Raw genomic sequence first — 44,798 nt, forward strand, 5'->3', positions numbered from 1 at the left:
GAGAGATGCAAGACCTTTTTCGGCTCCGGTACCGAACAGGGGAGGTGCCGTCGAGGCCGGATCAGTCTTGCGCCACGAGGTCAGCCTCTCGGAAACGGTAACCGACGCCCCGGACCGTCTCGATCAATTCGGAGCCGGCACCGAGCTTCTTCCGAAGGCTCTTGATATGGACATCGATGGTCCGCTCCAGGACCATGGCATCCTCGCCGATCGCGGCGTCCATCAATTCGTGGCGGGTGAAGGCCCGGCCGGCCTGGCGCAGCAAGACCTCGAGGAGCCGGAACTCGGTGGGGGTCAGGGGAAGCTCCGCGCCTTGGAACAAGGCGCGGTGACGATGCTTGTCGATCGTCACCCCCTGGACCTCGAAGACGACGGCCGAGGCGGTTTCCGCGTGGCTGGCCCGGCGGCGGAGGACGTTCTTGATGCGCTGGATGAGGACCTTGAGGCTGTAGGGCTTGGTGACGTAGTCGTCGGCGCCGACGGCCAGGCCGATCAGCTCGTCGCTCTCCTCGGCCTTGGCCGTGAGCATGAGGATGGGGATCTCGCGGGTCCGGGACCCGGCCCGGAGCTCCCGGCAGACCTCGAGGCCGGGTTTGACCGGGAGCATCAGGTCGAGCACGATCAGGTCGGGCAATCGGAGCTGGGCCTGGCGGAGCCCGTCCTGGCCATCATAGGCGATCAAGACGTCGAAGCCTTCGCGGCGGAGGTTCATCGCCAGCGTGTCGGCCAGGTGATGTTCGTCTTCAACGATCAGGATCTGCGTGTTGGCCATGAGGGGGAGTCCGTCGCCCGGAGATTCGCGAACCGGAAGGAAAGGATCGAGAGGTTACGGATCGATCGGACGGCGATCGCCCGACCCAGGACGTTAATCGAGGATCGAGGGGGTTCCGTCCCGACAACGAGGGGCACGCGCGCCCCTCCTGGCTCCGGTCAATCCGCGATCAATCGTAACCGGTGTCGCCCAGGCATCTCATGAAAAACATGAGAAGAAGTCATGAAGTCGGCCGAGGCTCGAAGGGGCGGCGATCGAGCATCTGGCGGACGACCTCATGGAGGTCGCCGGTCTGCTCGAAGATGGCCACCTGGCGTTCGGAGCCGGTCGGCTGCTCGGCCATGTCGAGGACCATCTCGATCTCCCGGAGGCAGCCGAGTTCCTCGGGGACGCCCCGCCTGATGAGCGTATCGACCAGGTCGGCGACGATCCGGCGGGCGGGCCGGGCCTCGGCGGTGAAGGGGTCGACCAGCTCGGCGGCCATGCCGTAGCGGCAGGCGCGCCACTTGTTCTGGCGGTTCATGAAGGGGTGGCCGTCGGGCAGGTAGGTCCCCTCGTCGATCTGCCGGGAGAGGTCGCGGACGATGCACTGGATGAGGGCCGCCAGGCCGACGACGGTCGGCAGGTCGGGCGGCATGTCGCAGACGCGGACCTCGACCGTGCCGAAGTTGTGGTGGGGGCGGATGTCCCACCAGACTTCCCGGAGGCTGCGGATGAAGCCGGTGTCGATCAGGTGGTTGAGCAGCCAGACGTATTCGCTCCAGTTGCGCATCACGGGGGGGAGCCCGGCGGTGGGCAGGTCGTCCATGACCTTGCTCCGCTGCGAGTGCAGGCCGGTGTTGCGCCCCGACCAGAAGGGGCTGTTGGCCGAGAGGGCGAGCAGGGTCGGCAGGTGGCGGAGCATCCGGTCGCAGATCATGATCGCCTTGTCGCCCGAATCGACCCCGACGTGGACGTGGAGGCCGAAGGTCACGAGCCGTCGGGCCGTCTCCTGGAGCAGGTCGACGAGGCCGTGATAACGGTCATCGGGCGAGATCTGCTGCTCGTGCCAGTGCGAGAACGGGTGCGTGGCGGCCCAGAAGAGGCGGAGGCCGTGACGCTCGACGATCTGCTCGACGACGCTGAGCTTCTCGGAGAGGTCGCGGCTGACGTCGGCCGCGGTCTGGCAGATCTCGGTGTTGATCTCCAGGTAGCACTGCATGATCTCGGGCTTGACCCGCTCGGCCAGGGCCGAGGGGACCTCGGGCAGGATGTCGCCGATCGCGTTGCGCAGGCCGAGCGTCTGCGCGTCGACGAGCTGCAGCTCGATCTCGACGCCGAGGCTCGGCCAGTTGTTGCGCACGAATTCGAGACGATCGGCCATGACCTCACCCCTTTTCCGAGAGCAGGACAACGGATCGGGCCAGGATCTTGGCCCCCAGAACCAGGGCCCGCTCGTCGATGTCGAAGCGGGGAGAGTGCAAGGAGTGCCATCCCGAGGCCCCCGCCACCCCCAGGCGAAGCATCGCGCCGGGGGCGAGGGCGAGGTACGCAGCAAAATCCTCGCCACCGAGGCTCGGGTGCGGGATCGACCCGACCCGATCGGCCCCGAGGATCTCGGCCGAGGCGTGGGCCATGGCGGCGATGACCGAGGGGTCGTTGATGACGGGCTCGATCCCGTGAAGGAACTCGACCTGCACCTCGGCCCCGGTGGCGACGCCCACGGCCCGGGCGACGCCCTGGACGGCGGCGCAGGCGCGTTCGCGGGCCGACTGGCTGAGGGACCGGATCGTGCCCTCGATCTCGACGTGATCGGGGATCACGTTGTTGGCCTCGCCGCCGTGGATCGAGCCGAAGCTGACGACGACCGGCTCGCGGACGTCGACGGCCCGGGGCACGCATTGATAGACGCCCGAGACGAACTGGGCCGACGCGGCGATCGGGTCGATCGCCAGGTGGGGCCGGGCGGCGTGCCCGCCGCGCCCCCGGATGACGATGCGGAGGTCCCGGCAGTCGGCCGTCAGGACCCCGGCCCGCTGGGCCACCCGGCCGACCTCCAGCTCGGGATCGACGTGCAGGGCGATGATCGATGCGACGCCTTCCATCGCCCCGGCCCGGATCATCTCGACGGCCCCCTCGGCCGTCTCCTCGGCGGGCTGGAAGATGGCCCGCCAGGCGATCGGCCGGGGGAGGTACTCTCGGCAGCGATGCAGGGCCAACGCGGCGCCGAGGGCCATGGTCGCGTGGGCATCGTGGCCGCAGGCGTGCATGACGCCGTCTCGGGTCGAGCGGTAGGGGACGGCGAGCTTGCCTTCCTGCATCGGCAGGGCGTCCATGTCGGCGCGGAAGGCGACCCGGGGCTGGCCGTCGAGGCCCGCCCTCGGGCCGGCGATGATGCCGCGGCCCGTCGGGGCGATCTCGTGGGGGATCCCGGCGTCGTTGAGGTGGCGGGCGAGTTCCCGGGTGGTCTGGAACTCTTCCCGGCTCGGTTCGGGGTGCGCATGGAAATGCCGCCGGACCGACCGGAGGAACTCACCCATTTCGTCGATCGAGGCGTCGAGGGCCTCGGGGAGCGTCGTGACCATGACTCCATGTTAACCGCGAATCGGGCGAGGGGAAGCGGACCGAGCCGCGAGATCCCCCCGAAGGTTGCCTTCGGACCTCGATCGGGCGATCATCGGGGAGAGCAATGGACCGGGACCGTCGCCCCGGCCGAACCGAAAGAGAGAGAGAAAGGGACACGAGTCCCTCCTCCTTGAGAATCCGATCGGCCCTCGACCTGCACGAGACGCGACGATGACCGAGATCACCTACTTCGAGGAAGTCCGTTGCGAGCTTTCTCCCGGCCTTCGGGATGACCACCTGACGGCCTGCGTGACCGACGAGGAGGGCCGGACCCAGTATCTCGACGTGACCCCGACGCTGATCAATCGGCATGAAGGGGTCCCGTTCCTCCCGGTCGGCTTCGTCCAGATCGACCGGGAGCGGCGCCGGGTGCTGGTCGAATTCCCTTGCGAGGCGTACTCCGGGGCCAACCGGGCCTGGATCGCCTTCGAACACCTGAGGCACGTGGACAGGCCCATCTCATGATCCTCTCGGACCGGGAGATCGAGGCGGCGATCCGGCACGGGTTCCTGACCATCGACCCGGTCCCGGCCGAGCACCTCTGGACCTCGACCGCGGTCGACCTGACCCTCGACGCAACCCTCGTCCGCTGGAAGCCGGGGGGCCCGGCCGTGCGGCCGGGATTGCCCGGGTTCAACATCCGTCGCCTGCTCGAGGATCCGGATCGGGCCGAGCGGGTGCCGATCTTCACCGAGGGCTACGAATTGCAGCCGGGGCAGTTCGTGCTCGGCTACACCGAGCAGACGATCCACCTGCCCAAGGGCTCGCGGCTGGCGGCCCGGGTCGAGGGGAAGAGCAGCCTGGCGAGGCTCGGCGTCGGGGTGCACGTGACCGCGCCGACGATCCACGCCGGGTTCGGCGACAACCCGGACGACCCGAACGACCGCGGCCTGCCGATCCAACTGGAGATCTTCAACCTCGGCAACCTGACCGTCGCGCTGGACGTGGGGATGCCGATCTGCCAGCTCATCCTGGAGGAAGTCCGAGAGGCCCCGGTCAAGGGGTACGCGGGGCAATTCTCGGGGCAGAAGAGCTTCACCGAACTGAGGCCGTGAGGAGCGGGGGGCGGAGCGAGGCGGGGCGCCTCGCCCTCAGCCGATCCGGCCGGTGATGTAGGCCTCTGTGCGTCGATCCTTGGGGGTCGTGAACAGCAGATCGGTCGGGCTGAACTCGGCCAGGACGCCGGGGCGGTGGGAGTCGCCGCGGTCCTGGTCGAGCATGAGGCAGGCGGTCATGTCGCTCGTCCGGCGGGCCTGCTGCATGTTGTGGGTGACGATGACGATGGTGTAGTCGTCCTTGAGGTCTTCCATGAGGTCCTCGACGCGGGCCGTCGAGATGGGGTCGAGCGCCGAGCAGGGTTCGTCCATGAGGATCACCTCGGGCTCGACCGCCAGGGTGCGGGCGATGCAGAGGCGCTGCTGCTGGCCGCCGGAGAGGTCGAGGCCGGAGCGGTGCAGCTTGTCCTTCACCTCGTCCCAGAGGGCGGCCCGGCGGAGGGATCGCTCGACGAGTTCGTCCATGTTGCCGGTGTAGCCGTTGATCCGGGCCCCCCAGGCGACGTTCTGATAGACGGTCTTCGGGAACGGGTTGGGCTTCTGGAAGACCATGCCGACCCGCCGTCGCAGGGCGACCGGGTCGACCTGGTCGCCGACGATCTGGTCGCCGTCGAATTCCAGGTGGCCTTCCATGCGGAAGCTGGGGATCAGGTCGTTCATCCGGTTGAAGCAGCGGAGCAGGGTGCTCTTGCCGCAGCCGGACGGGCCGATCAGGGCGGTGATCCGGTTGCGGGGGATGGCGATGTTGATCTGGCGGAGGGCCTCGGTCGACCCGTACCAGACCGAGAGGTCGCGCGCCTCGAGGACGACGGCCGAGGTCTCGGGCGAGGGGAGGTCGACCGGGGGGGTCTGCGACTGCTGGTCAATGCTCATTTCGGATGCGGATCCCCGGGGTTGGTGATCGAGGGGTTCGGGGCGGGTCCGGGGACGCCGGCCTCGGAGTCGCCGTTCGCAAACGCCCGATGCGAGGGGAAGACGGCCTGGCTGACGGCCCAGCCCATCCGGCTGACCTGCGAGATGGCTCGCCCCGCGAACCGACGGCCCGTCGGCGTGCGCAGGAAGATGGCCACGGCGTTCATCGAGAGCAAGAGGGCGAGCAGGATCAGGATGCCCCCGGCGGCGACGGTCCGGAACTCCTCTCGGGGGAGCGTGGCGAAATTGTAGATCTCGACCGGCAAGGCCGTGTAATAGTCTGCCGGGCTCGACGGGGTATACAGGATCGAATTGGCCGCGCCGACCATCAGGAGCGGGGCCGTCTCGCCGATCGCCCGGGAGAGCGACAGGATGGTGCCGGTCAGGATGCCCGGCAAGGCCGAGGGCAGGACGTGGTCTCGGATCACCTGCCATCGCGTCGCCCCGAGCGCCAGGGCCGCCTGGCGGAGCGACGGCGGCACGGCCCGGAGCGATTCCTGCGTGGCGATGACCACGATCGGCAGGACCAGGAGGCTGAGCGTCAGGGCCCCGGCCCAGAGCATCTTGCCCAGGGCGAGCGGGTCGAAGCCGAAGGCCCGGCTGAAGACCACCAGGCCGAGGATGCCGTAGACGATCGAAGGCACCCCGGCCAGGTTGGCGATGTTGGTCTGGATCGTGCGGCGGACCCGGCCCGGGGGGGCGTATTCTTCCAGGTAGAGCCCGGCGCCGACCCCGGTCGGGATGGCGATGACGGCCACCAGGACGAGCAGCCAGAGGCTGCCGGCGATCCCGGCCTTGAATCCGGCCTCGCCCGGCTCGGGAGAGTTGGTCGAGGTGGCGATCCGGGTCATGAACCGCCAGAACTCGCCGGCGTGCTGGCCCAGCGCGTACCAGGGGGGGTTCGGCGGGTACGACATCGCCTTGGCGAGGACCGAGCCGAGCAGGACGGCCAGGACCACCACCCCGCTGAGCGTGGCCAGCAGGCAAAGCCCGGCGAAGAGGACGCCGAAGACGCGGCGGCGCACCTGGCGGGGCCGGTACAATCGATCGCTCGGCCGGCTCACTGGTACTCCTCCCGGAAGTGCCGCAGGATGATCCCGGAGATGATGTTCATCACCAGCGTGACCCCGAACAGCGCCAGCCCCACGGCATAGAGTGAAAGGTGTTCGGGGGTCCCGACCGCCGCCTCCCCCTTCATCGTGTTGACGATGTAGGCGGTCATCGTCTCGACCGATCGGAGCGGGTTGAGCACGATCTGCGGCTTGACCCCCGCGGCGAGCAGGACGGCCATCGTCTCGCCGACGGCCCGGCTGATCGCCAGGATGAACGAGGCGAGGACCCCCGACAAGCCGGCCGGCAGGACCACCCGCGTCGAGACCTCGAACTTGGTGGCCCCGAGGCCGTAGGCGGCCTCGCGCAACCCCCGGGGGACGGCCGAGAGCACATCCTCGGAGAGGGAGGAGACCATCGGGATGATCATCACCCCGACGACGATGCTCGCGCTCAGGGCGTTGTAGAATTCGACCCGGACCAGCGGCTCCAGCACCGCCTTGAGCACGGGGGTGACCAGCAGCAAGGCGAGGTAGCCGTAGACGATCGACGGCACCCCGGCCAGCAGTTCGAGCGTCGGCTTGAGCACGGCGCGGAGCCGGGAGGGGGCGTATTCGCTGAGGAAGATGGCGCTGAGCAGGCCGATCGGCAAGGCGACCAGGGACGAGCCGAGGGCGATGACGAAGGTCCCCCAGATCAAGGGGAGGATGCCGAACCTCGGCGGGTCTCCCTTGGGATTGAGCGTGGTCCCGGTCAGGAACTCGAGGACGCCGACGCCGGAAGCCCGGAAGAACCGAAACGACTCGACCCCGAGCACCGCGACGATGCCGATGGTCGTCAGCACCGTGATGAGGGCGCAGAGGAAGATCAAGGGCGGGATGACGAACTCCTGGCCCTTCTGGAACCAGGATTGCCCCATCCAGTGACGCCTGGGGGGCAGCTTGGGAGAGACCGGGGCGGTCTGAGGGAATTGGGTCACGGCCAGCCTACAGGGGGGGGAAAGTGGCGATCATCGCGAAGGAACGCGAGCGGTCCGGTCCGGTCCGGTCGCGGGTCCGGTTCAATCGGCGGTGGGGGGGGCCGACCCGGCCACGGAGATCGTGGCCTTCACCCGGCCGAGCGTGGCCAGGTTCTCGGATCGTTCCCGGGTATTGGGGGGGACGTAGCCGGCCTGTCCGGCGAGGTCCTCGACATGGTCGAGGTAGAAGCTGACGAATTCGGCGGTGGCGGGGCGCCTCATCGCCTCGTCCTTGACGTAGATGAACAGGGGGCGGGACAGGGGGACGTACGAGCCGTCGTAGATCGTCTCGATCATGGGGGCGACCGGTTCCGCGTCGTCGTCCTTGCGGATGGGGACGGCCCGGAGCCGATCGCGATTGGCCATGTAGTAGGCGAATCCGAAGTATCCCAGCGAGTTCACGTCGCCGGCGATGCCGTTGACCAGGACATTATCGTCGGCGCTCGGCTGGATGTCGTCACGCTGCTCCGCGAGGTCGAGCGCCTCGTGGACGAAGGTGTCGTAAGTGCCCGAATCGGGGTCGGGCGTGTAGAAGGAGATCGCCTGATCGGGCCACTCGGGGTCCAGGTCGCGCCAGGTCTTGATGGCGCTTCCCCGCTCGAACAGGGCGCGAAGCTGATCGATCGAGAGGGCGTCGACGAACGTATTCGAGGGGTTGACCGCGACCGTGATGCCGTCGTGGCCGACCAGGTAGCGGGACCAGACGTAACCCCTGGCCCAGGCACGTTCTTCCTCGATCGGCTTGGCGGGGCGAGACGCGTTAACGATGTCGACCTCGCCCTCGATGTATCGGCCGAAGCCGCCGCCGGTCCCGTGGTAGTCGACCGTGATCTTGGGGACACCCTCGACGGCCCTGGTGAACGCCACCTGGGCGGCGACGCTGATGGGGAAGACCGTGCTCGACCCGTCCACGACGACCGGGCGTTCCGCCCCGCACCCGGCCCCGGCGACGATCCCGAGGCAGCCGGCCAGGACCACCAGGCCCGGCCGAGCGGGGATCCTCCCCCGCGGGCGGGCGCGACGGGCCGAGAGGCTGACCGACGCTTGCGGGCGCGAGGGCGAGGGGAGCGAGGCGAGGGCGGTCGTCGCCATGGAGGACTCACTCGAACAAGAACCAGGAAGAGATCTCGACCGTCGATCGTGGGGCGTGTGACGCGGTCGGAGCGGCATCGGGGACCCGCGCCGATGCGATGGTGCCAGGCTACCAGAAGATCTTAACGAAGGACGGTGAATATCTTATGAAGTTCCGGGCCGGTTGAGAAACTTCGCCGGGCGAACCTGGCCAATCCAGGCAATCCGACCTCGGCTCGGCTTGCCAAGCGGCATTGGGTCGCGATAATCGGTCGGATGAATGCTGGAGGGGTCCCGGGACGCGCGTCTGGTCATGCCGGCATGACGCGGGGAGAGGACGGATCGGCGAGGCGGCTCTGCCGGCATCGTCGACGATCAGGGAGGTGATCTGGTGCGTCTTGAACTCCGATCGTCCCGCCGCCGACGATCGTCGGCGGTGGGGACCGCCCTCGTGGTCGTCCTGCTGGCCGGATCGGGCCTGATGGGGCCGGCGGTCGAGGCCCGAGGCCAGACCGATCGCGCCCGGCCCGGGGGCGAGCCGGTCCCCGAGGCGCTCAACTTCGCCAATGGACTGTTCCGGGCCCGCCGGTTCGACCTGGCGGTGCAGGAATATCAAGGATTCCTCGGCACCAATCCCACCGCGTCCTTCCGGGCCGAGGCGCTCTACGGCCTGGCCAATGCCCACCACTTCCTCCAGGAATACGCCGAGGCTCGCGCGGCCTTCGAGGAGTTCCTGGAGGTCGCGCCCGAGGACCACCCGAGCGTGCCGACGGCCCTGTTCCGGGTCGGAGAGCTGGCCTACGTCCTCGGCGACTTGCCGGCGGCGCTGGACGCCCTGGAATCGTACACGGGGGGGGCGAAGAATCACCGGTATCAGGAGCTTGCCTGGCCTTACCTCGGCGATGTCCGGTTCCAGCGGGGCGACCTTGAAGGGGCGCGGGAAGCCTACGAAGAGACCCTGAACACGTACCCGGATGGTCGGCTCTCGGATCGGGCCCGGCTGTACCTGGGGAGGGTCCTCGTCCGCCAGGGAGAGTCGCGGCTCGCCCTGTTGCGGTTCCAGGAGTTGCTCGAACGCCCCGAGGCCCCCCAGCGCGACGAGGCCTTTTATCAGGCCGGACGCCTGCAACTGGAAGCCGGGGCCTTTGAGGAGGCGATCGCCTCCTTCTCGGCCCTGGAAGCGGCCATCCCGCAGAGCCCTTACGTCGCCCGGGGCCGCCTGGGGACGGCCGAGGCCCTGCTGGCCCTCGGACGCTACGAGGAGATGAGCGAGGTGCTCGGACCGCTCCGGGACGATCCGACTCCCGAGCTGGCCGCGAGGGCGTCGTACACGATCGGCCTCGGGGAGCTGAAGCAAGGCCGCTCGGCGGAGGCGATCGTCGTCTTCGACGAGGCGTTGGGGCGATTCCCGGAGACCTCGACCGCCCCCGCCCTGCTCTTCCGATCGGCCGAGGCCGCGGAACGGGGCGGCGACCCGGCCGATGCCCTGGCCCGGTTCGAGCGGCTGGTCGAGGCGTATCCGGAGGATCGCTGGGTGGATGACGCCCTGCTCCAGGCCGCCTCCCTGGCCTTGAAGCTCTCCCAGGAGGAACGGGCCATCGAGCTGGCCCGCCGGGCCCGATCGAGGTCGGACGACGACGGCCCGATCGGCGCCCCTGCCCTGCTCATCGAGGCCCGGGCCACCCTCGAGGCCGAGAGGCCCGAGGAGGCGATCCAGGCCCTTGACGCCCTGCTCGCCCGTCCGGGGCTGGATCGGGAGACCGACCAGGCCGCTCGATACTACCTGGGGCTGGCCACCAGGGCGGCCGGGCGGGAGGAGGAGGCGATCCGGCTCCTGGACGAGCTGTCGAAATCGCCCGACTCTCCTTATGCCCTCGACTCGCTCTATCTCGTGGGGCAGGCGCACTTCGACGCCGGTCGGTTCGACGAGGCGATCGCGGCCCTGGCCCGGTTCGTCGAGACTCGCCCCGACGGCGACGCGGCCGACCACGCACTGGCCCGGATTGCCCTGGGGCACGCCGAACTCGGCCAGCATGAGCAGGCGGACACGACCCTCACCCAGCTCTCGGGGCGATTCCCCGGGAGCCCGGTCGTGGGACCGACGCTGCTCCGGGTCGCGGAGACCGCCCTGGCCGCGGAACAATGGGGCCGGGCCGAACGCCACTTCCGCGCCGTGACCGATCGGGAGCAGGGCGACCCCAGCCAACGCGCCCGGGCCTGGTCGGGGCTGGGATGGTCCCTGATGGGTTCGGACCGCCCGGCGGACGCCATCGAGGCGTTTGCGAAGGTCATCGAGGAGGCGGGCGAGGGCCCTCTGGCGGCCGAGGCGTCGTATGTCCGGGGGCGGGCGCTGCAGGACCTGGACCGGCCCGACGAGGCGATCGAGGCGTTCGCCCGGGTGGGCTCGCATCACCCGGATTCGATCGAGGCCCCGAAGGCCGATCTGGCCCGGGCCCGCTTGCTGGTGGAGACGGGCCGGGCGGACCAGGCGGTCCCCGTCTTCGAAGCGTTGATCGAGTCCGGGCAATCAGAGCCGGCCGAGGCGGTCGACCTCCTGCTCGCGGAGCTGGCCTGGGCCCTGATCGACGGCGATCGCATCGAGGAGGCCGATCAGGTCTTCAAGCGCCTGCTCGAGGAGCACCCGGCCTCTCCCCAGGCCGACGATGCCCGCCTGAACCTGGCGGAATCGGCCTTCCAGGCGGGGCGGTTCGACGAGGCCCTCACCTGGCTTGGGCCCTTGACCGACGAGGCCGCGGAGACGGAGCCCCGCATCCTCCAGGCCGCGCTCTACCGGGAGGGCCGGGCCCGGGTCGAGCGGGAGGAGTGGGCCGAGGCGGGCCGGGCATTCGGGCGCCTCATCGGCGCCTTCCCGGACGGGCGATTCGCCCGGGAGGCCGGGTTCTGGGCGGCCGAGGTGGCCTTCCGGAAGGGTGACCCCGAGGCGGCCGAGGCCGGGTTCCGGGCCCTGATCGACGCCGACCTGGAGGGCCAGGGGCCGGAATCGTGGCTGCCGACCGCCCGCTTGCGGCTCATCCAGGCCCTGGTGCAGCAGGAGCGCTGGTCGGACGTGCTGGCCCTGGCCGATGCCCTGAAGGCCGACGTCCCGGACCTGCCCCAGATGGCCGACCTCGACTACGCCCGGGGCCGCGCCCTGCAGAGTCAGGCCCCGCCCCGGTTCGAGGACGCCCGGGCGGCCTACCAGGCCGTCGTCGACGCCCGCAAGGGGGGAGAACTGGCGGCGATGGCCCAGTTCATGAGGGGAGAAACCTTCTTCCACCAGAAGCGTTACGACGAGGCGCTCCGCGAATTCCTGAAGGTCGACATCTTGCCCTCGTACGACGATGCGCCCAAGTGGCAGGCCCTGGCCTTGCTGGAAGCGGGGAAAGTTTACGAACAACTCGACCGCTGGGCCGACGCCGCCGACATTTATGAGAGGCTCCGCTCGCGATTTCCGGACGAACCGGCCTCGGACGAGGCCGCTCGCCGGCTGTCCGTGGCGCGACGGCGGGTTTCAGGAGAGGCGGTTGGCGGGGGTTCGGGATCGGGTCGGCGGGGTTGAGGATCGGATCGCCGGCACCCGAGGGACCCCTCGAACCACATTCAATAAGGACGTTCGCCATGCGTTGGAATGCGTTCGAAAGCCGCCTGATGCCACGTTGTCGGAATGTCGGCCCGGCGCTGCTGGCGATGGGGCTGGTGGTGGTGATCGGGGGCGCCGATCATCCGTCGAACCTCGAGCGGGCCTCGGCGGTCGCGACCGAGCAGCTCCAACAGCTCGCCCGACTCGCCCGATCGTGGTATTCCTCCACCCCGCCCGCCGACCGCATGACCTGGGGCGGCCTGGCGGCCTGCGGCGTACTCGGCCTGAGCGTCCTGGCGGAGCGGTCGCTGCGCCTGCGGAAGGCCCGGGTCCTGCCGACGCGCTTCGTCGATCGCTTCCGGGACCGCCTGGAGGATGGTCAACTTGATCAGAGTAAAGGCACCGACCTCTGCGAGATGAACCCGAGCCCGGCCTCCCGGATCGCCCTGGCGGCCATCCGACGCTGGGGGAGGCCCGCTCCGGACCTGGAACGGGCGGTGAGCCTGGCCAGGCAGGTCGAGGCGGATCGGCTCCGGCGCAACGTCGGCACCCTGCGTCGGATCGCGGCATTGGCCCCGCTCGTGGGCCTGCTGGGCACGCTCATGGCGGCGGGACGGGCCCTGTCTCACCTGGAAGGGGCGGCCGCCTCGGCCTCGTGGGGCCCGGCGCTGGGGGGTGCGCTGGCCCCGTTGACGGCGGGGGTCGCACTGGCGATCCTGGCACTGGTGGCCTACGACGGGTTGATGGGGCGGGTCGAGGCGCTCGAAAACGCGCTCGATCGCCTCGGGGCGGAGACGGTGGACGCCATCGCCGTGCTGGCGACGGCCCAGCAGGCAAGCCGGGCCGACAAGGGTTCGATGGCGGCGGCGACGCCCCACCGGAACGCCTCGGCCGGTCCCCACTTCGGGGTCGGGGGCCAGCCTCGGGGCTCGCAGCCGATCCGGGTCGAAATCCCCGACTCGTTACGCAACTTCTGACGCCCCCTTCCGGTGGAGAGTGCCCCCTTGAGCGTTCGGGCGTCGGGGCGCTCATCGCCGGAAGGGTCCCAGGCCCGGAGGGTCGGGGCCTTCCTGAGACGACGACCGGAGGAGCGATGACCGGCCTGGATCTGGAACCATTCCTCCGATTACTTCAGGCCGACGTCGGCGCCTGGACGACCCTTGGCGTGATGGTCCTGCTCCTGGGCCTGATCGTCTGGACCGGCTGGGGCTCTCGCAGGGTGCTGCGCAAGTGCCTCGTGCTCTCGGTCCTCGCCCATGTGGGCCTGGTCTTCTCGAGCAGCGAGGAGCTCTCGAAGCTCATCGGGCCCGGCGTGCCGGATGGCCAACTGGGCGATGAGCCGGGCATCCGAGCCATCCGGGTCACCAGCACCCCCCTCTCCGCCGGAGGGAGGGCGAAAGACCTTGAACCCCCCGGGTCCGAGGGGAACGGTCGGGGGGGAGGCCTCGCGGTCGATCAGGATCTGGTGGCGATGGCCTTACGCGGGGCGATCGAGCCGGAAGGGCGAGGGGCCGCCCGCCCCGACGTCTCCCCGGGACAATTGCCCCAACCCCAGGCCCTGGACCGGATCGAGGGCCCGGGGCTGGCCGACGCGGCGCCTGCCCCCGAGCCGGCGCTGCCGAGCGATCCGATGGACGGGGACCGGGCGTTCGAACCGGAGCCGGAGGCCCTCTCCCTCGTTGAGCCGGCGGCGATCGACCCGGCCGACGTGGCGGCCGTGATCCGCGACGATCGTCCCGAGGGCCGACCCGCAGGGCTTCCGCTGCCCGATCCCAAACGGCTGGCGAGCCGACCGGGCCGCCGCGACGAGCCGACCGGGCTTCGGCCTTCGCCCCGGGCGGAACTGCCCCCCCCGTCGTTGCCCGACCTTGATCTGCCCGATCCGGTCCTCGGGTCACTCCCCGATCGCCGTGTCGATCCCTTCGATTCGAGCCCGATCGCGCCCCGGCCGTCCGCCGAATCGGCCCCCGAGGGATCGGACGTGGCCGAGGCTCGCCCCCGAGCCGGGTCGGACGCCCGACCATTGCCCCCGGATCCCGAGTTCCCTGAGGCACCCGATCGAGGGGCATTCCGCCCGGCCCCGGGGCCGCGAGCAACCGTCGACCTGCCGCCTCCCCGGGCGTCTCGCCTCGCGCCGGAGGAGGTCCCGCTTCCCGACCGGGGTCTCCCGGGATCGGGCCCGCCGCCGCTCCCTGTTGTCGAGGCGAGGCCCGGCGACGGCGAGCGCATGGCGCCCGAGATCGAGACCCCTTCGGAGGCGGACCCCGAGGCGGTGGCAGGCCCGGATCGCCGCCCGGTGGCCCGACGGGCCGAGGATGCCCCCCTCGACGTGCCCGAGGCGGACCTCCGGGTCGCGGCCCGGCCCGCCCCCGATCGCGAGGCGGCCCGGGTGGCCGAGCGATCGGCCCCGGTGGCGGCCCTCGATCTCGATCGCCTGGTCCCCCGGACGCTGCCCGATTTGCCCGGCATCCCAGGGGCGGTCGAGCGTCGGACCCTGGAAGACGTGCCCGAGGTCTACCGGCCTCGGCTCGATCCCAATCGCTCGGAGCTGGCTCGGCGAGCCGGGGCCAGCGCCGCCAGCGAAGAAGCCGTGGAGCTGGCGCTCGACTGGCTCGCCCGGCACCAGGACGCCGACGGCCGCTGGAACGCCGGGACGGCCCGATACCGGGACGGCTCGCCCGCCTCCGGGGACGCCGGCTTCACGACCCACTGCCCGCCGGGGGACATCTGCCACGGCGAATGCTTCTACTGGGAGGCGGATACGGCCGTCACCGGCCTGGCCTTGCTCGCGTTCCTGGGCTCCGGCTACACGCACCTGGACGGGAAATACGCCCCGGCCGTCGGCCGGGGGATCGACTTCCTGCTGACGATTCAGAAGGCGGACGGGGACCTGAGGGGCCCGAGCCGGGCCGTCGGCATGTACTGCCACACGATGGCGAGCCTGGCCCTCTCGGAGGCCTATGCCCTGAGCGGCGACCCGAAGCTCAAGGCGCCGGTCGATCGGGCCGTCGCCTTCCTGGTCGACAGCCAGTATCCGGGCTTGATGGGCTGGCGTTACCTCCCCAGGGGAGAGATTCGCCGGACCCCGGCCGAAGGGGGCCGGGGCTGGGATTACGAGCCCCATCCTCCGGTCGGCGATACGAGCGTCCTGGGCTGGGTGGTGATGGTGCTCAAGTCGGCGTCGGAAGTCGGCATCGAGGTCCCTTCCACCGCGGCGCAATCGGCGCGGAACTGGCTGCAGCGGGTCGCCGACGGCGATGCGGAGGGCCTGGCCCGGTATCAGCCGTCGCGGCCGGCCGATCCAGTCATGTCGGCCGAGGCCTGGGTCTGCCGGCAGTTCCTCGGGTTCGGGGGGCCAGGGGCGGCCAGCACGGAGGCGGCCTCGTACCTGCTGCAACATCCGCCCTCGGCAGACACATTCAACAGCTACTACTGGTATTACGCCACGCTGGCGATGTACCAGGCCGGCGGACCGGCCTGGGATCGCTGGAACCCGCTCGTTCGGGACACGCTGGTCGACCTTCAGCATCGCGAGGGGCACAAGGCCGGGAGCTGGGACCCCGACCCGACGCGCTACGGGACCCACGGGGGCCGCGTCTATACCACGGCCCTGGCCGCGATGACGCTGGAGGTCTACTATCGCTACCTCCGGTTGTATGTCTCTGACGCGGGAGTGGCGGGAGGCTCTCCCCTCGCCCCTCGAGCGTCAGGCTCGGGAGACGATGCCCTGAGGCGGGCCGGGGGCCGGTAATCACCGCTGAAGGTCGTCGAGTCGGGGCGACGCGCAGCGAATGACGGATCGGGCCGAGGCAGCCCCATGCCCGAGACGCCCGGGGCCGTTACAATTGTCGTCGACTCGACGAGACGCCTCGGATCCGAGACGGATCGCCCACCGCCCGACCACCGTTCCGCTCGGGAGACGACCCCTTTGAACCCCCTGCTGCTCCGATTTCCGATCCTCTGGGCACAGACCGTCCCCGACGAGTTCGAGATGCCCTTGATGGCGCTCCGGCGTTGGTTCTGGGGCCAGACCCTGTCGTCGGCCAGTGTCGTGCCGGGTTCCGAGGGATTCTGGGCCTGGATGCTCGGCCTGCTGGTTTTGCTGCTGGTCGCGATGGTCGCCCAGGGCCCGGTCCGGGCGCTCGGCCAGTTGTTCGATCTGCCGGGCCACATCCGGCTCTTCGGCGCGGCGGTGGAGCGGCTGCGGGCCTCGGCCCGGCTCGTGATGATCTTGCTGGGGGCGTCGGTCATTTCCTGGACGTCGTCGCTGCTGGTGCGCTACAGGAGCCCGCTCGGCCTGGCGGACCTGTCGTTGCTCTCTCGGACCCGGTCGGTCCCCGAGGCCGCGCTGGAACACGGGATTCTGGCAGCGCTGACTCCGCTCCGCGACCTGTTCAGCCTGGCGGATCTGCTCGTCCTGCTCGGGATCGCCGTCGTCGTGGCCTTCCGGTTCTCGGCCGATCGGTGGGGGACCGATGCGATGGACCAACGAGACCGGGTCAGGCCGGGGTGGGTGACGGTCTCGTGGATCGCCGCCTCGGCGTACGGCGCGTATCGGCTCGTCGCGATCGTGGCATCCGCCGACGACCTGCCGATCGGCGGCGGGTTGTACGTCGAGCCGCTGGTGGTCCCGGCTTTGATGCTGATCTCCGACGGCTTGCTGGCCGCGTGGGTCCTGGTCGAGCTGCGACGGGCCGAGCGTTCGAGCGACGTCGAGCCGATCGAGGTCGCCGCCATCTTCGCCCTGGTCCCGGCGGCGATGCTGGGATGCCTGGCGGTGATGCCGGCACGCTACCTGGCCGCGATGAGTTACCTGGCGCTGCCGTATGTCCCCGATGGCTTCGCGCGGTCGGTGCTGGCCCCGATGCTGGGGGGCTGGGGCCTGGTCTCGATCCAGGGGGCGGCCCTGGTGATGGTGGGCCTCGTCGGGGCGGCTCCCTGGTGTCGGGGAGGGTGGCGAGGCGCCTTGAAGGGGTACGGCCGGCTGCTCCGGGCCGAGGGAGGACACCTGGTCGCGACGCTCCTCCTGGGGGGGGTGGCGGCGGCGGTTCCGGTGGTTCTGGCGTATGGGCTGGTCCTCTCGTTGCCGCCGCAGCCGTGGGTCTTACCGGCGGCCGACAGCTACGCCCACTATGTGACGCTCGTCGTCGGGCTGGGATTGCTCGCGGCCCTGGTGGAGCTCGGAAATCGCTCGGTGATCGCCGAGAAATCCGACGCCGGCCAGGAGGTCGCCGAAGCCCTCCCGGCGGCCTCATGACGGGGCTCCCGAGTCGGGCGCGATCATCGAGCCTGGCGTGTTGCGCTTGACATGAACGCCACCGGGTGTGAGGATTAGAGGAGTCGATCAGGCCCGGGCCCGACAACCGAGCAGCCTCTCCTTGATCCTGCTGCTCCGGCTGTTTTGCCCGCCAACGTGACCAGCGATTGCGTTTCATCATTCGTCGATCGTCGCCCGGGCCGGGCCCATCCCCCACGACACATTTGACAATTCGGAATCGCCTCAGTTCGAGGTTTATCGCCCCCTGCGCAGGCGCCGGTTGGCTCGCGGGAGAAGGCTTGCGCTGACTCCCCGCCGCATTCGTGCGCCCTTGAAATGCGTCGTCCAACGCGTCGCCCGTCGCGTCCGGAGGCACCGAGCAGTCAGGAGGGACACCGCATGACGGCCGGATCGGACTTGATTGCCAAGATCGCTCGCCGCCAGAACCTGGCGGAATATCAGAAGAAGCACTGGACAGGGACGTTTTCGGAGTATCTTGAGATCGTTGCCCGGGACCCGAAGGTCACGCGTAATGCGTACCAGCGGGTCTATGATATGATCCTGAGCTTCGGCACCGAAGAGATCGTCATCCACAAGGAGAAGTTCGTCCGTTACAGGTTCTTCGACGACCCGATCGAAGACGGACACGACGCGATTTTCGGCCTCGAGAAGCCGTTGATGAATCTGGTCAACGTGCTCAAGAGCGCCGCCCTTGGCTACGGGACCGAGCGTCGCGTCCTTCTGCTCCACGGCCCAGTGGGCAGCTCCAAGAGCACCATTGCCCGGCTGCTCAAGAAAGGGCTGGAGTATTACTCGCAGACCGATGAGGGCGCGCTGTACACCTTCGACTGGAAGGAAGAGGGGCCCGACGGCGAGGATTACTGGGTCCCGTGCCCGATGCACGAGGAGCCGTTGCACCTGATCCCCCCCGAGTACCGGGCCGACCTGCTGGCGGAATTGAACGCCGGCCGCGACCCGGACGATTTCCAGGTGCGGATCATCGGTGAGCTCGACCCGTATTGCCGGCAGATGTTCAAGGAGCGTCTGGAGCGTTATGGAGGCGATTGGACCCGGGTGCTGGAGGATATCCGCGTGCGTCGCGTCTTGCTCTCGGAGCAGGATCGCGTCGGCATCGGCACCTTCCAGCCGAAGGACGAGAAGAATCAGGATGCCACCGAGCTGACCGGCGATATCAATTACCGGAAGATCGCCGAGTATGGTTCCGATTCGGACCCGAGGGCCTTCAACTTCGACGGCGAGTTCAACATCGCCAACCGGGGGATCATCGAGTTCATCGAGGTCCTGAAGCTCGACGTGGCGTTCCTCTACGACCTGCTCGGCGCGAGCCAGGAACACAAGATCAAGCCGAAGAAGTTCGCGCAGACGGACATCGACGAGGTGATCGTCGGGCACACGAACGAGCCCGAATATCGCAAGCTCCAGTCGAACGAGTTCATGGAAGCCCTGCGCGACCGGACCGTCAAGATCGACGTGCCGTACGTCACGAAGCTCTCCGACGAGATCAAGATCTACGAGAAGGATTACAACAGCCGTCGCGTCACCGGCAAGCGCATCGCGCCCCACACGCTGGAAGTGGCGGCCATGTGGGCCATCCTCACTCGCCTGGAGGAGCCCAAGAACGCCGGCCTGACCCTGATGCAAAAGTTGAAGCTCTACAACGGCAAGACCCTGCCGGGCTTCACCGAGGACAACATCAAGGAGTTGAAGGAGGAGGCCGAGCGCGAGGGGATGCTCGGGATCAGCCCCCGATACGTCCAGGACAAGATCTCCAACGCCCTGGTCGCCCACGCCGAGGAGCGATCGGTCAACCCGTTCATGGTGCTCAACGAGCTGGAATCGGGCCTGAGGCACCACTCGTTGATCAACAACGAGGAGGTCCGCAAGCACTACAAGCACCTGCTGGCGGTCGTGAAGGAAGAGTATGAGGATGTCGTCAAGAACGAAGTCCAGCGTGCCATCGCCGCCGACGAAGAGGCCCTGACGAGGCTCTGCGGCAACTACATCGACAACGTGAAGGCCTACACCCAGCGGGAGAAGGTCAAGAACAAGTACACCGGCCAGCCGGAGGAGCCCGACGAGCGCCTGATGCGGTCGATCGAGGAGAAGATCGACATCCCCGAGAGCCGCAAGGACGACTTCCGCCGGGAGATCATGAATTACATCGGTGCCCTGGCGCTCGATGGCAAGACGTTCGACTACAAGACCAACGAACGGCTCCAGAAGGCCCTGGAACTGAAGCTGTTCCAGGACCAGAAGGATACGATCAAGCTGACGAGCCTCGTCTCCAGCGTGGTCGACAAGGACACGCAGGAGAAGATCGACATCGTCAAGGGACGCCTGATCCGAGACTACGGCTACGACGAAGATTCGGCCACCGACGTCCTGAACTACGTGGCCAGCATCTTCGCCCGAGGTGACGTGAAGCGCGGCGGCGGCTAAACCGGACCGATCCCCGAGGCGGCTCGCGGTCCAGACCAAGTCTGCGAGCCGCCTTCGACCGATGGGCGGTGGATGTCAGCTCCCCGGTTCTTTCGCATCGTGCAGGCAGGGCGGGTTGCCCCGGCATGGGGCGGCTCCGGCCGCGTCGACGGGCGTTCTCGCGCCTGTCGGCCACCCGCCCGATCTCAACAGTGGCGAGGGGCGTGGGCCTTGGTACGGAAAATCGAGCGGGACCAGAACCGCTTCCGACAGATCGTCCGCGGCAAGATCAAGGCGGACCTGAAGAAGTACATCACGCACGGCGAGATGATCGGCAAGACCGGCGGCGAGCTGGTCTCGATCCCGATGCCGTCGATCGACCTGCCCGAATTCCGATACGGCCCGAAGGGGTCGGGCGGGGTCGGCCAGGGTCCCGGCGACATCGGCCAGCCGATCGGCCGATCCGGAGACGGCGAGGAAGGTGCCGGCCAGGCGGGCGACAGCCCGGGTCAGCACATCCTCGAGGTCGAGCTGACCATGGACGAGCTGGCCGAGATCCTCGGCGAGGAGCTGGAGCTTCCCCGCATCCAGCCGAAGGGGCAGGCCAACATCATCGAGGAGAAGGATCGTTACACCGGCATCCGACAGGCCGGCCCCGAGAGCCTTCGCCACTTCAAGCGGACCTACAAGAAGGCCCTGAAGCGGCAGATCGCCTCGAACACCTACAACCCGGACGATCCGATCGTCATCCCGGTCCGAGAGGACAAGCTCTACCGGTCCTGGAACCCGATCTATCTGCCGCAGACCAACGCCGTCGTCTTCTACCTGATGGACGTCTCCGGCAGCATGACCGACGACCAGAAGGAGATCGTCCGGATCGAGGCCTTCTGGATCGACACCTGGCTCCGGAGCCAGTACGACGGCGTGACCACCCGTTACATCATCCACGACGCGGGGGCCAAGGAGGTCGACGAGCACACCTTCTACCACACGAGGGAGTCGGGCGGCACGCGGATCAGCTCGGCCTACCGCCTGGCCCACAAGATCATCGAGGCCGACCACCCGCCGGCCGACTGGAACATCTACGTACTGCACTTCTCCGACGGCGACAACTGGGGAGAAGACAACCGCCACTGCGTGGAACTCTTGCGCAAGGGTTTGCTCCCCAAATGCAACCTCTTCGGCTACGGCCAGGTCGAGAGCCCCTACGGTTCGGGCGAGTTCATCCGGGAGCTGGAAGACGCCTTCGAGAACGAGCCGAACCTGGCCCTTTCGGAGATCCGCGACAAGGACGGGATCTACGACTCGATCAAGGAATTCCTCGGCCGGGGTCGCTGATCGCCGGCCCCGGACGGCGCTCAGCACCCGGAACACGATCGGACGACCGCTCGTCCCCGGCCCCCGACACATCGGCCCCGCCGCCCCGAATGCAATCGAACTTACTGATACGCTGATCGCCCGGGCCACCGATCGTCGCTGCAGTCCGGAACGTCTCGCGGAGCACGACCCACCATGTCATTCGTCAGCACCCAGCACGACCTGCCGGCAGACCTCCGGGCGTTGCAGGTGGAGATCGAGGAGCACGCCCGCTCGTTCGGCCTGGATTTCTACGACACGATTTTCGAGGTCCTCGACTACGACGAGCTGTCCGAGATCGCCGCCCTGGGAGGGTTCCCGACCCGCTACCCGCACTGGCGATTCGGCATGGAATATGAACAACTTTCCAAGGGCTACCGCTACGGGCTGCAGAAGATCTACGAGATGGTCATCAACAATGACCCCTGCTACGCCTACTTGCTGCGGTGCAACATGCCCGTGGACCAGAAGCTCGTGATGGCACACGTGTATGGCCATAACGACTTCTTCAAGAACAACATCTGCTTCGCGCCGACCAATCGGAAGATGATGGACGAGATGGCCAATCACGGCAATCGCATCCGGTCGTTCATGGAGCGATTCGGCGAGGAGACGGTCGAGAATTTCATCGACAGTTGCCTCTGCCTGGACAGCCTGATCGACATCCACTCGCCGTTCATCAAGCGTCGCGACGCGCCGAACCGCTACGACTTCTCGGACGAGGCCGACCGGACGCCCCCGTCGGACAAGTTTCGCAGCAAGGATTACATGGACCGGTTCGTGAATCCGCCGGAGGCCCTCAAGGAGGTCGCCCGCCAGAGGGAGGAGGAGAACGCCAAGGCCCGGCGATTCCCGGAGCAGCCGGAGCGAGACATCCTGCTCTTCCTGCTCGAGCACGCCCCCTTGAATGGCTGGCAGCAGGACGTGCTGGCGATCATCCGGGAAGAGGCGTACTACTTCGCCCCGCAGGGGCAGACGAAGATCATGAACGAGGGCTGGGCCTCCTACTGGCACTCGACCATGATGACCACCCGACTGCTCGACGGCTCGGAGCTCGTCGACTACGCCGATCACCACTCGGGCACGATGGCCACCCAGCCCGGCCGGCTCAACCCGTACAAGCTCGGGATCGAGCTCTTCCGAGACATCGAGGAACGCTGGGACAAGGGCCAGTTCGGCCCCGAGTACGAGTCGTGCGACGACTACGAAACGCGACGCACCTGGGACACGGGTGCCGGGATCGGCCGCCGGAAGATCTTCGAGGTGCGCCGGATTCACAGCGACGTCACCTTCATCGACACCTTCCTCACCCCCGACTTCTGCCGCAGGCACCGGCTGTTCAGCTTCCGGCACAACGACCAGGCCGAGCTTTACGAGATCGAGAGCCGCGAATTCAAGAAGATCAAGGAGCGTTTACTCTTTGGTTTGACCAATTTCGGCCGGCCGATCATCCGGATCAAGGACGGCAACTATCGGAACCGAGGCGAACTGTACCTGGAGCAGGAGTACTTCGGCGTCGACCTGAAGCTCGACCACGCCCAGGACACGCTCCGGCATTTGCATCGCCTCTGGACGCGCCCGGTTCAACTGGAGACCTGCGTCGAGGGGCGTCCCACCCTTCTCTCATTCGACGGCACGGATCACACGATCCGTCCCCTGGGAGGCCAGTCCCATGAGCCTGAGCACCGCGATCGCCGCCGAGCTTGACGCCCGGCCCGACCAGCCCGGCACGGTCTCGGCCCAGGACGGGCCGGACTCGCTGGCGCTGGACATCGTTTCCAATACCCCGGTCGGTGTGAACCTGGAACACCTCGACTTCGCGGTGATCGACCCCGGACGGCCGGGGTGGACCATCGACGAGCTGCGCGACTGGGGAGACCGGCTCGCCAAGCGAGTGACGTATCTGATGGAGCCCCTGGTCGTGATCGAGGTGGACGCCCAGGGTGGGGAGGTCGAACTGCGCAGCCAGTCCCCGACGCCGAGGGGCCAGTTACGCTCGTATTACGAGGTCCGCCTGGACAAGGCCGGGACTCTCCGGCTCGATCGCCTCTCGTTCGACGCGCAATCCCGGAGACGCCAGCCGAGCCCGTTCCAGCTGACGCGAGAGGTCCTGGAACGCCTGGCGGACGACCTGGCGGACACCGCCCACAACCGTTGACCCGACCAAACCGACCACCCTCAAGTTCGGGGATTCGCGGGGTGATTGCGAGACATCGGCCTTCGGACGGCTCGCTTGGGCGGCGCTTCCTGGTATGATGGGCGTGATCCGGTCCGGGCCCCGAGGAGCCCGGCCATTTCGGCTCGACCTCCGGAGGCCCTTCTCGCCGATGCTCCACCCCTGGCACGACGTGACCCCAGGCGAAGATCTGCCCATGGTCTTTAACGCCATCGTCGAGATTCCGACGGGGGCGAACATCAAATACGAACTGGACAAGCGCACGGGCTTGCTCCGCATGGACCGAGTGCTTTACTCGGCCGTCTACTATCCCGCGAACTATGGCTTCATTCCCCAGACGTACGCCGAAGATGACGACCCGCTCGACGTCCTGGTGCTGTGTCAGGAATCGCTGGCCCCGATGACCCTGGTCACGGCCCGGGCCATCGGCCTGATGACGATGATCGACTCGGGCAAGAAGGATCACAAGATCCTCGCCGTCGCGGTCGGCGACCCCGAGTTCAACAGCTTCCGGGAGGCCGACGAGCTGCCTCCCCACCGCTTGCAGATGCTCCGCCGCTTCTTCCAGGACTACAAGTACCTGGAGGGCAAGGCGGTCGAGGTCGATGAGTTCCAGCCGGCGGCGACGACCTCTCCCATCATCGAGGACTCGCTCCAGCGTTACAGCTACCTGCGCCGCAAGGGGTTCCGCTCGTAATGAAGGCGATCGTCATCGGAGGCTCGGGCCAGATCGGCGGTTGGCTGCTCCGGCACCTGGCCGACCGTGGCCACGAGGCGGTGGGCACCTATGCCACGGTCCCGTTCCCGGGCCTCCACCCGCTCAGGGCATCCGACCGGGAAGACGCCGCGGCCTGGCTTCGCCGGCAGCACCCGCAGGTCGTCTTCTATCCGGCCGGGTTCACCTGGGTGGATGGTTGCGAACGCGACCCGGCCACGGCCCGGGCGTCGAACCTGGAAGAACCGCTCAACCTGGCCCGGGTGACGGCCGACCTGGGCGGTCGCTTCGTCTACTTCTCGACCGACTACGTCTTTCGAGGGGACGACGGGCCGGATTCGGAGGAGTCTCCCCCGGATCCTCCCAACGTCTACGGGCTTGCCAAGCTCGACGCCGAACGCGCCATCGCCGGGGAACTGGGCGACCGCGCCCTGATCGCCCGGACCAGTTGGGTCTATGGGCCGGAACGCCAGGGGAAGAACTTCGCCTATCAGGTCATCCGCCGCCTGGTGTCGGGGGAGCCGGTCATGGTTCCCTCCGACCAACGCTCCAGCCCGAGCTACGGGCCCGACGTCGCCCTGGCGGCCATCCGACTGGTCGAGGAAGGCCACGCGGGCCTCGTCCACCTGGCAGGCCCCGAGGTCCTGAGCCGTCCCGAGTTCGCCGGGGCGATTGCCGAGGGCTTCGGGCTCGACCCGGGCCCGATCGCCTCGAAACCGACCGCGGAGCTGGGCCAGGGCGCGCCTCGTCCCCTGCAGGGCGGGCTGTTGACCCCCCGGCTCGATCGCATCCTCCCCGGCCTGATGCGCCCGGTTTCGCTCTCGATCGACGATTTCCTCCGGCGGCTCAACCTGGGCGAGGCCTGGAACGACCCGAGGGTCGGCCCCACGGCGTGACCGGGACGGCTCGACGCGCGGCGATCGCAAGCCTGCCTTCCGCCCCGGGCGCCTCCCGGATAGGATGAAGCCCGAGGGCGCAGGACAATCGATCGGGGACCGGAGCATGGAGGGTCCGGATGACACCTTATGACATGGCCATGGTGGGAGTGATCATCGCCGGGATGATCTGGGGAGCCTGGCGGGGCATTACCTGGCAACTGGCGAGCATCCTGTCACTCGGGCTCGGTTACGCAGTCGCCGTTCCCGTGTCGTCGCAACTCGCCCCCCAGTTCCCGGGGCAACCGATTGTTGCCCGGGCGCTGGCGATGCTTGTCCTCTACGTGGCGGTTTCGGCCGGCGTGTTCGGCATTGCCTGGTCGATCCGGGCCACCCTGAGACGCTGGAAGTTCGAGGCATACGACCGCCATCTCGGGATGCTGCTCGGGGGGCTCGAAGGGGCTGTCCTGGGAATCGTGGTGACGGTGTTTGTCGTCAGCCTCGCCCCGCAAAGCCGGACCCCGATCCTGACCAGTCGAGCCGGGCAGGCGGTCGACCACACCTTGAAGCTCGCCCAACCCGCCCTGCCCAACGAACTTCGGACGATGCTTCAACCGTACTGGGACGCCCTCGACCGCGGAACCCCCCAGGACGTGATGCCGGAGTGGGAGGTTGCGATCGGAGCCTCGCAGGACCAGCCTGCGCGGGATCGGCTGCCCGTCGACGCCAAGAGCGATCCGGATCTGCTGCGGAGCATGTTCGATCGGGCGGGGGCGGAAGCCGGGAAAGCCTTTGCAGAGCAGTTCCAGGGCGGCTGGAATGGAGGAGCGGGCCTCGGCCATGAACGAAATCCCCGTCGGTGACCGGCCGATCAATCTGACCCAGGTCCTCAAGCGGGTCGGCTGGGTCGACAACGGCGGTCAGGCCAAGGCCCTGATCGCCGACGGCCTCGTCCTCGTCAACGGCGAGGTCGAATTCCGCAAACGTCGGCAGATGGCGGTGGGAGACTCGGTCCGACTCGCCATCGATGAACCTCCCCCTCCCGTCGTCCTGGTCTGAAGGCGAGGCGTCGTCGACCCTCGTCCTCGTCTCGCCGGAATCCTCTCGCTCGTCGATTGAGTTGGCCCGCGGATCCTCCTCCCGCCAGCGGGTTCGATCTCACCAACGATCACGCCGAACGGAGCAGGAATCATGAAACGCATCGGGATCTTGACCGCAGGAGGGGACACCCCGGCCCTGAACGCCACCATCGCCGGAGCAGTGACCCGCGCCAACCAACTCCGCCTCGAAATCTTCGGCCTGATCAAGGGGTATGGCGGGCTGCTCAATCCCGAAGTGCCCCACGTGCACCTCAATCCCCTGTTCCAGACGATTCCGGAACTCGACCCGGCTCGGGGGGGGACGATCCTCGGGGCCTCTCGCGATTACATCTCGGCCAACGATCGCGAGATGATCGAGCGTGTCGTCGATCGCTTGCACCGACTGGGAATCGAGGGCCTGGTCTGCATCGGCGGAGACGGCACGCTGAACGGCATGCAGGCGCTCTGCGACTACCTCCCCGTGGTCCTGGCGCCGAAGACCATCGACAACGACCTTGGCTTGAATTACCCGGACGAACCTTACGAATTCGTCCGGGAGCCCGATCCCGAATCGGCCGCCGGCTTCCGCTACTCGAAGCAACCCGGGCGGACCTTCGACCTCGAGGAGATGGTCAACTTCGCCACCCCCGGCTACGCCACCTCCGTCTTCGTGTCGGTCCAGAACGTGCTCCGGATCCGGACCACCGCGGAGAGCCACCGCCGCGTCGCGATCATCGAGGTCATGGGGCGCGACTGCGGCATGATCGCGCTGGGGACGGCCTTCGGCCAGCCCGACATGATCCTCGTCCCCGAGGTCGCGGTGGACCCCGAGGCCGTGGTGGCCCGCGTCACCGAGATTCTCGATCGTCAGAAACATGCCTTGATTTGCGTTTCCGAGGGCATCAAGGATGCCCAGGGGAACAATTTCGGGGCGGTCAGGCAGGTGAAGGACCCGGCGGGCAACCTGCAATATTCCGGGGCGGCCGAGGCCGTCAAGCAGATCCTGGTCGACCACCTGGGAAACGCCTTTTTCACCCGCAAACGCCGCAACGAGAGTGCCGACGCGGCGATCTTCTGCCGGAAAATCGGCCACACCCAGCGCGGTGGTCGGCCGATCCTGTTCGACCGCTTCCAGGCGTCGCAACTCGGCGGAGAGGCCGTCGATCTGCTCGTCGACGGTCGCCACAACCACATCGCGACCCTGCAATATCGCGACGGCGGTTTTGTCCACGAGGGGATCGACGCCAACCGCCTTCGCGACCGTTGGGGGGTGATTCACGCCCGTCCGCTGTCCGAGTGCTTCTACGACGCGAAGCGGTTCCAGCCCTCATCCAAGGGGGTTTCCTACCTCCAGGCCATCTTCTCCGAAGCCCTCGGCTCCGAGGACCTGGAAAGCCAGCGGCCGATCTTCGACACCGGGCATCTGGTTCGGCCCTACGATTCGGTCAACTTCCACATCAGCAAACGGATCCGACGCCTCGACCCGGACGGTGTGTGAGGGCCTCCCGAGAACGCCCGGTTCGCTCAGGGCCCTGCTTCGCGACGACACCTCGACATCGACCGAATCGTTGCTTGTTCAGCCGACCACTTGCCCCTGGAACCCCGATTGCTTAGGTTCTAGGGAGGCGTGCGGCAGAGCGGATTTCCGGGAGCAGAGCGGCCCCAAGGCACCGGCCGGGAGGGCCCTCGACATCGGTCGGGGGTCGATCTTCGGTTTGAGGACGGCCTCGAGGCGCTCGTCTTCCTGATTCGCCTGGACGGCTCGTGGACCGGTGAAACCGGTACGACGACCGCTCTCCCACTGGCATTGCACGGCGAACGATCGCGACGTTCCTCGAGGTTCATTTTGTCGATTCAGACTTCCCTCCCGAAGCAACACCGTCTGGAACTGATCCGCGTCAAGCCGTCTGAAGTGTTCGAGTCCGAAACACTTCCCAAGACGGTCGAACGCGGCCTGTCACATCGACCGAAGTACTTGCTCTGCCGCTTCATCTATGATGCGATCGGCTCAGAGTTATTCGAACAAATCTGCGATCAACCGGAATATTACCTGACCCGCACCGAGGACGCGATCCTCCGCGACCATGCCAATGCCATGGTCGATGGCTGGGATGATCCGCCCACGATGATCGAGCTGGGCAGCGGCAGCTCGACCAAAACACGCCGATTGATCGAGGCGGCTCTCGATCGCTACGGCTCACTTCATTACGTCCCGATCGACATCTCGGGAACCATCCTGGAAGACTCGGCCCGGACCCTGATCGACGATTATCCTGCGATCCGAGTCACGGGAATCGCGTCGGATTACGACACGGCGTTGCGCGTGGTTGCGGAGCGCATCCAGGGCCCCAAACTGCTCGTCTTCCTCGGGTCCAGTCTCGGCAATTTCGACGACGAGGATGCCGTCGGGCTTCTCCAACGGATTCGATCGACCCTCTCCGCCGATGACCGGTTCCTCTTCGGCACCGACCTCGTCAAGGACCCGACGATCCTCGAAGCCGCCTACGACGACTCCGCGGGCGTAACCGCCCGGTTCGGGAAGAATATCCTGACCCGGATCAATCGGGAGCTCGGCGGCAACTTCGACCTTGACGGCTTCCGCTACGAGGCTCGATTTTCTCCGGAACATCATCGCGTCGAGATGAAACTGATTAGCGACCTGGAGCAAATCGTCACCATCCCAGATCTCGATCTCACCGTCTCGTTCGGAGCGGGCGAATCCATTCACATCGAAAATTCGCACAAATACACGCCAGCAATCCTCGAGCAGTTGGCGAAGCAATCGCGGTTCCTTGAGGAAGCTTCATGGACCGACCCCGACGGCTTCTACCGACTCCAACGATGGCGCACCTGATCGAGGCCCAGGACACGCTTCCTCGAGGGTTGCGCGGTTAGTTCCGGGAGAGATCTTGCGGCACGGACCAGACTCCATCAGTCTGCCCGTGCCGCATTTATTTTGCGCCTGATCAATCAAATTTGGATTCTCTCAATCTTGCATTTTCGAAGATCAAGAGAGTGATTGCGCAAGCCGGACTCCGGAAAATTGCCATCGCGCATCCGCGTAGAAGAAGTTCCGATAGGTCGGGCGAAGATGGTCCCCGGGAGAGGCGCAGGAGCCTCCCCGGAGGACATGCTGATTACACATGAATTTTCCATTATATTCCCCAACGGCCCCTGCGGCGGGCCGGAACCCGGGGTATGGCAGGTAGGCACTGGCGGTCCACTCCCAGACGTCCCCGAAGATCTGGACCGGCTCGGTTTCCGCCCTGCAACGGGCGGGCGAGGGGTGATATCGGCCCGATTCCAGGAAATTCCCGGAGATGGCGACATCCGCCGCGGTCTCCCACTCGGCCTCGGTCGGTAGCCGGGCCTCGGACCATCGGGCGAAGGCATCCGCCTCGTAATAGCTCAGGTGGCAGACCGGTTCCGCCGGGTTCACGGGGAGCATCCCCGCGAGGGTGAAGGTCCACCAGCGGTCTCCCCGACGCTCCCAGTAGAGCGGTGCCTCCCAGCCCCGTTGCTGGACGGTGGCCCAGCCATCGGAGAGCCAGGCGTCCGGACGGGAGTAGCCACCGTCGGCCATGAATCCCAGATACTCTCCATTGGTGACCGGACGCGACGCGATCCGGAAGCCCGGGACATATTCGCGATGCCGAGGGCCTTCGTTGTCGTAGGCGAAGCCGCCTCCCTCGTAGCCCACCCATCGGACCCCTTCCGGGAAGGCCAGCCATCGCAGCGCCGGCGCCGATTCCATCGGCTCCGGGTCCCGAGGCTTGTAGACCGGCCGAAGCGGATTATGCCACAAGGCATGCTTCAGGTCCGTCAGCAACAGCTCTTGATGCTGCTGTTCGTGGTTCAGGCCGAGCGTCAGCAGGGGGGCAAGGCGCGCGATCGCCTCCGGCTCGGCGCGACCGAGGAACTCCTCCATGCTTCGATCGACCGCGGCCCGATAGTCTAGCACTTCCCGGACCGAGGGACGTGTGATGAGCCCCCGTTGCGCCCGCGAGAGTCGCTGGCCAACCGAATTGTAATAAGAATTAAACAAATACGAAAACTGAGGATGGTGAGTCCGATACCCCGGTGCGTGGCCGGCGAGGATGAATTCCTCGAAGAACCAGGTCGTGTGGGCCAGGTGCCACTTGACGGGGCTGGCATCCGGCATCGACTGCACCACGAAATCCTCGGGCTCGAGCGGCTCGCTCAGGGCGATCGAGGTGTTTCGGACCGCCTTGAAGTTCCGGATCAAGGCCTGGGAGGGGGGGAGCATCTCCGTTGAGCTGCCTGGTGCCGGAACCGAGGATCGGGGCGATGACATCATTGCGGAACTCCGGATGGCCGAGCTTCGAGGAGAGTCTCCCGACCTGTTCTAGAGCCACCCGACAGGGGCGTCAACCCGTCCATCGAGACCGGCGGTTGCGGCCCTCCGAAAAAACTTGAGAAAGATTTCCAGAAAAACGCAATTAAGCCTGCCGTTTCTCACGATGATGAAGAATAGAACGCCACGACGGTCACGCGACTCACGAGGGCCCGGTCTGGTGGCAACGACCTCCTGGTCGACCACCACCCGTCCCTCGCAACGAGTGCCCGATCCCGCTCGACGACGATTGCCGAGCGGAGATGCCGGGGGATCCGAGTGCCTGTCGGCGTTCACGATCGAGGCAGAACCGAAGGACACCGCGTCCCGAACGATGCGGGGCCCTTTCGGCACGGCCTGACGAAGTTCCGAGGGGCAATGGCCGTTTCGACCGTGGCCCGAGACCCGAGCCGTCGAGAGGCCGCGACCCGCCCCGCTCGAGGGCCATCCTCCGGGCAGCGACCTCTCGGATGAAGCGTCAGCCGGCCACGATCCCCGGAATCCAGCGTGTACGACACCAAGAACGATCCAACAGGCTCAGACCGACTCTGAGTCGTGCCCACGATGCCCTATCGGTCGCCTCCCTTCGAGGGGATGGTGCCCGTTCGGCAAAGGTCCGACGATGCCGAAACGAACACGAGAGAAACCCGACTCGCTTCAGATCGGACTCGAGTCGCGTCCCGACTCGGAGCGGAGCTTGCGGCGGTGGGTCCGATCGTACGCCGGACTCTACATCCCGCACCGGGCCGTCTGCCGCGGGCATCAGTCTCCCTGGCGGTTCTTTGCCGACGTCTTCCTCAAGCGGCCCCCCGTGGCGCTCGTGCTCGGCCCCAGAGGCGGGGGGAAATCGTATCTGTCTGCCCTCGAAACTCACCTGACCAGCCGGTTCGACCCCGAGCACGGTACCCGCCTGCTGGGGGGGAGTCTCGCGCAATCGCAACAGGCCCACGAGGCCCTGGCCGACCTGGCCCGGAACGACCCGGTCCTGGAGAAACTCACCGAATCCAGGGCGCTTTACACGAACGGTTCCGAGGTCCGGGTGCTGGCCGCCTCTCCCACCAGCGTCCGGGGTCCGCACGTGCCGAGCCTGAAGCTCGACGAGGTCGACGAGATCGACCCCGACACCCGAGACGCCGCGCTGGGCATGTGCATGAACCGGGGATCGGCCACGGCCTCGGTCCTGATGACCTCGACCTGGCACCGGGTCGACGGGCCGATGTCGAAGCTCATCGAACGGGCCAGAGCCGGCGAGTTCCCGTTCTATTCCTTCTGCATCTTCGAAGTCCTGCAACGCTGCCCCGAGGAGCGGAGCGGCCCGAACCTGGAGAAATGCCCGGAGTGTCCGCTCGTCTCCTGGTGCCACGAAGACCGCGACGACGACCCGCTCCACCGACCGAAAGCCAAGCGAGCCAGCGGCCATTACGGAATCGACTCCTTGATCCAGAAGGCTCGCGTCGTCAGCAGACGGACCTTCGAGGCCGACTACCTCTGCCGGGGGCCCAAGGCCGACGGCCTCTGGTTCGGCGAGTTCGATCCCGTGGCAAACGTGTGCACATCCGCCGAATTCGACCCGAACTGGCCCGTGCACCTGGCCGTCGATTCGGGCGTCTACACCGGTGCCGTCTTCTTCCAGATCGTCCCGAAACCGACCCCCACCGGCATGGTCGACGAGGTGCACGTTTTCGCCGAATACCTCCAGGACAACACCCCGGCCGAGCACGATGCGAGGGCGATCCTCGAGGTCGCCCGGCGGCACTGCAACGGCCGGATCGCCTTCGCCTCGACCGACCCGGCGGGGAACTCGAAGACGGCCGTCGGCCCCACCGTCCTCGGCGAATACGCCCGGGGGGGCCTGAACAATCTCCAGTTCTGGCCCAGTGGCGCCTCGGTGACCGACGGCCTGGCCCTCGTCGAATCGTTCCTCAGGCCGGCCGACGGGGGGACGCGATTGCTCGTCCACCCCCGCTGCGAGGACACGATTCGGGCCTTCCAGAATTACCGGCGGGCCAAGCGGGCCGGCCAGTGGACCGATCAGCCGGAAGACCCCCAGCACCCTCACGAGGATCTGATCGATGCCCTCCGGGGAGGGCTCCGGCTCCGATACCCAGAGGGCCGCTGCCCCCCACCGACGATGAACCGCGTCCCCGCCCGCAACGTGTTCTGACGTGATCCGGCACCGATCGGGCGGGGACTTCACCCGCAGAGGACAGGACTCACCACCATCGCGTTCGCTAGCCCAAAGACTCCCATGATGAACCATCGTGAATCACTCGAACTGATCGGCCGCAGGCACGTGGAGTGGCAAGAGCACCACCAGCGATGGCGCTGGCTGCTCGACTCGCTCGAAGGGGGCGAGCGCTATCGCCACGCCGTCTACGGCTACGACCGACGCGGGTTGCCCGTCCGCAACCTGATCCGCCACAAACGTGAATACCCCGATCCGAGGGACGCCGAAACCTTCGCCCCCATCCCGGGAGCCGACCCGTTCACCGCGACCTCAAGCCTCGGGGCCGATCCGGCCACCCTGGCCACCGACGACGATTACGAACTCCGGCGCGCCCGGACTCCCGTCCCCACCTTCCTGGCCGAGGCCATCGAAACACACCTGGCTCGCCTGTTCGCCCGCGAGGTCAAGCGGTCCGGGCCGGATCGGCTGATGGACTGGTGGCAGGACGTGGATGGCTGCGGCACCACGATCGACCAGTGGATGGCCGAGACCGTCGCGCCGCTCCTGCTGACCCTCGGCCAGCTCGACATCTGCTTCGACCATCCCCCCGCCCCCGCGGGCGAGACGATCGAGACCGGTGCCGATGTCGTCCGCCTCGGGCTCGACTCCTGCGTGGCGTCCTGCATCCTGCCGGAAAACATGCTCTGGTGGCGGCTCGACGAGCAGGGGAAACGCTACCTCGAATGCCTCGTGCTCGAACGCCACGATTCCGGCGAGGGGGTCGTCACCTGCTACCGCCACTGGACGGCCGAAGGCTCCACCCTCTACGCCGAGGACGGGGAGGTCCTCGCCCGGACGCCGCACCCGTTCGGCCAGGTGCCGATCATCCGTCTGTTCGACCGGCGCAAACCCCGATGCCGCAACATCGGCCAATCGCGATATGAAGGGATCGCCGAGCGACAACGCGAATACTACAACCGCGACTCCGAGTTGATCCTCTCCGACACGACCCAGGCCCACCCCTTGCTCCAGGGGCCCGAAGACTACGTCCAGCCGGACGGCTCGGTGCCGATCGGCCCGGGCTGGCTCCTGCCGAAGAAGAAGAACACCCAGGGCGGCCAGACGACCTACGAAGGATTCGACATTGTTGAATTCCCCAAGGACAGCGCCGAGTCGATCCGACGGAACAAGGCCGACCTCCGCGACGACGTCGACCGGGATGCCTCATTGATCCGTACTCCCGTCCGAGAGGCCGGCGCCCAGTCGGGCCTGGCCAAGATGCTCGACCAGGCCGACGGCAACAACCGCCTGGCCAAGATCGCCCGGGTCCTCGCCCAGGCCGAGCGCGTGGTGGCCGAGTTCGCGCTGACGGTCCTGGGCGACGGCCCCCCCCCTGCCTCGGCGGTGGCCGCGATCGAGATCGTGTATCCCGCCGAGTTCGACCTCTACACCGCCGACGCGGTGGCGCGGGCCACGGCCGATTTCCAGGCCCTCGCTACCCGGGCCGGTGCCCTACCGACCTGCGAAGGCCTGATGCTGGCCCGCCTGCTCCGGCTCTGCCTGCCGGGCCTCGGAGACCCCCAGTATGCCGAGTGCGAACGGGAGATCGCCGGCTACCTTGCCCGCAAACCGCAGGGGCAGGACACCGGCGTCGCCTACGACCAGGTCAACCGCCGAGGCGTGTTCCAGGACATCAACCTCCTCTAACCTCCGAATGGCCCCGCGTCGGGGCAATCCTCAAACATGCTTCTTGTGGACAAACCCATTCATTACCGAATAACCGAATCCGGATGACTCGACTCGGGCCAGGGCCGGAGCCGTCCCCGGAGCCTCGAATCGAGGGAAATGTCATGGCTCACGACGCCGTCCCGCAACTGCTCGCCGCAATCGTCGTCAGCCTGTTCCTGCTGACGACCCTGACCTCCGTCGTCATCCCGATGGCGTTCGGGCTCTTCGACCGCCGCCCCTGATTTACCGACCTCCCCGTATGGATCATGACGATGTATCGCATCCTGTTGAATCCAGGCGCCATTGACGAAGGGTCGCCGGCCGACGACGAGATGGTCAGCATCTCCGCGTCGGAGCTGGACGCCCTCCGGGCGGCCGCCGAGAGAGCGAAGACGATCGCCGAGGCGAACGACCGGGCCGCCGAGCGAGCCCTCGCGAACGACCGCCTCCGCGACGAGGAAATTGCCCGGTGGTCGAAGAAGGCCGAGGACTGGGAACGCGCCTTCAAGACCGCCACCAAGGAAAAAGAGCTGGCCACCGTCCTGGCCGGCCGCCCCCTGGTCCAGGGGGCCGCCTCTCAGCTCATCAAGCTCTGGCGAGAAGAGCTGGAGGTCATCGACGACGCTGGCCAGATTCGCGTCGCGACCCGAGACGGCCGACCCGTCTCCGAAGCCGTCAACGCCTGGCTGACCAGTGCCGAGTATGCCCACTTCTCCCGGCCGAGTTCTCGGGGAGGGACCACGCCACCCGGCGACTCCCGATCCACCGCGACCGCGCCGGCCGCCCCCCCACCGAAGAACCTGGGGGAAGCGGTCCTCTTGCGATGGCGAGAAGCACTCCAGGGCAACCGCCAGGACCCCGATGCTCCCATCGGCCTTGGCCGCCGTCGCTTCTGAAGGATGACCCTCCAGACCGTTTGTCCGCTCCGTTCCATGGTTTCCTTGAACTTCACCTGAGAAAGACAGACCCATGTCCACCACGTTCCTGCAAGGCATCCAGCGCGCGTCCGACCACCAGGCCCAGATCCGCAACGACGTCCACGTCGTCGCCACCAATTGGTTCGTCAACCGATGCCCCCTGGTCACCCGATTGCCGCGCCTCCCGGTCGGCTCCACCACCTTCTCGATGGTCAACCGAGCCTTCCGGAAGCGAGTGGCCCTCGTGACCGCCGCCGTCGCCGCGGGCGACGAGCAGATCGCGTTCAATGACGCCAGCTCGTTCATGATCGGCGACGTCCTGGAACTGCCGTCGGGCGAACGGGTCGAGATCCTCGAATTCCCGAACGGCTCGACCGTCAACGTCAAGGTCCGACGGGCCGTCGAGGGCACGACCGCCGGCACCGCTGCCGTCGACGCCGAGGTCCGGCTGATCGGCAACAGCCGATCCGGCTCCGAGATCAACCAGAGCGCCGTCGCCCTGCAGCCGGTCGGCATCCCCCAGTACTGCCAGACCTGGCAGCACCCGGTCCAGGTCGGCGGCTCGCTCCAGTCGAGCCTCGGCTACCAGACGTCCCCGGGCATCCAGACCCCCTTCGACCAGCACCGCATGGACGCCCTGCAGAACCTGCTCGATGACATGGAGGTCTCCTGCTACTACGGCCTCGGCGAGTCCCCGAGCGTCACCGGCCGGCCGAAGCAGCGCGGGCTGCGGGCCCTGCTCACGACCAACCGGGTCGTCTCGCCGACCAGCGGCAGCGGCTACAAGCCGAGCGACCTGGTCCGAGACACCCTGGAACGTTGCCGGGCCAACGGCGGCTCGCCCGACGTCCTGCTCGTCTCGACCAACTTCATGACCGGCCTGGCCATCTGGGGTCACGCCGCCCAGCGGATCGACGCCGGCGTCAACGTCTTCGGCCTGCCGATCGACGTGTTCGAGGCCCCCTTCCTCGGCGGCATCTCGCTCATCGAAGCCCCCTTGCTCCGCCCGTTCACGGCCGTCGCCCTGACCAGCTCCGAGGTCCGGCTCCGCATGAAGCGGAACGAGTACTGGAACCCCCGCGGCAGCCGGGGCGACGCCCTCGAAGGCGACTGGATCGCCGAAGGGGCGATCGAGGTCGAGAACGAAGCCCACCACGCCTGGCTCGAAGGCATCACCGCCTTCTCGGCAAGCTGACGCCGAGCCGGCCCCACGGGTAATGCGGCCTGCCGGGGACCCGACTCTCGGGTCCCCGGCGTTCGCCCGCATCGCGAGGCCGCCCTCACGCGAAAGAACAAGGACGCGATCATGACTCAACCCCGATTCCACTTCCGCGGCTATCCGGAGTTCCTCGCCGCCGCCGCCGACCAGGCCGGCCGCCCCGATCTCGCCGGCCCCGCCGGCCGGGTCGAGGCCCTCGCCGCCCTCTCGGTCCTCTGCTCACAGGCCGTCGAGGCCGATCCCGGCCGGGCCGCGGCCATCCTCCGGCAGGCGGCCGAGTTCCGCCACCAGCTCAAGATCTCGTTCGACGCCGCAGACGCCATGCTCCGGGCGGTGGCGGCCGCCTGCGGCGCCGATGAACTGCTCGCGCCCCCGACTGGCGATCCCCGGGGCTCCTCGGGCAAACGCTCTCGTCGCCGGAAACCGACACCCGACCCGACATCCCCAGAGGCACCATGAACACCACGGACACCAGCTACGCGAGCGACGAGGAAGTCGCCTTGCTCTCACCCTCCGACGTGGGTCCTCTCTTCCCGAGCGATCAGCGCATTGCCTCCGGGGCTGATGGCAGCTTCACCCCCTCGGATCGGTGGACCCTGAACTCCGACTCCGTCAGCTTCACCGATGCGGGGCTGCGCCCGGGTCATGTGGTCCGCCTGCTCGCGCCGCTCGACCGATTCCCCCCGCCAGGGGCCCTCTTCGGGGTGGCCGAGGTGGGCGAACATGCGGTCACGCTCCGCCGACTCGGCATGGCTGCCGGCCTGGGAGAGCCGGTCGCCCCCCCCGAGGGCCTGACCAACGTCGCGTTCGTCATCATGACCCTCGACCCCCAGATCCGGCTGGCGAGCCGGGAGGTCGATGGCCTGCTCGGCATCAGGACCACCACCCCCTCGCTGCCCGGCCTCGACGGGATCTCCCTGCGCGATGCCGTCGTCCGGCTGGTCCTGGCCCGTCGCTATGCGGCCATCACTCGGGACGACGACACGGCCTTCGCGAGCCGGGCCAGGCTTTTCGGGGCCAGTTTCGAACGCCTGATGACCCGGCTGTCCCTCGGCGAAAACCCCACCCACTCACACCGGATTCCTCGACTGGGGACTCGCCTGATCCGATGACCCGAGCCGTCGCGATTCCGACCCCCCGCGCCCCATCGTCGTCCCGAAACTCCCGTCCCTGACGAACCCGAGGCTCCTCGCCTCGGGAGCGTCTCCGACCCCAAGGTTTAGCCATGATCGCATCCGACTGCGATGCCTACGACGCGATGATCTCGTGCCTGGCGGCGACCCGCCTCTTCGGCACGGTCCTCCTCGACGAGGCCGACCGTGCCCAGGCGACGCCCCACGCCGCACCGCTGGCCATCATCACCCCGGGACCGTGGACCGAATCGATGACCGACGACCCCGATCGCCTGGTCCGCCGCGTCTCGTACCGGGTCACGATCCGAGCCCGGGCCGACGATCCCCGCGCCCGACTGCTCGAACTCGACCGCCTCGCCCGCGAGGTCTCGACCCGGCTGAACCGGGCCGACTTCGGGCCCGGGTGCGTCCCCCGCCTCTCGACCATCCACCGCGGAGAGCCGCGCATTTCGCCCGGCAGCGGCGAGGCACGCTGCGAGCTGAGCGGGGCCTTCTCCGTCGTCGTCCCCGCGTCGTCCGCCTCGTCACTCTCGGCCGACTAACCCCGTCACATCCAGCGTCCGCGTCACACCCGACCGATCGACCCTGATCGACCCGCCTCCCGTCGATCATCCCGCACGTCTGCCGGGCCGTGGCGTCGAACCGGGAGCAACCCCATGAATCTGGTCCGAATTGGTTCGATCTATGTGAATTTCGATCGCGTGTCGATGGTTCGGAATCTGACCCCCGACCCCGAAGACACGCAACGGCTCATCCGCCTCGAATTCGCCGAGGGGCATCACGTCGACGTCACGACCCATGCCGCCGAGCTGTTGCAATGGGTCGAGCAACGCACGACCGACGTGGCCGAACCGCCCGTGGTCCCCTGATCCGCGACGTCCTGTGTCGCGCAATGCTGAAACCCACCGATCACCCAAAGGCGTTGGCGGGCCTGATTCGGCTTCCTTGGATCGTGACGGAGGCCGAGACTCCCGCCCTCGCGTCCGGGTTGAGGCGTCAGGACGGATCGACCTTGGCGTCCCCCGCCTTCACGCAGGCGAGTTCCGAGAGGGAGTGGCACCCTTCGGGCAATTCCGCCTCCTCGACCAGCATGTTCGGGATGTCGTCCTTGACGGCGAACCGGAGCCCGCAACGGGTGCAGACCAGGGCCTGATCCTCCTGCCGCAACGGTGCTTTCCCCATCGGGCAGACGAGCAGGGACAGCAGTTCCTCGCTGATCATCGGAGCCTCGTTCCTCTTGGCTGGCGACCCCTTCGGGCGGTCGTCGCTTCCCGTCAATGGCGTCTGGCCGTCATTATGGATGACGACGCCAGCAGACGGAAGTCGAATCTGGCGGTTCAGACGGCCGATCGCGTTCGGCCGATCGTCCCCATCGCCCAGGTCAGACACCAAGCGAGCACCGATGCGCAATGTGCCGATTCGGCGAGTGGTCATCACCGGGATGGGTGCCCTCAGCCCCAATGGCGTCGGGATCGACGCCTTCCGCGGCGCCCTTCATGCAGGACGCAGCGGCGTGACGACCGTCCAGGAGTTCGACACCTCCGGCCTCGGCAGCCGCATCGCCGGCGCGATCCGAGGGGTCGACCTCCGGGAAGCCATGGACCTGAAACAGCTCAAGGTCGTCAGCCGCGCCGTCCCCCTCGCGATCCTCGCCGCCCGGGAGGCCATGATCGACGCCGGCTTCCCCCGCAGCGACCTCGACCTCGACACCCGCCGCCAGATCGGCGTCCTGCTCGGGACCGGCGGCGGGGGCATCGCCTTCGTCGAGGAGCTGTACGGCTACTATTACAAGGGGCAGCTCGAGAAGGCCACCGCCCTGGCCGTCCCGGCGGGGACGCCGGGGAACATTTCCTCGGAGCTCTCCATCCAGCTCGGGCTCCGGGGCCCGTCTCACGTCATCTCGACCGGCTGCACCTCCAGCACCGACGCCATCGGCTACGCCTTCCGCCGCATCCAGCACGGCGAGACGCCGATCATGCTCACGGGAGGGTCCGACGCCCCCATCGCGCCGGCCATCATGCTCGGCTTCGACGTCATGGGGATCGTCTCGCGCAACTGGAACGACCAGCCCGAGCGCGCCTCCCGCCCCTTCAGCCACGACCGCGACGGCTTCGTCCTGGGCGAGGGGTCGTGGATGCTCGTGCTCGAAGATCGCGAGCACGCCCTGGCCCGCGGCGCCCGGATCTACGGCGAGCTGCTCGGCTATGCCAGCACCTGCGACGCCTGGCACCGCGTCTCGATGTCGAGCGACCTCGACGAGCCGGTCCGGGCCATCCAGCTCGCCTTGCAAGACGCCGAACTCTCGCCGGCCGACATCGACTACGCCAACCTCCACGGCACCGCCACCCCGTTGAACGACCGGGTCGAGACCGCCGCATTGAAGCGAGGGCTCGGCGAGCACGCCTCGACCATCCCGATGTCGAGCACCAAGAGCATGATCGGCCACCCACAAGGGGCCTGCGGCGCCGCCGGCCTGGTCGCGACCCTGCTCGCGCTCGACGCCGGTTTCCTGCCTCCGACGATCAACCGAGACGAACCCGACCCCGAGTGCGACCTCGACTACATCCCCAACCAGTCCCGACCCGCCGACGGCGCCCGGATTGCCCTGTGCAACTGCATGGGGTTCGGATCGAAGAACTCGGTCTTGATTGTTCGTCAAGGAGACGAGCCGTGATCGCCGCCCCCCCGCCCGCTCCGGCTCGATCGTCGGCACCGATCGCTGCAATAGACGACCTGTTCCCAGCAATCACGCCACTTGCGTCGATTCGAGAAGGGACGACGGCAGACGGGGCAGATCTTCGACTCGCCCGAGGGCTCCGATCGATCGCGCTTCCGGTGACGATCAGGCACGACATTGACCGGGAAAACGCCGAGAAACAGGCCCGGGCCACACCCAGCCGGTCCGCTCGCCTGCACGGAGCCCGGGCAATCTGATAGACTACCGCGTCTCGGTCGCTCGGGGAACGGACACCGCGCGATCGGACGACAACCCAAGGGGGCGATCATGAGTCTTCGCGAAGCGCTGGCCGGTGCGGTCGCCCGCGACCCGCGCTACAGCATCGACGCCTACGAATTCGTCTTCGCCTCCCTCGACCTCGCCAAGGTCCGCAAGCGCAAGGCCCGCCGGGCCCGGGGCCGCGGCCGGAAGCCCCGGGCGAACAAGGAGTCTCGGCACGTCTCGGGCCGAGAGCTGAGCGAGGCCGCGCGCGACCTGGCCCTCGACCTCTACGGCCGCCTCGCCCTGACGATCCTGTCGAGCTGGGGGCTGCGATCGACCTCGGACATCGGCGAGATCGTCTACCTCCTGATCGCCTCGGGCGACCTCGAACGCTCGGACGAGGACCAGCGCAGCGACTTCGACGACGTCTACGACTTCGAGGCCGCGCTGTGCCACGACTACGTCATCCCGATCGAAGACTCGGAGGAATCGTCATGACCACCGCCCAGGGCCAGGGGCCGACCGCGCATTCCCCCTCATCGGCCGGGCCGGACGCCCCCCGAGGCCGTCGCCTCCGATTCGCGGCGGCCCTGATCGTCTTCGCGGCCTGGGTCGCGGGCCTCGCCCTGCTCGCGGTCCGATCCGATCCCCCTCCCCCGCTCTCGACCGAGGATCGAGCCGCCGGGGCCGCGCCGGCTCCGGCTCCGGCTCCGGCTCCGGCTCCCCGGGAGGGATGATGCCCAGATCGCGCCCCTGGCTCGTCCCCGATCGCCGCTCCGACCCGGAACTGATGGACGCCCCCGGCCTCCCCGCCGACGAGGTGGCCGACGCCTACGCCGTCCTCCGACGGGTCAACCGCCACCTCGGGAACAACCGGGTCATCGACCGCGAGGTCCGCCGGTTCCGGGCCGAAGATCCGATCGGCCCGGCCGCCTCCGTGCTCGACGTCGGCTCCGGATCGGGGGACGTCCCGCGACGGATGGCCCGCCTGCTCGATCGCCTCGGGAGTGGCCGCGTCGTCCCGATCGCCCTCGACCGCGACCCGGTCGCGACTATGATCGCCGGTTCCTCCGCCTCCGAGGGGGTCCCCGTTCACGTGGTCCGGGGAGACGCCCTGAACCTCCCGTTCCCCGATCGGTCGGTCGACCTTGTGACGGCGGTCAAGTTCGCCCACCACTTCGAAGGCGAAGCCCTGGCAAGGCTCCTCTCGGAGATGGCCCGGGTGTCCCGGTGCCGGGTCGTCGTGCTCGACATCCGGCGGCACTGGCTGGCCTACGCGGGGTTCGTCGCCTGGAGCCGCGTCTTCACCCGCAACCGACTGGTTCGTCTCGACGGTCCTTTATCGGTCCTGCGGGGCTTCACCGATGAGGAGCTGGCCGGACTGGCCGCGCCCCTGGGCGAGTTCTACTGGACCGTCCAACGGGATCTTGGATTCCAGATTTCTCTCATCGGGAAGCGCAAGAACTCCTCACAAAAACTAACATCAAGATAGCATTCTTGCTGGATCGCGGGTCATGGTAAACCCGAGGGAGAGCAAGGCATTGCCCCCCCGGCCGAGCAGCGAGGCGAGATCGATCAGCGACGGCTGGACCAAGGCATGATGGAAGGCCCGGCAGAGGGCCACCCGGCGATCGAACCGGGCGTGCCAGGCCCGTTGCGCGGCCCGGAGGGTGGCGAGGTCCAGGTCCCTCTGGGCGAGCGTCCGGAGCACGAACGGGGCGATGACCTCGGCGCCGAGCATCGCCATCGTCAGCCCCTGGCCGCCGAGCGGGTCGACCGTCCCCCGGGCGTCACCGCAGTAGAAGATGCCGGGCAGGAGCGGCGACGAGGTCTCGACCCGGACCCCGGCGACGGTCTTCCACGGTCCGGTCGGCTGGGCGGCATCCCAGAGGGCCGCGAGGGTGCGATTGCCGGGGAAGGTGGCCTCGGCGAGGGCGTCGAGGTCGCCGCGATACTGCCGCGAGAGCCGTTCGGGGAGCAGGCCGCAGAGGTTCGTCCTCCCCCCTTCGACCCGGCAGGCCCCCACGTAACCGCCGGGCAAGAGGTGCAGGCCGACGGTCCCGGGCGGCTCGTCGGCGGCGTCGTCGGCGATAATCAGGTGCCGCTTGAGCCCGAACAGCCGGGGCCGGAGCCCGGGCAGGCTCCGGGGTCGTGTCGCTCCTGATCGCCGAGTCAGTGCCGAGTGGCGGCCGTCGGCGGCGAGGATCACCGAGGCGTGAGCCGTGACGGGCCTGCCCGATTCGCGCCGTCCCGAGACGCCGACGACCCGGCCGCCGGCGACAATCGGCCCGGAGACCCGGATCCCCTCGAAGACCTCGACCCCGAGCGACCTCGCCTCGTCGAGCAGGAGGGCATCGAGCGCCGATCGGCTCAGGCCGAGCCCGGCGCGGCCGTCGGGGCCGGCGACCTCGGCTTCGAGCACCCGGCCGCGAGGGGTGGTCAGGCGGACGGATCGGATCGGTCGGCCGCCGGATCGGGCGAGGCGACCGTCGGGCACCAGCCGATCGACCGCCCCGACCCCCTCGGGGCTGAGGTATTCGCCGCAGAGCTTGTCCCTCGGGAACCGGCCGGCGTCGATCAGGGCGACCCGGGCCCCTGCCCTCGCCAGGAGGATTGCCATGGCCGACCCCGACGGCCCCGCGCCGACGATCGCCGCGTCGAACGGGCGGCCGGCGTCGAGGCGATCGGCACCGTCGGCAGTGGCATCGGGAGCAGGGACAATCGGGTCGGAACTCATCGAGGGTGACCTACTTTCTCAGGCGGTATCGCGGGGGATGACGATCTCTCGGATCCGCTGATTGACCCCCAAACCCCTGGCTTTCAAGGCGTTGCGGAGCAGGTTGAACCCGCCGTAGCAGCGCTGGGCGGTGGAGTAACTGAGCCAGCCTTTGAAGGCGGTCGCCCCCTCGTCCTGCCAGCTGCTGGTCGGCTGCGATCGGACGAGGACGTCGTTGAAGGCGGCGGCGACCTTCGGGCCGATGAGGGCCCGATCGGGTCCGGGTCCGGCGTCGCCGGGGATCGCGATGGGCCAGACCACGTTCAGGCTGCAGCTGAGGTTGCGCTCGGAGGCGGGCAGGGCGATGACGTCGTAGGGGTTCTCCAGCTCCATCCGCAGCAGCAGCAACTCCACGTCGACGAGCAGGGCGGGATGCTCGACCTGGTCGCGGACCCCTTTGCGGACGGAGGCCCCTTCGGAGTCGGGCGGGGCCGAGGACACCGGGTCGACGGTCGGGGCCGGTCGAGCGGTCGGCGCGGCGGCCTCGGCGGCCAGGCGGCCCGAGACCCGTGCCCGGCTGAGGACCTCGTACGACCGGGCGACCAGGCGGAAGGCCCACTCGTCTCCGCCGAGATCGGGGTGGTACTTCTTGCTCCGGGCCCGGTAGGCGTCCCGGATCTGCTCCAGGGAGGCGTCGGAACGCACTCCGAGGACCTGGGCGGGATCGATCTCGAAGGTGTAGATCATGATGGGTCCAGGGACGATGCCACGCGAAGGGGAAACGAGGCGGAGGCCGAGAACACGCCGGGGGACGTGCAGGCGGGTTCTCAAGACCCCCCAGTGTACGCAAGCCCCGACGCATCGGGGAGGCCGAACCGATCGGCCGCCTGCATGATTGCTGCCGGGACGAGACATCGGGCCGGTCGGGCGGAGGCGAGCGGGGCGAAGTGCCACGGATCGGGACAATCGACCTGTCGCGGAGCGATCGCGCTATGGTACAGTAACCCCTTTGCCAGAATGGCGAGCCCTCGTGTCGATGCGCCTGGTCGTTGGGCCGGGCCGATCGTCGCGTGGGCTGCCGTTGTCTTGATGAATCCTCCCGAAGCCGAGCCGGAATCCCGAAGGAGTTGCCGACGATGGAGACGTTCGACCCGAAAGTCCTCCGCAAGCTGTTCCGCATGTCACCCCGCACCAAGCGGCACTTCGACGAGACCCGGGCCGCCCTGCGGGCCGAGCGCGTCGCCACCCCTCCCGGCCCCGGCAACCTCCGCGACCTGAAAGGCCAGGCCGATCGCGAGGCCTTCCAGAAGACCTACGATGCTTTGACCTCCGAGCCGAGCCTGGCCGAAGACGCCAAGCTCTACGATCACCTGTTCACCAAGGCCCACGGCAACGCCGCCGTCCGCACCGGCGCCTGACTCCGCCTCCGCGGTATGCCTTCCCTTCCCCTCGGCCTGGCCGTTTGACCCGATCGCCTTCCCTTCTCGCGAGGGCGATCGGGGGTTTGGATCGGCTGCGCCTGGAAGTGGACCGATGACGGAACCTTGAGCGATTTGGAGCACCCTCGGAGTCGCGGCGTGCTGGTTCGGTGCGCGCAAAACGCGGGGATGGCTTTGGGCGATTCTTGTTGGTGCATCACGAGTTGCGCCGATTGAATTGGGTTCGCT

General features: G+C 67.9%; 41 protein-coding genes. 29 read left to right on the forward strand and 12 right to left on the reverse strand.

The window, feature by feature from the left end:
• Positions 1–61: 61 nt before the first annotated feature.
• The 3 genes from AB1L88_RS25380 to AB1L88_RS25390 all read right to left on the reverse strand — a co-directional run bounded on the left by AB1L88_RS25380 (position 62) and on the right by AB1L88_RS25390 (position 3,336).
• Complete coding sequence (locus tag AB1L88_RS25380; protein ID WP_367099511.1) at positions 62–772, reverse strand: winged helix-turn-helix domain-containing protein; 711 nt, start codon at positions 770–772, stop codon at positions 62–64.
• A gap of 220 nt (positions 773–992) precedes the next feature.
• Positions 993–2,135 carry a YbdK family carboxylate-amine ligase gene (locus AB1L88_RS25385; protein ID WP_367099512.1) on the reverse strand — a complete coding sequence of 381 codons (1,143 nt, stop codon included), beginning with the start codon at positions 2,133–2,135 and terminating at the stop codon, positions 993–995.
• 4 nt (positions 2,136–2,139) lie between these two features.
• Positions 2,140–3,336, reverse strand: a complete 1,197-nt coding sequence (locus AB1L88_RS25390; protein WP_367099513.1) for an amidohydrolase — start codon at positions 3,334–3,336, stop codon at positions 2,140–2,142.
• Positions 3,337–3,547: 211 nt separating this feature from the next.
• Between AB1L88_RS25390 and AB1L88_RS25395 the strand changes: the two genes are divergently transcribed.
• Entirely contained in the window at positions 3,548–3,841 is a 294-nt protein-coding gene (locus AB1L88_RS25395; protein ID WP_367099514.1) for a hypothetical protein, read from the forward strand.
• Positions 3,838–4,431 carry a dCTP deaminase gene (locus tag AB1L88_RS25400; RefSeq protein ID WP_367099515.1) on the forward strand — a complete coding sequence of 198 codons (594 nt, stop codon included), beginning with the start codon at positions 3,838–3,840 and terminating at the stop codon, positions 4,429–4,431. Before AB1L88_RS25395 ends, AB1L88_RS25400 begins: the two co-directional genes overlap by 4 nt.
• 36 nt (positions 4,432–4,467) lie before the next feature.
• On the opposite strand, the gene pstB is transcribed toward AB1L88_RS25400, so the two are convergent.
• From pstB to AB1L88_RS25420, 4 genes are all read right to left on the reverse strand, one after another.
• The gene (gene pstB / locus AB1L88_RS25405; protein ID WP_367099516.1) at positions 4,468–5,304 is read right to left on the reverse strand and encodes a phosphate ABC transporter ATP-binding protein PstB; all 837 of its coding nucleotides are present in this window, start codon (positions 5,302–5,304) and stop codon (positions 4,468–4,470) included.
• The gene (pstA, locus tag AB1L88_RS25410) at positions 5,301–6,407 is read right to left on the reverse strand and encodes a phosphate ABC transporter permease PstA (RefSeq protein WP_367099517.1); all 1,107 of its coding nucleotides are present in this window, start codon (positions 6,405–6,407) and stop codon (positions 5,301–5,303) included. Before pstA ends, pstB begins: the two co-directional genes overlap by 4 nt.
• Entirely contained in the window at positions 6,404–7,372 is a 969-nt protein-coding gene (pstC, locus tag AB1L88_RS25415) for a phosphate ABC transporter permease subunit PstC (RefSeq protein WP_367099518.1), read from the reverse strand. Before pstC ends, pstA begins: the two co-directional genes overlap by 4 nt.
• A gap of 81 nt (positions 7,373–7,453) precedes the next feature.
• On the reverse strand, positions 7,454–8,503 hold the full coding sequence (locus tag AB1L88_RS25420) for a PstS family phosphate ABC transporter substrate-binding protein (protein WP_367099519.1): 1,050 nt from the start codon (positions 8,501–8,503) through the stop codon (positions 7,454–7,456).
• Positions 8,504–8,873: 370 nt separating this feature from the next.
• On the opposite strand from AB1L88_RS25420, the gene AB1L88_RS25425 reads away from it, so the two are divergent.
• The 14 genes from AB1L88_RS25425 (at position 8,874) to egtD (ending at position 28,813) form a co-directional block, all read left to right on the forward strand.
• A complete protein-coding gene (locus AB1L88_RS25425; protein WP_367099520.1) occupies positions 8,874–12,041 on the forward strand; it encodes a tetratricopeptide repeat protein in 3,168 nt (1,055 codons plus the stop codon).
• A gap of 89 nt (positions 12,042–12,130) precedes the next feature.
• Entirely contained in the window at positions 12,131–13,039 is a 909-nt protein-coding gene (locus AB1L88_RS25430) for a MotA/TolQ/ExbB proton channel family protein (RefSeq protein WP_367099521.1), read from the forward strand.
• Positions 13,040–13,155: 116 nt separating this feature from the next.
• Complete coding sequence (locus tag AB1L88_RS25435) at positions 13,156–15,813, forward strand: hypothetical protein (RefSeq protein ID WP_367099522.1); 2,658 nt, start codon at positions 13,156–13,158, stop codon at positions 15,811–15,813.
• A 177-nt stretch (positions 15,814–15,990) separates the two neighbouring features.
• Entirely contained in the window at positions 15,991–17,319 is a 1,329-nt protein-coding gene (locus AB1L88_RS25440) for a hypothetical protein (RefSeq protein WP_367099523.1), read from the forward strand.
• Positions 17,320–17,718: 399 nt separating this feature from the next.
• Complete coding sequence (locus tag AB1L88_RS25445; protein ID WP_367099524.1) at positions 17,719–19,779, forward strand: serine protein kinase; 2,061 nt, start codon at positions 17,719–17,721, stop codon at positions 19,777–19,779.
• A gap of 210 nt (positions 19,780–19,989) precedes the next feature.
• A complete protein-coding gene (locus tag AB1L88_RS25450) occupies positions 19,990–21,096 on the forward strand; it encodes a DUF444 family protein (RefSeq protein ID WP_367099525.1) in 1,107 nt (368 codons plus the stop codon).
• A gap of 174 nt (positions 21,097–21,270) precedes the next feature.
• Positions 21,271–22,821: a SpoVR family protein gene (locus AB1L88_RS25455; RefSeq protein WP_367099526.1), complete on the forward strand. Its 1,551-nt coding sequence runs from the start codon at positions 21,271–21,273 to the stop codon at positions 22,819–22,821.
• Positions 22,787–23,272 carry a hypothetical protein gene (locus AB1L88_RS25460; protein ID WP_367099527.1) on the forward strand — a complete coding sequence of 162 codons (486 nt, stop codon included), beginning with the start codon at positions 22,787–22,789 and terminating at the stop codon, positions 23,270–23,272. Before AB1L88_RS25455 ends, AB1L88_RS25460 begins: the two co-directional genes overlap by 35 nt.
• Before the next feature lie 169 nt (positions 23,273–23,441).
• Positions 23,442–23,987, forward strand: coding sequence for an inorganic diphosphatase (locus AB1L88_RS25465; RefSeq protein WP_367099528.1), 546 nt, complete (start codon positions 23,442–23,444; stop codon positions 23,985–23,987).
• Positions 23,987–24,901: an SDR family oxidoreductase gene (locus tag AB1L88_RS25470; protein WP_367099529.1), complete on the forward strand. Its 915-nt coding sequence runs from the start codon at positions 23,987–23,989 to the stop codon at positions 24,899–24,901. Before AB1L88_RS25465 ends, AB1L88_RS25470 begins: the two co-directional genes overlap by 1 nt.
• A gap of 119 nt (positions 24,902–25,020) precedes the next feature.
• Positions 25,021–25,743, forward strand: a complete 723-nt coding sequence (locus AB1L88_RS25475) for a CvpA family protein (RefSeq protein WP_367099530.1) — start codon at positions 25,021–25,023, stop codon at positions 25,741–25,743.
• A complete protein-coding gene (locus tag AB1L88_RS25480; protein WP_367099531.1) occupies positions 25,721–25,939 on the forward strand; it encodes an RNA-binding S4 domain-containing protein in 219 nt (72 codons plus the stop codon). Before AB1L88_RS25475 ends, AB1L88_RS25480 begins: the two co-directional genes overlap by 23 nt.
• Positions 25,940–26,071: 132 nt before the next feature.
• Positions 26,072–27,457, forward strand: coding sequence for a 6-phosphofructokinase (locus AB1L88_RS25485; RefSeq protein ID WP_367099532.1), 1,386 nt, complete (start codon positions 26,072–26,074; stop codon positions 27,455–27,457).
• 348 nt (positions 27,458–27,805) lie between these two features.
• Entirely contained in the window at positions 27,806–28,813 is a 1,008-nt protein-coding gene (gene egtD / locus AB1L88_RS25490; protein WP_367099533.1) for an L-histidine N(alpha)-methyltransferase, read from the forward strand.
• 153 nt (positions 28,814–28,966) lie between these two features.
• On the opposite strand, the gene egtB is transcribed toward egtD, so the two are convergent.
• Positions 28,967–30,226 (reverse strand): ergothioneine biosynthesis protein EgtB, encoded by a 1,260-nt coding sequence (egtB, locus tag AB1L88_RS25495; RefSeq protein WP_367099534.1) that lies wholly within the window; start codon positions 30,224–30,226, stop codon positions 28,967–28,969.
• Between the two features lie 784 nt (positions 30,227–31,010).
• On the opposite strand from egtB, the gene AB1L88_RS25500 reads away from it, so the two are divergent.
• From AB1L88_RS25500 to AB1L88_RS25535, 8 genes are all read left to right on the forward strand, one after another.
• On the forward strand, positions 31,011–32,477 hold the full coding sequence (locus AB1L88_RS25500) for a hypothetical protein (RefSeq protein WP_367099535.1): 1,467 nt from the start codon (positions 31,011–31,013) through the stop codon (positions 32,475–32,477).
• An 84-nt stretch (positions 32,478–32,561) separates the two neighbouring features.
• Positions 32,562–34,187, forward strand: a complete 1,626-nt coding sequence (locus tag AB1L88_RS25505; RefSeq protein ID WP_367099536.1) for a hypothetical protein — start codon at positions 32,562–32,564, stop codon at positions 34,185–34,187.
• A 293-nt stretch (positions 34,188–34,480) separates the two neighbouring features.
• Positions 34,481–35,104, forward strand: coding sequence for a hypothetical protein (locus AB1L88_RS25510; RefSeq protein ID WP_367099537.1), 624 nt, complete (start codon positions 34,481–34,483; stop codon positions 35,102–35,104).
• Between the two features lie 73 nt (positions 35,105–35,177).
• Complete coding sequence (locus AB1L88_RS25515) at positions 35,178–36,320, forward strand: DUF5309 family protein (RefSeq protein WP_367099538.1); 1,143 nt, start codon at positions 35,178–35,180, stop codon at positions 36,318–36,320.
• Between the two features lie 111 nt (positions 36,321–36,431).
• Positions 36,432–36,803, forward strand: coding sequence for a hypothetical protein (locus AB1L88_RS25520; RefSeq protein WP_367099539.1), 372 nt, complete (start codon positions 36,432–36,434; stop codon positions 36,801–36,803).
• Positions 36,800–37,456, forward strand: a complete 657-nt coding sequence (locus tag AB1L88_RS25525) for a hypothetical protein (RefSeq protein ID WP_367099540.1) — start codon at positions 36,800–36,802, stop codon at positions 37,454–37,456. Before AB1L88_RS25520 ends, AB1L88_RS25525 begins: the two co-directional genes overlap by 4 nt.
• Before the next feature lie 113 nt (positions 37,457–37,569).
• On the forward strand, positions 37,570–38,019 hold the full coding sequence (locus AB1L88_RS25530) for a hypothetical protein (RefSeq protein ID WP_367099541.1): 450 nt from the start codon (positions 37,570–37,572) through the stop codon (positions 38,017–38,019).
• Between the two features lie 114 nt (positions 38,020–38,133).
• Complete coding sequence (locus tag AB1L88_RS25535) at positions 38,134–38,346, forward strand: hypothetical protein (protein ID WP_367099542.1); 213 nt, start codon at positions 38,134–38,136, stop codon at positions 38,344–38,346.
• Positions 38,347–38,473: 127 nt separating this feature from the next.
• Here the strand turns inward: AB1L88_RS25535 and AB1L88_RS25540 are convergent, their stop codons facing one another.
• Positions 38,474–38,698, reverse strand: a complete 225-nt coding sequence (locus tag AB1L88_RS25540) for a Trm112 family protein (protein WP_367099543.1) — start codon at positions 38,696–38,698, stop codon at positions 38,474–38,476.
• 181 nt (positions 38,699–38,879) lie between these two features.
• Here AB1L88_RS25540 and AB1L88_RS25545 point away from each other — a divergent pair, with 181 nt between their 5' ends.
• A complete protein-coding gene (locus AB1L88_RS25545) occupies positions 38,880–40,151 on the forward strand; it encodes a beta-ketoacyl-[acyl-carrier-protein] synthase family protein (RefSeq protein ID WP_367099544.1) in 1,272 nt (423 codons plus the stop codon).
• On the opposite strand, the gene AB1L88_RS25550 is transcribed toward AB1L88_RS25545, so the two are convergent.
• A complete protein-coding gene (locus AB1L88_RS25550) occupies positions 40,133–40,273 on the reverse strand; it encodes a DUF2256 domain-containing protein (protein ID WP_367099551.1) in 141 nt (46 codons plus the stop codon). The two genes, AB1L88_RS25545 and AB1L88_RS25550, sit on opposite strands and share 19 nt — an antisense overlap.
• 208 nt (positions 40,274–40,481) lie before the next feature.
• Between AB1L88_RS25550 and AB1L88_RS25555 the strand changes: the two genes are divergently transcribed.
• The 3 genes from AB1L88_RS25555 to AB1L88_RS25565 are packed head-to-tail and all read left to right on the forward strand — an operon-like array spanning position 40,482 to position 41,907.
• The gene (locus tag AB1L88_RS25555) at positions 40,482–40,913 is read left to right on the forward strand and encodes a Minf_1886 family protein (protein WP_367099545.1); all 432 of its coding nucleotides are present in this window, start codon (positions 40,482–40,484) and stop codon (positions 40,911–40,913) included.
• Positions 40,910–41,152, forward strand: coding sequence for a hypothetical protein (locus AB1L88_RS25560; protein WP_367099546.1), 243 nt, complete (start codon positions 40,910–40,912; stop codon positions 41,150–41,152). The genes AB1L88_RS25555 and AB1L88_RS25560 overlap by 4 nt, the downstream gene beginning before the upstream one ends.
• On the forward strand, positions 41,149–41,907 hold the full coding sequence (locus AB1L88_RS25565; protein WP_367099547.1) for a methyltransferase domain-containing protein: 759 nt from the start codon (positions 41,149–41,151) through the stop codon (positions 41,905–41,907). The genes AB1L88_RS25560 and AB1L88_RS25565 overlap by 4 nt, the downstream gene beginning before the upstream one ends.
• Here the strand turns inward: AB1L88_RS25565 and AB1L88_RS25570 are convergent.
• Positions 41,899–43,152 (reverse strand): NAD(P)/FAD-dependent oxidoreductase, encoded by a 1,254-nt coding sequence (locus tag AB1L88_RS25570; protein ID WP_367099548.1) that lies wholly within the window; start codon positions 43,150–43,152, stop codon positions 41,899–41,901. The two genes, AB1L88_RS25565 and AB1L88_RS25570, sit on opposite strands and share 9 nt — an antisense overlap.
• A gap of 18 nt (positions 43,153–43,170) precedes the next feature.
• Positions 43,171–43,878, reverse strand: a complete 708-nt coding sequence (locus AB1L88_RS25575; protein WP_367099549.1) for a J domain-containing protein — start codon at positions 43,876–43,878, stop codon at positions 43,171–43,173.
• Positions 43,879–44,267: 389 nt separating this feature from the next.
• Between AB1L88_RS25575 and AB1L88_RS25580 the strand changes: the two genes are divergently transcribed.
• A complete protein-coding gene (locus AB1L88_RS25580) occupies positions 44,268–44,549 on the forward strand; it encodes a hypothetical protein (RefSeq protein ID WP_367099550.1) in 282 nt (93 codons plus the stop codon).
• The last annotated feature ends 249 nt before the right edge of the window (positions 44,550–44,798 follow it).

The sequence above is a fragment of the Tautonia sp. JC769 genome (assembly GCF_040717455.1).
Taxonomy (GTDB): domain Bacteria; phylum Planctomycetota; class Planctomycetia; order Isosphaerales; family Isosphaeraceae; genus Tautonia.

Coding starts and splice junctions, on each gene's coding strand:
- AB1L88_RS25380 (WP_367099511.1), bottom strand. CDS start 772: ATGGCCAACACGCAGATCCTGATCGTTGAAGACGAACATCACCTGGCC.
- AB1L88_RS25385 (WP_367099512.1), bottom strand. CDS start 2,135: ATGGCCGATCGTCTCGAATTCGTGCGCAACAACTGGCCGAGCCTCGGC.
- AB1L88_RS25390 (WP_367099513.1), bottom strand. CDS start 3,336: ATGGTCACGACGCTCCCCGAGGCCCTCGACGCCTCGATCGACGAAATG.
- AB1L88_RS25395 (WP_367099514.1), top strand. CDS start 3,548: ATGACCGAGATCACCTACTTCGAGGAAGTCCGTTGCGAGCTTTCTCCC.
- AB1L88_RS25400 (WP_367099515.1), top strand. CDS start 3,838: ATGATCCTCTCGGACCGGGAGATCGAGGCGGCGATCCGGCACGGGTTC.
- pstB (WP_367099516.1), bottom strand. CDS start 5,304: ATGAGCATTGACCAGCAGTCGCAGACCCCCCCGGTCGACCTCCCCTCG.
- AB1L88_RS25420 (WP_367099519.1), bottom strand. CDS start 8,503: ATGGCGACGACCGCCCTCGCCTCGCTCCCCTCGCCCTCGCGCCCGCAA.
- AB1L88_RS25430 (WP_367099521.1), top strand. CDS start 12,131: ATGCCACGTTGTCGGAATGTCGGCCCGGCGCTGCTGGCGATGGGGCTG.
- AB1L88_RS25435 (WP_367099522.1), top strand. CDS start 13,156: ATGACCGGCCTGGATCTGGAACCATTCCTCCGATTACTTCAGGCCGAC.
- AB1L88_RS25445 (WP_367099524.1), top strand. CDS start 17,719: ATGACGGCCGGATCGGACTTGATTGCCAAGATCGCTCGCCGCCAGAAC.
- AB1L88_RS25455 (WP_367099526.1), top strand. CDS start 21,271: ATGTCATTCGTCAGCACCCAGCACGACCTGCCGGCAGACCTCCGGGCG.
- AB1L88_RS25460 (WP_367099527.1), top strand. CDS start 22,787: ATGAGCCTGAGCACCGCGATCGCCGCCGAGCTTGACGCCCGGCCCGAC.
- AB1L88_RS25465 (WP_367099528.1), top strand. CDS start 23,442: ATGCTCCACCCCTGGCACGACGTGACCCCAGGCGAAGATCTGCCCATG.
- AB1L88_RS25470 (WP_367099529.1), top strand. CDS start 23,987: ATGAAGGCGATCGTCATCGGAGGCTCGGGCCAGATCGGCGGTTGGCTG.
- AB1L88_RS25475 (WP_367099530.1), top strand. CDS start 25,021: ATGACACCTTATGACATGGCCATGGTGGGAGTGATCATCGCCGGGATG.
- AB1L88_RS25480 (WP_367099531.1), top strand. CDS start 25,721: ATGAACGAAATCCCCGTCGGTGACCGGCCGATCAATCTGACCCAGGTC.
- AB1L88_RS25485 (WP_367099532.1), top strand. CDS start 26,072: ATGAAACGCATCGGGATCTTGACCGCAGGAGGGGACACCCCGGCCCTG.
- egtB (WP_367099534.1), bottom strand. CDS start 30,226: ATGCTCCCCCCCTCCCAGGCCTTGATCCGGAACTTCAAGGCGGTCCGA.
- AB1L88_RS25505 (WP_367099536.1), top strand. CDS start 32,562: ATGATGAACCATCGTGAATCACTCGAACTGATCGGCCGCAGGCACGTG.
- AB1L88_RS25510 (WP_367099537.1), top strand. CDS start 34,481: ATGTATCGCATCCTGTTGAATCCAGGCGCCATTGACGAAGGGTCGCCG.
- AB1L88_RS25515 (WP_367099538.1), top strand. CDS start 35,178: ATGTCCACCACGTTCCTGCAAGGCATCCAGCGCGCGTCCGACCACCAG.
- AB1L88_RS25520 (WP_367099539.1), top strand. CDS start 36,432: ATGACTCAACCCCGATTCCACTTCCGCGGCTATCCGGAGTTCCTCGCC.
- AB1L88_RS25525 (WP_367099540.1), top strand. CDS start 36,800: ATGAACACCACGGACACCAGCTACGCGAGCGACGAGGAAGTCGCCTTG.
- AB1L88_RS25530 (WP_367099541.1), top strand. CDS start 37,570: ATGATCGCATCCGACTGCGATGCCTACGACGCGATGATCTCGTGCCTG.
- AB1L88_RS25535 (WP_367099542.1), top strand. CDS start 38,134: ATGAATCTGGTCCGAATTGGTTCGATCTATGTGAATTTCGATCGCGTG.
- AB1L88_RS25540 (WP_367099543.1), bottom strand. CDS start 38,698: ATGATCAGCGAGGAACTGCTGTCCCTGCTCGTCTGCCCGATGGGGAAA.
- AB1L88_RS25545 (WP_367099544.1), top strand. CDS start 38,880: ATGCGCAATGTGCCGATTCGGCGAGTGGTCATCACCGGGATGGGTGCC.
- AB1L88_RS25555 (WP_367099545.1), top strand. CDS start 40,482: ATGAGTCTTCGCGAAGCGCTGGCCGGTGCGGTCGCCCGCGACCCGCGC.
- AB1L88_RS25560 (WP_367099546.1), top strand. CDS start 40,910: ATGACCACCGCCCAGGGCCAGGGGCCGACCGCGCATTCCCCCTCATCG.
- AB1L88_RS25565 (WP_367099547.1), top strand. CDS start 41,149: ATGATGCCCAGATCGCGCCCCTGGCTCGTCCCCGATCGCCGCTCCGAC.
- AB1L88_RS25570 (WP_367099548.1), bottom strand. CDS start 43,152: ATGAGTTCCGACCCGATTGTCCCTGCTCCCGATGCCACTGCCGACGGT.
- AB1L88_RS25575 (WP_367099549.1), bottom strand. CDS start 43,878: ATGATCTACACCTTCGAGATCGATCCCGCCCAGGTCCTCGGAGTGCGT.
- AB1L88_RS25580 (WP_367099550.1), top strand. CDS start 44,268: ATGGAGACGTTCGACCCGAAAGTCCTCCGCAAGCTGTTCCGCATGTCA.